45 protein-coding genes and 1 tRNA gene are annotated in these 47,287 nt (G+C 62.0%); 27 read left to right on the forward strand and 19 right to left on the reverse strand.

Translation table 11 applies throughout. The annotated features are described in order from the left end of the window. The 4 genes from ACIQ36_RS02030 to queE form a co-directional block, all read right to left on the reverse strand. Positions 1 to 777, reverse strand: a 777-nt coding sequence (locus ACIQ36_RS02030; protein ID WP_395825074.1) for a transporter substrate-binding protein, incomplete at its 3' end; no start/stop codon positions are given. Positions 778 to 838: 61 nt separating this feature from the next. Further along, positions 839 to 1,564, reverse strand: coding sequence for a 7-cyano-7-deazaguanine synthase QueC (gene queC, locus ACIQ36_RS02035; protein ID WP_395825077.1), 726 nt, complete (start codon positions 1,562 to 1,564; stop codon positions 839 to 841). 2 nt (positions 1,565 to 1,566) lie between these two features. Continuing rightward, the gene (locus tag ACIQ36_RS02040; RefSeq protein WP_395825080.1) at positions 1,567 to 1,950 is read right to left on the reverse strand and encodes a 6-pyruvoyl trahydropterin synthase family protein; all 384 of its coding nucleotides are present in this window, start codon (positions 1,948 to 1,950) and stop codon (positions 1,567 to 1,569) included. Positions 1,951 to 1,952: 2 nt separating this feature from the next. After that, positions 1,953 to 2,609, reverse strand: a complete 657-nt coding sequence (gene queE, locus ACIQ36_RS02045; RefSeq protein WP_395825083.1) for a 7-carboxy-7-deazaguanine synthase — start codon at positions 2,607 to 2,609, stop codon at positions 1,953 to 1,955. Between the two features lie 111 nt (positions 2,610 to 2,720). On the opposite strand from queE, the gene def reads away from it, so the two are divergent. The 12 genes from def to ACIQ36_RS02105 all read left to right on the forward strand — a co-directional run bounded on the left by def (position 2,721) and on the right by ACIQ36_RS02105 (position 15,830). Then, complete coding sequence (gene def, locus ACIQ36_RS02050; protein WP_395825085.1) at positions 2,721 to 3,251, forward strand: peptide deformylase; 531 nt, start codon at positions 2,721 to 2,723, stop codon at positions 3,249 to 3,251. A 10-nt stretch (positions 3,252 to 3,261) separates the two neighbouring features. Continuing rightward, complete coding sequence (gene fmt, locus ACIQ36_RS02055; protein ID WP_395825088.1) at positions 3,262 to 4,170, forward strand: methionyl-tRNA formyltransferase; 909 nt, start codon at positions 3,262 to 3,264, stop codon at positions 4,168 to 4,170. A gap of 18 nt (positions 4,171 to 4,188) precedes the next feature. Then, the gene (locus tag ACIQ36_RS02060; RefSeq protein ID WP_395825091.1) at positions 4,189 to 4,929 is read left to right on the forward strand and encodes an SDR family oxidoreductase; all 741 of its coding nucleotides are present in this window, start codon (positions 4,189 to 4,191) and stop codon (positions 4,927 to 4,929) included. Positions 4,930 to 5,094: 165 nt separating this feature from the next. Then, positions 5,095 to 7,236 (forward strand): methyl-accepting chemotaxis protein, encoded by a 2,142-nt coding sequence (locus ACIQ36_RS02065; protein WP_395825093.1) that lies wholly within the window; start codon positions 5,095 to 5,097, stop codon positions 7,234 to 7,236. Positions 7,237 to 7,335: 99 nt separating this feature from the next. After that, positions 7,336 to 8,127, forward strand: coding sequence for a DeoR/GlpR family DNA-binding transcription regulator (locus ACIQ36_RS02070; protein WP_395825204.1), 792 nt, complete (start codon positions 7,336 to 7,338; stop codon positions 8,125 to 8,127). Between the two features lie 225 nt (positions 8,128 to 8,352). Continuing rightward, positions 8,353 to 9,864 carry a glycerol-3-phosphate dehydrogenase gene (gene glpD / locus ACIQ36_RS02075; protein ID WP_395825096.1) on the forward strand — a complete coding sequence of 504 codons (1,512 nt, stop codon included), beginning with the start codon at positions 8,353 to 8,355 and terminating at the stop codon, positions 9,862 to 9,864. After that, a complete protein-coding gene (locus ACIQ36_RS02080) occupies positions 9,861 to 10,943 on the forward strand; it encodes an ABC transporter ATP-binding protein (RefSeq protein WP_395825099.1) in 1,083 nt (360 codons plus the stop codon). The genes glpD and ACIQ36_RS02080 overlap by 4 nt, the downstream gene beginning before the upstream one ends. 7 nt (positions 10,944 to 10,950) lie before the next feature. Then, a complete protein-coding gene (locus tag ACIQ36_RS02085) occupies positions 10,951 to 12,045 on the forward strand; it encodes an ABC transporter ATP-binding protein (protein WP_395825102.1) in 1,095 nt (364 codons plus the stop codon). Next, on the forward strand, positions 12,038 to 12,928 hold the full coding sequence (locus tag ACIQ36_RS02090; protein ID WP_395825105.1) for a carbohydrate ABC transporter permease: 891 nt from the start codon (positions 12,038 to 12,040) through the stop codon (positions 12,926 to 12,928). Before ACIQ36_RS02085 ends, ACIQ36_RS02090 begins: the two co-directional genes overlap by 8 nt. A gap of 3 nt (positions 12,929 to 12,931) precedes the next feature. Further along, positions 12,932 to 13,729, forward strand: coding sequence for a carbohydrate ABC transporter permease (locus tag ACIQ36_RS02095; protein ID WP_395825108.1), 798 nt, complete (start codon positions 12,932 to 12,934; stop codon positions 13,727 to 13,729). Positions 13,730 to 13,741: 12 nt separating this feature from the next. After that, on the forward strand, positions 13,742 to 14,023 hold the full coding sequence (locus ACIQ36_RS02100; RefSeq protein WP_395825111.1) for a DUF2160 domain-containing protein: 282 nt from the start codon (positions 13,742 to 13,744) through the stop codon (positions 14,021 to 14,023). Positions 14,024 to 14,087: 64 nt separating this feature from the next. Then, a complete protein-coding gene (locus ACIQ36_RS02105) occupies positions 14,088 to 15,830 on the forward strand; it encodes an ABC transporter substrate-binding protein (RefSeq protein WP_395825114.1) in 1,743 nt (580 codons plus the stop codon). Between the two features lie 53 nt (positions 15,831 to 15,883). Here ACIQ36_RS02105 and ACIQ36_RS02110 read toward each other — a convergent pair whose 3' ends face one another. Genes ACIQ36_RS02110 through ACIQ36_RS02120 form a run of 3 tightly spaced genes read right to left on the reverse strand, consistent with a single transcriptional unit; the run spans position 15,884 to position 18,979 of the window. Next, complete coding sequence (locus tag ACIQ36_RS02110; RefSeq protein ID WP_395825117.1) at positions 15,884 to 16,894, reverse strand: ABC transporter substrate-binding protein; 1,011 nt, start codon at positions 16,892 to 16,894, stop codon at positions 15,884 to 15,886. Continuing rightward, positions 16,891 to 18,333 (reverse strand): sensor histidine kinase, encoded by a 1,443-nt coding sequence (locus ACIQ36_RS02115; RefSeq protein WP_395825120.1) that lies wholly within the window; start codon positions 18,331 to 18,333, stop codon positions 16,891 to 16,893. The genes ACIQ36_RS02110 and ACIQ36_RS02115 overlap by 4 nt, the downstream gene beginning before the upstream one ends. Beyond that, entirely contained in the window at positions 18,299 to 18,979 is a 681-nt protein-coding gene (locus ACIQ36_RS02120; RefSeq protein ID WP_395825123.1) for a response regulator transcription factor, read from the reverse strand. The genes ACIQ36_RS02115 and ACIQ36_RS02120 overlap by 35 nt, the downstream gene beginning before the upstream one ends. Before the next feature lie 122 nt (positions 18,980 to 19,101). On the opposite strand from ACIQ36_RS02120, the gene ACIQ36_RS02125 reads away from it, so the two are divergent. The 3 genes from ACIQ36_RS02125 to ACIQ36_RS02135 all read left to right on the forward strand — a co-directional run bounded on the left by ACIQ36_RS02125 (position 19,102) and on the right by ACIQ36_RS02135 (position 23,056). Then, positions 19,102 to 20,211, forward strand: a complete 1,110-nt coding sequence (locus ACIQ36_RS02125; protein ID WP_395825126.1) for an ABC transporter substrate-binding protein — start codon at positions 19,102 to 19,104, stop codon at positions 20,209 to 20,211. Positions 20,212 to 20,316: 105 nt separating this feature from the next. Then, complete coding sequence (locus tag ACIQ36_RS02130; RefSeq protein WP_395825128.1) at positions 20,317 to 21,981, forward strand: ABC transporter permease; 1,665 nt, start codon at positions 20,317 to 20,319, stop codon at positions 21,979 to 21,981. Next, positions 21,974 to 23,056: an ABC transporter ATP-binding protein gene (locus ACIQ36_RS02135; protein WP_395825131.1), complete on the forward strand. Its 1,083-nt coding sequence runs from the start codon at positions 21,974 to 21,976 to the stop codon at positions 23,054 to 23,056. Before ACIQ36_RS02130 ends, ACIQ36_RS02135 begins: the two co-directional genes overlap by 8 nt. Positions 23,057 to 23,105: 49 nt before the next feature. Here the strand turns inward: ACIQ36_RS02135 and ACIQ36_RS02140 are convergent, their stop codons facing one another. The 9 genes from ACIQ36_RS02140 to cobS form a co-directional block, all read right to left on the reverse strand. After that, on the reverse strand, positions 23,106 to 24,215 hold the full coding sequence (locus ACIQ36_RS02140) for an ABC transporter ATP-binding protein (RefSeq protein WP_395825134.1): 1,110 nt from the start codon (positions 24,213 to 24,215) through the stop codon (positions 23,106 to 23,108). After that, a complete protein-coding gene (locus ACIQ36_RS02145; protein ID WP_395825137.1) occupies positions 24,215 to 26,224 on the reverse strand; it encodes a beta-galactosidase in 2,010 nt (669 codons plus the stop codon). Before ACIQ36_RS02145 ends, ACIQ36_RS02140 begins: the two co-directional genes overlap by 1 nt. Next, positions 26,221 to 28,278, reverse strand: a complete 2,058-nt coding sequence (locus tag ACIQ36_RS02150; RefSeq protein WP_395825140.1) for an alpha-galactosidase — start codon at positions 28,276 to 28,278, stop codon at positions 26,221 to 26,223. The genes ACIQ36_RS02145 and ACIQ36_RS02150 overlap by 4 nt, the downstream gene beginning before the upstream one ends. Continuing rightward, positions 28,275 to 29,126, reverse strand: a complete 852-nt coding sequence (locus ACIQ36_RS02155; RefSeq protein WP_395825143.1) for a carbohydrate ABC transporter permease — start codon at positions 29,124 to 29,126, stop codon at positions 28,275 to 28,277. The genes ACIQ36_RS02150 and ACIQ36_RS02155 overlap by 4 nt, the downstream gene beginning before the upstream one ends. Beyond that, positions 29,126 to 30,040: a carbohydrate ABC transporter permease gene (locus tag ACIQ36_RS02160; RefSeq protein ID WP_395825146.1), complete on the reverse strand. Its 915-nt coding sequence runs from the start codon at positions 30,038 to 30,040 to the stop codon at positions 29,126 to 29,128. The genes ACIQ36_RS02155 and ACIQ36_RS02160 overlap by 1 nt, the downstream gene beginning before the upstream one ends. A gap of 147 nt (positions 30,041 to 30,187) precedes the next feature. Beyond that, positions 30,188 to 31,417 (reverse strand): ABC transporter substrate-binding protein, encoded by a 1,230-nt coding sequence (locus ACIQ36_RS02165; RefSeq protein ID WP_395825149.1) that lies wholly within the window; start codon positions 31,415 to 31,417, stop codon positions 30,188 to 30,190. Positions 31,418 to 31,795: 378 nt separating this feature from the next. Further along, positions 31,796 to 31,870: transfer RNA gene (locus ACIQ36_RS02170), tRNA-Thr, on the reverse strand. 110 nt (positions 31,871 to 31,980) lie between these two features. Beyond that, positions 31,981 to 32,583: a histidine phosphatase family protein gene (locus tag ACIQ36_RS02175; protein WP_395825152.1), complete on the reverse strand. Its 603-nt coding sequence runs from the start codon at positions 32,581 to 32,583 to the stop codon at positions 31,981 to 31,983. Further along, entirely contained in the window at positions 32,580 to 33,344 is a 765-nt protein-coding gene (gene cobS, locus ACIQ36_RS02180) for an adenosylcobinamide-GDP ribazoletransferase (RefSeq protein ID WP_395825155.1), read from the reverse strand. Before cobS ends, ACIQ36_RS02175 begins: the two co-directional genes overlap by 4 nt. Positions 33,345 to 33,507: 163 nt before the next feature. On the opposite strand from cobS, the gene cobT reads away from it, so the two are divergent. From cobT to ACIQ36_RS02205, 5 genes are all read left to right on the forward strand, one after another. Next, positions 33,508 to 34,590 carry a nicotinate-nucleotide--dimethylbenzimidazole phosphoribosyltransferase gene (gene cobT, locus ACIQ36_RS02185; RefSeq protein WP_395825159.1) on the forward strand — a complete coding sequence of 361 codons (1,083 nt, stop codon included), beginning with the start codon at positions 33,508 to 33,510 and terminating at the stop codon, positions 34,588 to 34,590. Positions 34,591 to 34,720: 130 nt separating this feature from the next. Further along, positions 34,721 to 35,089 carry a YciI family protein gene (locus tag ACIQ36_RS02190; RefSeq protein ID WP_395825162.1) on the forward strand — a complete coding sequence of 123 codons (369 nt, stop codon included), beginning with the start codon at positions 34,721 to 34,723 and terminating at the stop codon, positions 35,087 to 35,089. Between the two features lie 12 nt (positions 35,090 to 35,101). Further along, entirely contained in the window at positions 35,102 to 36,316 is a 1,215-nt protein-coding gene (locus ACIQ36_RS02195) for an RNA polymerase sigma factor (protein ID WP_395825165.1), read from the forward strand. A gap of 274 nt (positions 36,317 to 36,590) precedes the next feature. After that, entirely contained in the window at positions 36,591 to 38,258 is a 1,668-nt protein-coding gene (locus ACIQ36_RS02200; protein WP_395825168.1) for a DEAD/DEAH box helicase, read from the forward strand. Between the two features lie 145 nt (positions 38,259 to 38,403). Further along, a complete protein-coding gene (locus ACIQ36_RS02205; RefSeq protein WP_395825171.1) occupies positions 38,404 to 39,330 on the forward strand; it encodes a GNAT family N-acetyltransferase in 927 nt (308 codons plus the stop codon). Between the two features lies 1 nt (position 39,331). Here the strand turns inward: ACIQ36_RS02205 and ACIQ36_RS02210 are convergent, their stop codons facing one another. Genes ACIQ36_RS02210 through ACIQ36_RS02220 form a run of 3 tightly spaced genes read right to left on the reverse strand, consistent with a single transcriptional unit; the run spans position 39,332 to position 41,393 of the window. After that, positions 39,332 to 40,138 carry an ABC transporter permease gene (locus ACIQ36_RS02210; protein WP_395825174.1) on the reverse strand — a complete coding sequence of 269 codons (807 nt, stop codon included), beginning with the start codon at positions 40,136 to 40,138 and terminating at the stop codon, positions 39,332 to 39,334. Next, complete coding sequence (locus tag ACIQ36_RS02215; protein ID WP_395825177.1) at positions 40,135 to 40,881, reverse strand: ABC transporter ATP-binding protein; 747 nt, start codon at positions 40,879 to 40,881, stop codon at positions 40,135 to 40,137. The genes ACIQ36_RS02210 and ACIQ36_RS02215 overlap by 4 nt, the downstream gene beginning before the upstream one ends. After that, the gene (locus tag ACIQ36_RS02220; RefSeq protein ID WP_395825181.1) at positions 40,878 to 41,393 is read right to left on the reverse strand and encodes a GNAT family N-acetyltransferase; all 516 of its coding nucleotides are present in this window, start codon (positions 41,391 to 41,393) and stop codon (positions 40,878 to 40,880) included. The genes ACIQ36_RS02215 and ACIQ36_RS02220 overlap by 4 nt, the downstream gene beginning before the upstream one ends. Positions 41,394 to 41,447: 54 nt before the next feature. On the opposite strand from ACIQ36_RS02220, the gene ACIQ36_RS02225 reads away from it, so the two are divergent. From ACIQ36_RS02225 to ACIQ36_RS02255, 7 genes are all read left to right on the forward strand, one after another. After that, the gene (locus tag ACIQ36_RS02225; protein WP_395825184.1) at positions 41,448 to 43,037 is read left to right on the forward strand and encodes an ActS/PrrB/RegB family redox-sensitive histidine kinase; all 1,590 of its coding nucleotides are present in this window, start codon (positions 41,448 to 41,450) and stop codon (positions 43,035 to 43,037) included. A 119-nt stretch (positions 43,038 to 43,156) separates the two neighbouring features. Continuing rightward, complete coding sequence (locus tag ACIQ36_RS02230) at positions 43,157 to 43,744, forward strand: ActR/PrrA/RegA family redox response regulator transcription factor (protein ID WP_395825187.1); 588 nt, start codon at positions 43,157 to 43,159, stop codon at positions 43,742 to 43,744. A gap of 6 nt (positions 43,745 to 43,750) precedes the next feature. Continuing rightward, positions 43,751 to 44,581: a bifunctional DNA-formamidopyrimidine glycosylase/DNA-(apurinic or apyrimidinic site) lyase gene (gene mutM, locus ACIQ36_RS02235; protein WP_395825190.1), complete on the forward strand. Its 831-nt coding sequence runs from the start codon at positions 43,751 to 43,753 to the stop codon at positions 44,579 to 44,581. An 11-nt stretch (positions 44,582 to 44,592) separates the two neighbouring features. After that, on the forward strand, positions 44,593 to 44,955 hold the full coding sequence (locus ACIQ36_RS02240; RefSeq protein ID WP_395825193.1) for a hypothetical protein: 363 nt from the start codon (positions 44,593 to 44,595) through the stop codon (positions 44,953 to 44,955). A 24-nt stretch (positions 44,956 to 44,979) separates the two neighbouring features. Next, on the forward strand, positions 44,980 to 45,759 hold the full coding sequence (locus tag ACIQ36_RS02245; RefSeq protein ID WP_395825196.1) for an enoyl-CoA hydratase: 780 nt from the start codon (positions 44,980 to 44,982) through the stop codon (positions 45,757 to 45,759). Between the two features lie 119 nt (positions 45,760 to 45,878). Next, a complete protein-coding gene (rpsT, locus tag ACIQ36_RS02250; RefSeq protein WP_395825199.1) occupies positions 45,879 to 46,151 on the forward strand; it encodes a 30S ribosomal protein S20 in 273 nt (90 codons plus the stop codon). Positions 46,152 to 46,689: 538 nt separating this feature from the next. Continuing rightward, positions 46,690 to 47,287 (forward strand): DnaA N-terminal domain-containing protein (locus ACIQ36_RS02255; protein WP_395825202.1); only part of this gene is annotated, 598 nt, incomplete at its 3' end.

The following is a 47,287-nucleotide window of genomic DNA, read 5'->3' on the forward strand; positions in this document are numbered from 1 at the left end:
GGGGGTATGGTTCGACATAATCCCCGCGCCGCGCAAGGCGACCATGAAGGCACCGTTGATCGTTCCCGTGCCGAAATTGAAAATCACATCGGGGCGGGCGGCTTGAATGCGGGCGGTGATCAGGCCAAAATCCCGCGTGTCGGCGGTCATATATTCTTCACCAACCATCTGGCCGCGCAGGGCGGTGATTTGCAGGCGCGTCAGTTGGGCCGCAATCCGCGCGTTCACGCCGTCGCTGCCGATAAAGAAAATGCGCCGCCCAAAAGTGTCCATCGACCATTTGATGACGGGGATGATCTGCTGGTTCGGCGCGGCCCCCAGCGAAAGAATATTCGGCGATTCCTCCATTCCCTCGGTGGGATAGGGGTAGACCAGCACCGAATCGGCGGCTTCCACCATCGGGCGTAGGCTTTTGCGGCAACCGGAGGTGGCGCAGCCGAAGAGCGCCGGGACTTTTTCCCGCTCCAGCAGCCGCTGCGCCCCCGCCAGGGCAACCGCGCTATCGGACTCGGTATCGACGACGATTGGCTCCAGCGGCCGGTTCAGCAATCCGCCCTTGGCGTTAATCTCTTGAATGGCAAGGCGCTGGGCTTTTTCCACATTGCGGTCGGCTACGGCCAGCGGCCCCGTGCGCGCGATGAGCAGGCCGATGCGAATGGGGCGATAGGTGGAGGGGGGGCCTTCCAGCGAAATACGCACCGCCCCCATCGCCGCCAGCGTCGCGAGGAGAGTGACGAAAACCCCAACCATAAACCCATTGCGCCGCCGCTGTGCCATCGCCCCCGCCTGTGTTGCGCCGCCATTCTGCGGCAGGGGCGGGGAGGCGTCTAGCACAGGGTTAGGGTGTGGTCGCCAAATCGGGCGGATCGGCGCGATAGGCTTCCCAGCCCTTGGCACGGAGTTGGCAGGCCGGGCAGGTGCCGCAACCGAAGCCCCAGGGGTGCAGGTGCTCGCGGTCGCCCAAATAGCAACTATGACTGTCGCGGCGGATGAGTTCGACGAGATCGACGCCGCCCAGGTCTTCCGCCAATTCCCAAGTGGCGGCTTTATCGAGCCACATCAGGGGGGTGTGCAGCACGAAGCGCCGATCCATGCCGAGGCCAAGGGCGACTTGCAGGGCTTTGATCGTATCGTCGCGGCAGTCGGGATAGCCGGAATAATCGGTCTCGCACATGCCGCCCACCAGATGCCGCGCGCCGCGCCGATAGGCCAGCGCAGCGGCGACGGTGAACATCAGAATGTTGCGGCCCGGAACGAAGGTATTCGGCAGCCCGGTTTGGGAGAATTGAATCGCCGCGTCCGAGGTCAGCGCCGTGTCGCTGATCGTGCCGACAACGCCGAGATCGAGTAAATGGTCCGGCCCCAGCTTGCCGCGCCACTGCGGAAACTGGGCGGCGATTTCGGCGCGCAGGGTGTCGCGGCACTCAAGTTCGACCTTATGGCGCTGGCCGTAATCAAAGCCGATGGTTTCGACGAGATCGAAGCGGTCGAGCGCCCAGGCAAGGCAGGTGGCGGAATCTTGGCCACCCGAGAAAAGCACCAATGCAGTTTCGGGAATTGCCATGATTAAGCCTCCTCACGGGTCGAATCGGGACCGAAGTAGGTGCATTTATCGCCGCTCGCCTGCCGCCACACCGCCACGCGGTTCAGGCCGGGCAGGCTGGGGGCGAGGTTTTTCCACAGATAAACGCAGAGGTTTTCCAGCGTTGCTGGGCCGAGGTTCGGCACGTCATCAAGAAACCGATGGTCAAGCTCGGCGCGCACGGCATCAAGGGCGCGGGCGAACAGTCCAAGATCAAGAATCATCCCGCTGACCGGGTCGGGCCTGCCGCGCACGGTGATTTCCGCGTGGTAGGTATGGCCGTGAATGCGTCGGCTGCTCTCGGTTTCGATTGTCCGCTCCAGCGTATGGGCGGCCTCGAAGTAAAATTGCTTGGAGAGTTCGAACACGGCTACGGAATCCCGATCATCTTGTGCGTTTGCAGGCTGAGGCGCCAGCGCGGGTGCGCTTGGCAATAGGCGACGGCGGCGGCGGTATGGCGGCTGCGCATCACGCCGCCATCGTTCAGCCCGTCCATCGGCTGGAGCCAATAATGGCTGAAAGCGTCGGCGTCCAGCCCGTCGAAGGTCTCAGGCGTCAGGGCGGTTTGCGGGAAGATCAGCTTTAGCTCGTGGCCGCGCTGCTGAACAAAGGGCGCACCCGCTTTCGGGCTGACGCAAATCCAATCGATCCCCTCAGGCGCGGGCAGACTGCCATTGGTTTCAACGGCAATGGTGAAGCCTTCCGCCTTCATCGCGGCGATCAGGGGCGCGTCCAATTGCAACAACGGCTCGCCGCCGGTGAACACCACATAGCGATAGGCACGGTCTGGACCCCAGAGAGCGCCGAGATGGGCGGCGAGGGTTTCCGCCTGCCCGAATTTGCCGCCGCCGCTGCCATCGGTGCCGACGAAATCGGTGTCGCAAAATTGGCAAACGGCATCGCTGCGGTCGGCTTCCCGACCACTCCACAGATTGCATCCGGTAAAGCGGCAAAACACTGCCGCACGCCCGGCTTGAGCCCCTTCCCCTTGCAGGGTTTTGAAGGCTTCCTTGACGCTATAAGACATGGGATAATCCTTTATCCCTGCCTTATAGCGAAGCGAAGGCCGGGAGGGCAGAGGGCTGCTGTGCAGGCTGCCATGCTTGACGCTTCTGCGTGCCCAGCTTATGTGAACCCCATGGCTTTACTTCCCATTCTCACCGCTCCAGACCCGCGCCTGAAGCAAAAAGCGCTCCCCGTCGGCACCGTCACCCCCGAGGTGCGCCGCCTGATGGACGATATGCTCGAAACCATGTACGTCGCGCCCGGCATCGGCCTTGCCGCGCCGCAGGTTGGCGTGCTGCGCCGGGTGATCGTGCTCGATATCTCGCCTGAGGCGGAAAAGCGCGCGCCGCTGCGCATGGCCGATCCCGAACTCGTGTGGGTGTCGGACCATGACGCGACCTTTGAAGAAGGGTGCCTGTCGGTGCCGCAGCATTATTCGGACGTCGCCCGCCCGGCGGAAATCCGTGTGCGCTACAAGGACGAGAATAATGTTGAGCGGGAGCTGGAGGCCAAGGGCCTGCTCGCCACCTGCATTCAGCACGAGATGGACCATCTCGATGGCGTCTTGTTCATCGATCATATTTCGGCGCTGAAGCGGAACATCATTCTGCGCAAATTGCTGAAAGTCAAAAAATCCGGCACGTCTGCCGCGCCCGTCGCGTAAAGGTTTCCCCATGCGCCTTGCCTTCATGGGGACGCCGGTGTTTGCGGCCCACGCGCTGGCGGCGCTGATCGCGGCGGGGCACGAGATCGTCGCCGTTTATGCCCAGCCCGCGCGTCCCGCCGGGCGCGGACAGAAGCCGCAACCCTCGCCGGTCGAGAGCCTGGCGCGGAAGCACGGATTGCCCGTATTCACGCCGGTCAGCCTGAAATTCTCCGACGAACAGGCGGCTTTTGCGGCCCTCAACCTTGATGCCGCCGTGGTTGCCGCCTATGGGCTGATCCTGCCGCGCGCGATTCTGGATGCGCCGAAACGCGGCTGTTTCAATATCCACGGCTCGCTGCTACCGCGCTGGCGCGGGGCCGCGCCGATCCAGCGGGCGATTCTGGCGGGCGACGGCGAAACCGGCATTACGATTATGCAGATGGAAGCGGGGCTCGATACCGGCCCGATGCTGCTAAAAGAGGCCCTGCCGATCACGGCGGAAACCACCGGCGGCAGCTTGCACGATGATTTGGCGGCGATGGGCGCGCGGCTGATGGTGCAGTATCTCGACAATCCCGACGCCTATCCGCCCGAGGTTCAGCCTGCGGAGGGCGTAACCTATGCCGCCAAGATCGATAAGGCCGAGCTCAAGCTTGATTGGTCCCTGCCCGCCGGGCACCTGGACCGCGTCATCCGCTGCTTTGCCCCACGTCCGGGCGCGTGGACGGAGATCAACGGCGAGCGGGTGAAGGTGCTGGCGGCGGAACTTGTCGCAGGGTCGGGGGCACCCGGCACCATACTTGATGCCGCCCTAGCGGTGGCGACGGGGGAGGGGGCTTTGCGCCTCACCCGCCTGCAACGCCCCGGTAAAGGCCAGGTTTTGGCCGATGATCTGTTGCGCGGCTGGGCGGTTCCGGCAGGTACGCGCCTTAGTTAATCCTGAAAGGATCGCTGAATGTCCCCCCCCGTCGTTCTCATTACCGGCGCCGGTCGCGGTATCGGCGCAGCTACGGCTAAGATTTTGGCCGAGCAAGGCGCGAAAGTGGGCGTGCTCGCGCGCCGCAAGGCCGATGCCGACGCGGTTGTGGCCGCGCTTCCTGAGGGCTCGGCCCTCGCCTTGGGGTGCGACGTGCGCGACCGGGCGGGGCTACGCGAGGCCCTTGAGGCGCTCGAAGAGGCTTTCGGTCCGCTGACGGCGCTGATCAACAACGCCGCCATCATCGGCCCGCTGGAAAATGTGCACGAGGCCGACCCGGATGTGTGGGCCGAAACCATCGACGTGAATCTGTCGGCGGCGCTGTGGGTTATTCAAGCGGTGCTGCCGGGGTTCTTGGCGCAGGGTAGCGGCACCATCGTCAATATCTCCTCGGGGGCCGCCCATAAGCCGATTGCGGGCTGGAGCGCCTATTGCGCCAGTAAGGCGGGGCTTGCGATGCTTACCCAGTCGCTGCACCTCGAATATGCGGCGGCGGGGGTGCGGGTTTTCGGGATTGCGCCGGGGGTAGTCGATACCGGCATGCAAACCGCTATCCGCGCTTCGGGCCACGCACCGGAGCGGCTTCGCGATCGCAGCAATCTGGCGCAACCGGACGCGCCCGCGAAGATAATCGCAGCGCTCTTATCTTCGGCGGCTGAGGAATTTCGCGGTCAAGAACTCGATGTTCGCAGTGAGCATCTGCAAAACATTATAAAATAGAGAAAGCCTCGCCCGGTTTTATTGCCCTCGGTCGGGTGTTTCCTGCCGATGCGGGATTGTCATAACCTCGTAAAAGTGGCACGCTCTTTCACCTAACAGGCCAAAGCGAAAAATAGCCTGAGAAAAACGAAAGCGCGCATAAGCGGCGCTTCGGGGGAGAGAATCATGCGCAACCAAACGGCCCAGTCCCGCTTTGGGATCAAAACCCGTCTGTATGGAACCTTTGCGCTCATCGCGTGCCTGACGGCGTTGAACGGCGGCGCGTCGTTCGTCTCGTTGACCGATACGGTGCGCGGGATCGGCAATCTTGGCGGCACGGTCCTACCGGCGGTTGTCTCCTCGCTCGAATTGGCCCAGGTGACGGCAAGTTTGCGGGCGGAAGCGCCGGGGCTTGCCCGCGTTGAAACCGCCGACGAGTTGAAAGCCCGCAGCCAGGCGGTAAGCGGTTTGGTCGCGAGCCAAAAAGAAAAACTCCAGCGCATGAGTGACATGATGCGCAGCGCGCCCGCTGTTCAGAAAATCACCGCGCTGAGTGCAGAGAATGAAACGCTGATTAAGCAACTGGCCGATTTGGGCGCGCAGCGCATTGTGATTCAGGAGCGGCTGGACAAAATCACCGTTGATACGATGTTCGACTTTGAGGATTTCAATGATTACGTGCGTCCGCTGATCGAGACCACGGAAATCGATCTGAAGCGCACGGTGCGCGCGCTCACGGAAGGCGGCCCTAAAACCGGCGAGTCGGCGCAAAAACTCTCGGCAACCGACCTGCCGACCCTGCGGGCTTTACTCGATATTCAATCGAACACCAACCTTGCCATTGGAATGATCACCTCTGGCGCCAGCGTGCCGCTCGGCAGCAGCTACGACACGTTGCAGCAGCGCTACAATTGGGCGGAGCATCGCATTAACACTGCCGTCGCCGCCTATCCTGACCCCGCCGACCGGGAGAAGCTGACCGCGCTGACGGGAACGATTTTAAAGCGCGCGCAAGGGGGCGACGGTGTGTTCGAGACACGCGTGCGCCAAGGAAAATTAGAAGAGCAACTAACGCAAACCGAAGCCAGTTTGGTCGCGGGATCGGAGGCGCTGGGCCAGATCGTTGCGGCGTTGGTCACGGAGCAACAGGCGACGGCGGGCGATACCGCGACGCAAACGGAGGCGCAGGCAACCCTGTCGCTCGGTGTGCAACTGGGGCTGAGCGTCGTGATGATCGTCTCCATCTTCCTGCTGGCGTGGCTTTACGTGGGCCGGTCGGTGATGCGGCGTTTGCAGCAGTTGGCCGAAGCGATGCGGCGGATTGCAGGCGGGCAGCTTGAGACCGACATCAACACGCGCGGCGGCGATGAAGTGGCGGCCATGTCGCAAGCCCTCCTCGTGTTTCGTGATACCGCGCGGGAGGTGGCGCAAGCCAATGCCCGCGTTGAAGCCGAGCGTGTGCAAGCCAGCCAAGAGCGGCGCGACGCCATGCTCTCCATGGCTACTATGTTTGAAGCCGACGTTCAGCAGGTGGCGACGCGCGTATCAGGCGCGGTCGAAAAAGTTTATGGCACCGTGCGCGCGATGAGCGATTTGACCGAACAGAACCGCAGCAAGGTGGATCAGGCGGTGGAAGCCGCCCATCAAGCCAATCACAGCGTCGGTCAAGCGGCGGCAGCGGCGGGGCAATTGTCGCAGTCGATTGCCGAAATCGCCCAACGGGTTAGCGAATCAGCCCATATGTCGGGCTCGGCGGTGCAGACGGTGACGGAAACCCGCACGACCGTTGAAGGGCTTTCGGCGGCGGCGTTACGCATTGGCACGGTGGTTGATCTCATTCATCAGGTCGCGGCGCAAACCAATCTGCTGGCGCTGAATGCGACCATCGAAGCCGCGCGCGCAGGCGATGCGGGCAAGGGCTTTGCCGTGGTCGCGGGCGAGGTGAAATCGCTCGCAACCCAAACGGCCAAAGCCACCGACGAAATTTCGGCCCAAATTGGCCAAGTCCAAACCATCGCCGAAACGGTTTCGCGGGCAATCCGGGACGTTCAGTCGGTTATCGTCGGCATCGAAGGGATTGGGGCGACGATTGCGGCAGCTGTAGACGAGCAAGATGCTTCCACCCGCGAAATTGCGCGCGGGTTGCATATTGCCGCCGAAAGCAGCACGGAAGCCGCGACGATTTTGGGGGATGTGACGCAAGCCGCCGCCGTTGTGGGGCGCTCGGCGGGGGAAAGCCTCGCGGCGGCGCAAATCCTGCGCGATGATACGGGGCATCTTTCGACCGAAGTGGATCGGTTTGTTTCGAAAGTTCGGATGGCGGTATAGGCTTATGAAGCGCAAAAAGCGCGCAAAAAAGAAGATTGAATGGCGGGAGGGAACCCTATGGCGCGTGCCACGTTGCAAGCAATTCGCCCCGATCTGCGGATGCAAACCGTTACAAACGACCGTCAGCAGGAGATTCTAAAACAGGCGCGCGCGAACGGGCGGGTAACGGTGGAAGATTTGGCGGCGCGCTTCGAGGTGACGCCGCAAACCATCCGTAAGGACCTCAACGATCTGTGTGAGCGGCGCTTGCTCTCGCGCGTGCATGGCGGGGCGATTATTTCGTCCGGCGTCAGCAATCTCGCCTATCAGGCCCGGCGCTTTGTGGCGCAGACCGAAAAAGAGGCGATTGGTCTGGCGGCGGCCCGCCACATCCCCAACCGCGCCTCGCTGTTCATCAACATCGGCACGACGACCGAAGAGGTCGCAAAAGCCCTCAGCCAGCACGAAGATTTGCTGGTGATTACCAATAATCTCAATGTGGCGACGCTTCTGTACCCGAACCCGCATATCGATGTGATCGTTGCGGGCGGGCCGGTGCGGCGGGTTGATGGCGCGGTGGTGGGCGAGGCGGCGGTTCAGTTCATCCATCAGTTTAAGGTCGATTATGCGGTTATCGGCGCGTCGGCGATTGATGACGAGGGCGCGCTGTTGGATTTCGATTATCGGGAAGTGCGCGTGTCGCGCGCGATTATCGAAAACGCGCGCCATGTGATCCTGGTGGCTGATAAAATGAAATTCGAGCGAACCGCGCCGGTGCGAATCGGTCATGTTTCGGAGATTGATCTCTTCGTTACCGACCGGCTTCCTGACGGAAAAATTGGCGATATCTGCCGCGAACATTCGGTGGAAGTGCAGGAAGTGGGCGGTTCGGAAGATGAGTTGGCGGTTTAAAGAAGGTTTCGATGGCACGAAACTGGCCGACCGCATATTTGTGTTATAAATGAACGGACGATATTTCGGCTCGATTTCGATGGCTTGGCTGAGGCCCTTAATAATTTATGCAAAATATCGCATTGCAGCACTGTGAATCCCTCTTGAGTTCGGATTGAGGCGCGAATACGATAAAACGAAATAAGGAAACGCGCGGGCGAAGATCCTGCGTTTGGGGGAGGAAAGATGGAGCAGGTCTACGACCTTGCGATCATCGGCGGTGGGATCAATGGCTGCGGTATCGCGCGGGACGCGGTAGGCCGGGGGCTAAAGACCTATCTGTGCGAGCAAAATGATCTGGCCAGCGGCACTTCGTCCTGGTCGACCAAGCTTATTCACGGCGGTTTGCGCTATCTGGAGCATTACGAGTTTCGGCTGGTGCGCGAAGCCCTGATTGAACGCGAAATTCTGTGGGCGCTGGCCCCGCATATTATTTGGCCGCTGCGCTTTGTGCTCCCGCATCACAAGGGCTTGCGCCCGCAATGGCTGCTGCGGCTCGGGCTGTTTCTCTACGATAATCTGGGCGGGCGGAAGCTTTTGCCCGGCACGCGCACGCTCGATCTGCGCCGGGATGCGGCGGGCACCCCGCTAAAGCCAGGGTTCGCGCGGGCGTTCGAATATTCCGATTGCTGGGTGCAGGATTCGCGCCTCGTCGTGCTAAACGCGATGGACGCAAAGGCGCGCGGGGCGCAGATCGAAACCGGGACGCGCTTTATCTCTGCCGAACGCCGGGCCGACCGGTGGCTGCTAGAGATGGAGCATCGGGATGGCACCCGGCAGCAGATCATCGCGAAAGCGCTGGTGAATGCGGCGGGGCCGTGGGTGGCGGACGTGCTGACCCAGCGCATCCGCTCGAACGGCACGGCGAAAGTGCGCCTCGTTCAAGGCTCGCACATTGTTGTTCGGAAGCTCTTCGATCACGACCGTTGCTATATTTTCCAGAATGGCGACGGGCGCATTATTTTCGCCATTCCCTACGAGCAGGATTTTACCCTGATTGGCACCACCGATCAGGATTATACGGGCGATCCGGCCAAAGTGGCGGCGACGCCCAAGGAAATTGCCTATCTTTGCTCCGCAGCCTCCGAGTATTTCGCCAAGCCCGTGACGGAAGCCGATGTGGTCTGGACCTATTCCGGCGTGCGCCCGCTCTACGATGATGGCGCGTCGAAAGCCCAGGAAGCGACGCGCGATTATGTGCTGACGCTCGACGCCCCCGGCACAGCCGCCCCGCTGCTCTCCGTCTTTGGCGGTAAAATCACCACCTACCGGCGCTTGGCCGAAGCGGTGCTGGAAAAACTTGGGCCGCATCTGCCGTCCGCGACGAAAAAGCCGAAAGGTTGGACCGGCGGGGAGCCGCTGCCCGGCGGCGATTTCCCCGTGACCGGGTTCGATGCCCTCGTGCAAGGCCTCCAGCAGCGCTATCCGTTTCTCAAAGCGGCGCATGCTTGGCGGCTCGCCCGCACCTATGGCACGCGCGCCGATCTTCTTTTAGGCGGGGCGAAAAGCCTTGCCGATCTCGGCCAAAGTTTCGGGGCCGATCTGACTGAACGTGAGGTTCTCTATTTGATGCGGGAAGAATGGGCGCGGACGGCAGATGATATTCTCTGGCGGCGCAGTAAACTCGGGTTGAAACTCGCCCCGACCGATGTGGCCGCGCTGATGCGCTTTATGGCCTCGGCAGGCGGTGCACCATGAGTCTCAGCCTGAAAAATATCTCCAAGCGCGTCATGGGTGAGGATCACATTACCGATGTGACGCTGACGCTGGATCGTGGCACGGTGAATGTTCTCCTGGGGCCGACGCTCGCGGGTAAAACCAGCCTGATGCGCCTGATGGCGGGGCTCGATAAATCGACCTCCGGCACGATGAGCTTCGATGGGCGCGATATCACCGGCCTTCCGGTGCGCAAGCGCTCGGTGGCGATGGTCTATCAGCAGTTCATCAATTACCCGACGCTGTCGGTCTTCGAAAACATCGTCTCGCCCCTGCGCGTGGCAGGTCTCGATAAGGTTGAAATCGAAAAGCGCGGGCGGGAAGCGGCGGCACTGATGCGGTTGGAGCCTTATTTGCAGCGCACGCCCTTGCAGCTTTCCGGCGGCCAGCAGCAGCGCACAGCAATTGCCCGCGCCCTGGTGAAAGGGGCCGATCTGGTGCTGATGGATGAGCCCTTGGCCAATCTGGACTATAAACTGCGCGAAGAATTGCGCGAGGAACTGCCGCGTATCTTCGGGGCAACGGGCAGCATTTTCGTTTATGCCACCACCGAACCCACGGAAGCGCTGCTGCTCGGCGGCCATACCGCGACGCTATGGGAAGGGCGGGTGACGCAGTTCGGGCGCACGGCGGATATTTACCGCGTACCGCAGGATCTGACGACCGCGAAAGTCCTGTCGGACCCGCCGCTGAACACGGTGTCGGTCTGGAAAAGCGGCAATACCTATCGCCTGCCCGATGGCAGCCAGTTTGAAACCGGGCGGTTCGCGGTTGCCGATGGGGCTTATATTTTCGGTTTTAGAGCCCATCACGCCGCGCTCACCGAGGGCGCTCATGGGGCGCTGACCTTGGCGGGCCATGTGGCCGTGTCGGAAATCACCGGGTCGGAAAGCTATATCCACGTCGATGCGGGGCAAGACCGCTGGGTTGCCCTGGCGCGCGGGGTGGTGAAGGTCGATCCCGGCGCGCCGATTCGCCTGTCGCTCGACCCCAAGCGGCTCTATCTCTTTTCCCCCAACGGTGCGCTCGTCGAAGCAGCCGATGCGGCCCTGGCAGCGTGAGGCGATCATGGCGCGCATAGACCTGCAAGACCTCGCCCATTCCTATCACCCGAACCCAGGGTCGGACGCGGATTACGCGCTGAAGCCGATGACGCGGACGTGGGACGACGGCGGCGCTTACGCGCTGCTCGGCCCGTCCGGCTGCGGCAAGACCACGCTGCTGAACATCATCTCCGGGCTGATTATTCCGTCGCGTGGCAAGATTTTGTTCGATGGGGTCGATGTTTCGACCCTGCCGACCGAAAAGCGCAACATCGCCCAGGTGTTCCAGTTCCCGGTCATCTACGACACAATGAGCGTTTACGATAATCTCGCCTTCCCCTTACGCAATCGCCGGGTGCCGGAGAAGGAAGTCGATGCCCGCGTGCGCGAGATTGCCGGAATGCTCGATTTGGGCCGCGATCTCTCCCGCCCCGCAACCGGTCTGACGGCGGACGCGAAACAGAAAATCTCGCTCGGGCGCGGGCTCGTGCGCTCGGACGTGTCGGCGATTCTGTTCGATGAGCCGCTGACCGTGATCGATCCGCACCTGAAGTGGGAGTTGCGCTCGAAGATCAAGGAATTGCATCGGCGCTTGCCGCTGACGCTGATTTACGTCACCCACGATCAAACCGAAGCGCTGACCATCGCCGATCAAGTGGTGGTGATGTACGACGGCGGGGTGATGCAAAGCGGCTCGCCGGAAGATTTATTCGAGCGGCCCGATCATACGTTCGTTGGGAAATTCATCGGCTCGCCGGGGATGAATATTCTCCCCTGCCGCCTGGAGGGGACCACGGCCTATGTGGGCGATCAAGCGATTGCCGCGCCGCATATCGGTCGTCCCACGGGGAACGGCCCGCTCGAACTCGGCATTCGCCCGGAATATGTCACCCTCGCGCCGCTTGGCACCGGGTTGCCGGTGCAGATCAAGCGCGTGGACGATCTGGGGCGCTCGCGCATCGCGCGGGTGGAACTCGCCGGCCAAGCGTTGATTGCCACCGTGCCAGAAGGGGCCGCGATCAACGGCACCGAGGCCAGCGTGGTGCTCGATCCGCGCGCACTGCATCTCTATGAAGGCGGCTTCCGCCGCGCGCCGACCGAGGAGGTGCGTCATGGATAAGACGGAAAATAACAAGGCTTGGCTGCTGGTACTGCCGGTCTTCCTGGTGGTGGCCTTCAGTGCGGTTCTACCGCTGATGACGGTCGTCAATTATTCGATGCAGGATACGTTCGGTAATAATCAGTTCTTCTGGAACGGCGTGGGCTGGTTCATCGAACTGTTGGACCCGAGTACGGACCTCGGCGGGCGCTTCTTCGATGCGCTGTGGCGGAACCTGCTGTTCTCCGGGATCATTCTTGCCATCGAAGTGCCCTTGGGAATCGCGGTGGCGCTCGCCATGCCGCGCCAGGGCTGGACGGTTGCGGCCTGTTTGATCGTCATGGCGCTACCGCTGCTCGTGCCGTGGAACGTTGTGGGCACGATTTGGCAGGTCTTCGCCCGCTCAGACATCGGCCTGTTCGGCGCGGTCGTGAATGGTCTCGGCATTCCCTATAATTATTCGCAGAATGCCCTTTCGGCCTGGGTGACGATTGTGCTGATGGACGTGTGGCACTGGACCTCGCTGGTCGCGCTGCTCTCCTACGCCGGGCTGAAGTCGATCCCCGACGCCTATTATCAGGCTGCGCGCATCGATGGGGCCTCGCGCTGGGCCGTGTTCCGCAAGATCCAACTGCCCAAAATGCGCCGCGTGCTGCTGATTGCCGTGCTGTTGCGCTTCATGGATAGTTTCATGATCTACACCGAGCCCTTCGTGGTGACGGGCGGAGGTCCTGGCAATTCCACCACTTTCCTCTCCATCGATTTGGTGAAGCTGGCGCTGGGGCAGTTCGACCTTGGCAAGGCCGCCGCCGTTTCGATTGTCTATAACCTCATCGTTCTGGCGGTCTGCTGGGTCTTCTATACCGTGATGACCCAGATGGATGCCAAAGGGCGGAGGAGTTAAACCATGCTCACACGCCGCCTTGTTATGGGGTCCTACCTCGTCTTCCTCATGTTGCCGATCTATTGGCTCATCAACATGAGTTTGAAGACGAATGCGGAAATTATCAGCGGGTATACCCTCTGGCCCCATACGCTGACCTTCGCCAATTACATCAAGATTTTCACCGATTCGTCCTGGTACTCGGGCTATTTGAACTCGCTGCAATATGTGGCGATCAATACGGTGCTGTCGATCTCGCTGGCGCTGCCCGCCGCCTATGCTTTCTCGCGGTATCGGTTCTTGGGCGATAAGCATCTGTTCTTTTGGCTGCTGTCGAACCGCATGGCCCCGCCCGCCGTGTTCGCGCTGCCGTTCTTCAATCTCTATTCGGCGATTGGGTTGTTCGATACGCCCTTTGCGGTAGCGCTGGCGCACTGTCTGTTCAATATCCCGCTCGCCGTGTGGATTTTGGAAGGCTTCATGTCGGGCGTGCCCAAGGAAATCGATGAAACCGCCTATATCGACGGTTATTCCTTCCCGCGCTTTTTCGTGAAGATTTTCATGCCGATGATCGCTTCGGGGATCGGCGTGTCGGCCTTCTTCTGCTTCATGTTTTCGTGGGTGGAACTGCTGCTGGCGCGCACGCTAACCAGTGTGGATACAAAACCCATTGCTGCCACGATGACGCGCACAATCTCCGCCGCTGGGATGGACTGGGGCCTGCTGGCCGCCGCCGGTGTGCTGACAATGGTGCCCGGTGCCATCGTCATCTGGTTCGTGCGCAATTACATCGCCAAGGGCTTTGCCCTGGGCCGCGTTTAGAGGAGCGCCCCCATGTCACATTTCGCTTGGATGGCCTGGACGTGGCAAACCGCCCTCTTTTTCGGCGGGATTGCTACCCTGCTGATAAGTCTAACCGTTTTGGCCGTGCTGCGGCCTGAGATTGAACGGGTGGGGGTCTTGCGCATCCCCACCACGCGGGGCGACCGCCTGTTCATCTCCTTGCTCGGCAGTGCCTTTATCCATCTCGCTTGGCTCGGGCTGATTTCGCCCGACGTCTGGTGGGCCTCAGGAGTTTCCCTGATCTATGCCGCAGCGGTATTCCGCTGGGTCTAGGGGCGACTTCGCTTAGAAGAAGACCGGATAATCCGGCGGACTAAAACTCAACAGGAGGAAGCCGATGACCCGTAACTTAATCATCTCCGTCTCAGCCGCCGCGATGCTGTTCGCAGCGGGCGCGGCGCGGGCGGATATGGAAGCCGCCAAGCGCTGGATCGATGGTGAATTCCAACCTTCGACGCTCTCGAAAGAAGAGCAGTTGAAGGAAATGGAATGGTTCATTAAAGCCGCCGAAGCCTTCAAGGGCATGGAAATCAATGTGGTGTCGGAAACGATCACCACCCATGAATATGAATCGAAGGTTCTGGCCAAGGCCTTCAGTGAAATCACCGGGATCAAGGTCACCCACGATCTCATCCAAGAAGGCGATGTGGTCGAAAAGATCCAGACTCAGATGCAGTCTGGCAAGAACATCTATGACGCCTGGATCAACGATTCCGATCTGATCGGCACCCACTTCCGGTATCAGCAGGCCGTGCCGCTGAGCGACTGGATGACGGGCGAAGGCAAGGACGTAACGCTGCCGACGTTGGATATTAACGATTTTATCGGGAAATCCTTCACCACCGGCCCGGACGGTAAGCTGTATCAGCTCCCCGACCAGCAGTTCGCCAACCTCTATTGGTTCCGGTATGATTGGTTCAACCGCGCCGACTTGAAGGAAAAATTCAAGGCGAAATACGGCTACGATCTGGGCGTTCCGGTCAATTGGTCCGCCTATGAAGATATCGCCGAATTCTTCACCAACGACGTGAAGGAAATCGACGGCGTCAAAGTCTACGGCCATATGGACTACGGTAAGAAAGACCCGTCCTTGGGCTGGCGCTTCACCGATGCGTGGCTCTCGATGGCGGGGAACGGCGATCGGGGCCTGCCGAACGGTAAGCCGGTCGACGAATGGGGCATTCGCATGGACGGTTGCCGTCCCACCGGCTCGTCCATCGAGCGCGGCGGCGACACCAATGGCCCGGCGGCGGTTTACTCCATCACCAAATATCTGGAATGGCTGAAGAAATACTCCCCGCCGCAGTCGCAAGGGATGACCTTCTCGGAAGCGGGTCCGGTTCCGGCGCAAGGCAATATCGCCCAGCAAATGTTCTGGTACACCGCCTTCACCGCCGACATGGTCAAGCCGGGCCTGGCCGTGATGAATGCCGATGGTACGCCGAAATGGCGCATGGCCCCCTCGCCGAAAGGCTCCTATTGGAAAGAGGGCATGAAGCTTGGGTATCAGGACGCCGGTTCTTGGACCCTGCTGAAATCGACCCCGGTGGATCGCCGTAAGGCCGCGTGGCTCTACGCTCAGTTCACCGTGTCGAAGACCGCCAGCCTGAAGAAAAGCCATGTGGGCCTGACGTTCGTTCGTCAGTCCGACATTTGGGATAAGAGCTTCACCGAACGCGCGCCCAAACTGGGCGGCCTGATCGAATTCTACCGCTCGCCCGCGCGCGTGCAGTGGACGCCGACCGGGAACAACGTGCCGGATTATCCGAAGCTGGCCCAACTCTGGTGGCAGAACATCGGCGATGCTTCGTCGGGCGCAAAAACCCCGCAAGCCGCGATGGATGCTCTGGCGGCAGCCCAGGATTCGGTCATGGAACGTCTGGAACGCTCGGGCGTTCAGGGCGATTGCGGGCCGAAGCTAAACCCGAAGACCACGGCGGAAGATTGGTTCAAGAAAGCTGAAGCGGCGGGCACGCTCGCACCGCAACGCAAGCTGGCCAACGAAAAGCCGAAGGGTGAAACCATCGACTACGACACGCTGATTAAATCCTGGCCGGCGACCCCGCCGACCAAGGGCTAATCTCGCGTTAGGTCAAGGAGGGCGCTTCTCGCAAGGGAAGCGCCTTTTTTTTGTCAGGGCTGCGTTACCAGCGATTGCCAGAGCGCGATAAACCCTTGCTGGTGCAGCGCGTCGGAATAGGCCAGCAGGGTGGCGTCGAGGGCGATGGGGCGTAAGGGGCCGGTTGCCTGCTCTTTGATTGTCGCCGGGCTCAGGCCGGGGGCGGGGATGGGCAGAATGGCCGAGAGATAGGTTTCCCGCGCTAGAATGGTTTGCGCGTCGGACGATAGCAGAAAATCGATGAAGCGGGCGGCGGTGCGCGGATGGGCGGCACTGCGCAGGATCATGGCGACGCGGGCGATAACCAGGGTGTAATCGGCGGGATAGATCAGATCGATTTCCGCCCCCGCCGCTTGGCGCTGGGTGGCGTAGGAGCCGAGAACATTGAAGGCAAGGCTAACATCGCCCCGGTCCAGCGCGTTCAGCATATCGCCCGAACAGCAGTAGGTTTTCAGCCCATGCTGGGCGAGACGGGTGACGAAGGGCGCCCATTGGCTATTGGTGGCGTGGTCGATTTTACCCAGGATATTGCCGAGCCCGCTGGTGATGGGATCATAGGTTGCCACGGGGCCAAGTCCGAAATTTTCCTCCGCGAGAAGCGCGAGCAACGCGGCGCGGCTGGTCGGCAGCTTGCGCCCGGCGAAGGCGCGGCGGCTGGCGACGAAAATCAGCGGCTCATAGGTGAAGCCGAAGGCCGAATCGGCAAAGCGCGCCCAGGGCGGCAGCCGCGCGGTCGCCGCCGAGCGATGGGGTAAGGCGTAGCCATCGTTAGCAAGCCGGAACTGCCGGTCAATCGCCGAACTAATGATGATATCGGGCGTGAACGGCAAGGTTCCGTCGAGAATCGCCTGATGCAGCGGCACCGTATCCATTTCGTGATAGGTGACGCTGGTGTCGCGCGCTTGCTGCTCGAAGGCGGCGATGAGCGGGGCGAAGGCGGCGCGGTCGGTCGAGCCGACGATGACGAGCGGCTCGGCGTGCGCAATTCCCGCAAAGAGAAGCAGTAGGGTTAAAATACGCATCATTTTTGCGTCTCCCCCTCGGGTAGGTGCGGAAAGCGCAAGGTGACGGCAAGACCGCCGCCGTCGGCGTTCAACAAATCGATCTGGCCGCCGTGGCCGCGCACAACGCGCTGGACGATGGCAAGCCCCAAGCCGCTGCCGCCCAACCGATCGGCTGGAAGCCGGGACGAGCCGCGCTCGAACCGGCGCAGCACGCGCGGGCGGTCTTCCGGCGCAATCCCCGGTCCATAATCGCGGACGGTTACGTTGAGATGGTTAGCATCGCTGTGCAAATTGATCTCCACCGGCCCAGTGGCGGGGCCATATTTCAACGCATTATCGATGAGGTTGCGCAGGGCATCGGCCAAAGCGCCGCGATCCCCCAAAATTTCTGCCGTAGCGCTGGTGTCGTCGGAAATGAAGAGCCTGAGACTGGTATCGCCCGCGCCGCCTAAACGGTCGTTGATAACATCGGCGCAGAGCCGGGCGAGCGCCAGCGGCGTGCGCGGGGTGAGTTCCAGCCGGTTGCCGATGGTCGCGTCGGTCAGCAGTTGATCGGCAATACGGGCGGCGCTGCGGGCATTGCGCAGAATCCGCTGAAGCTGTTCCTGCTGTGCCGGGGTGGCATCGCGCAAGGCAACCTCCGTTTGCGTGATGACGCTGGCGAGCGGCGTGCGCACTTGATGGGTGGCGTCGGCAAGGAAAGTGCGCGTTTCGGTGAGGGAGCTTTCAAAGCGCGCAAGCAGGCTATTCAGCGCCCGTTGCAGCGGTTGAATTTCCTCCGGCACGGGTTGGCGCAGGGGGGTGAAGTCGCGCGGGTCGCGGTCGGCGATCACTTGCTTCAAATCGACAATCGGGCGCAGCGCTTCCGTTACCGCCAGCCCGATCATGGCGGCGGCGGCCCCAGCCAGCACAAGCAGGCCGAGCACGGCATAGCCGCCCATTTCAAGCGCCTGGGCTTGGCGCTGCACCAGGGTTTGCGCCACCAGCGTCACCGCCCAGCGCGGCCGCTCCCCTTGGGTCAGCAGGCGGCGCACGGCGACGAGGCGGATCGGGACGTCCTTATAAGTGGTGGTGACGAACTGGGGCTCACTCGCGTCCTGGCGCGCGTCCGGCGCGGGGGGCGGGAGCAGATCGGGGTAGCCGGTAATCGTGCGGCCATCGTCGTCGAGCAGCCGATAGAAAACGCGATCATCGGTCAGGCGGGCGAGCATAGCGAAGGCCGAGGGCGGCACATCGGCGCGCAACGCATTCCCTTCCAGCCGGAACCCTTCGGCCAGGGTGAGGGCGGAGGCCGAGAGAAGGTGATCGAAGGCCCGCTCGCTCGCGGTATTGGCATAGCGCCAGGCGAGCGTGCCCAGCAGCCCGAGCAGCACGATCAGCGCTACACCCAAGCGCCGATACAGCCGCCGCCGCAGCGCCCCCGGCTTAGGGGGAGGCGGGCGGCGTAAGTTCGGCCACATAACCCAAGCCACGAATCGTGCGAATGGTGAAATCGCTCGCCTCCAGCTTCCGCCGCAAGCGCGACACGTAAAGCTCCACCGCGTTCAACCCCACCTCCTCGTCGTGGCTGAACAGGCGTTCGAGAATCTGATCCTTGCTGACGATGCGGTTACGGCTGGCGACGAAATACTCGAGCAAGCGAAACTCCCGCCGCCCCAACTCGAGCCCGACCGGCCCCACCGAAGCGCGTTTCGCCGCGCCATCGAAGGTGAAGTTACCGAGGCGAATCACCGAGGCGGCAAGCCCGCCGTGGCGGCGCAGCAGCGCCTGCAAGCGGGCTTCAAGCTCGCGCAGATCGAAGGGTTTGCTGAGGTAATCGTCGGCCCCCAGGGCGAAATGCTGCAACTTATCCTCAAGCCCGGCCCGCGCGCTGATAATCAACACGGGCGGCGCGGGCGTCTGCTGGCGCAAATCCTGGAGAACATGGCTGCCGCTATCGTCGGGCAGGCCAAGGTCGAGCAGCACGGCGTCATAGACCGTCACCGCCAGATAATCGCGCGCGGCGGCGGCGGTTCCGGCGAGATCAACCGCATGGCCCTGGTCGGCGAAATGGCGGCGCACGGCGTGGGCCAAATCTTCCGCATCCTCGATGACCAGCAACCGCATCCCTCCCCCTTTCCGCATCCTTCGGGCGTCTTTTTGCGCCTCCGACAGCTTGATGACAGTTCCCTGCTCTATACGAGAAACAGGGTCGCTAGAATACCCGTCAAAAATTTAGGGAGAAAACCATGCGTCCGTCCTCCGTTCGTCTGCTGCTGACTTCAAGCGCGGTGAGCCTGCTGCTCGTCGCGGGCATCGCCAATGCTGCCGAAATTCCAGCGGGCTATCCCGCCGATTACAGCAAAACCATCGAAGCCGCCGTGAAAGAAGGCAAGGTTTCGATCTATTCGACCACCGATTCGGCCCTCGCCAGCGGCTTGGTGAAGGATTTCGAAGCGGCTTTTCCGGGAATCAAGGTCGATTACAGCGATCTGAACTCGACCGAGCTTTATAATCGTTTCATCGCCGAAGTCGCCTCGGGCCAAGGCACCGCCGATGTCACCTGGTCGTCGGCGCCCGATCTGCAAGTAAAGCTGGCCTCGGGCGGTTATGCACTGGCCTATCAATCGCCGGAAGCCAAGCATCTGCCGGATTGGGCGATTTACCGCGATATGGTCTATGGCACCACCGCCGAGCCGGTAACGATCATCTACAACAAGCGCATGTTGCCCGAAGCCGATGTGCCAACGTCGCATGAAGCCCTGCTGACGCTGCTGCAAACCAAAGGCGCGAGCCTGAAGGATAAGGTTGCCGCCTATGATCCCGAACGCTCGGGCGTTGGTTTTTACTTCTTCAATCAGGATGAGTTTTTCTGGAAGAAGGCGTGGGATCTGAATAAAGCACTCGGGCAAGTCTCGCTGAAGACCTATACCTCGGCGGGCGCGATGGTGGAAAAAGTCACCTCGGGCGAGCATTCCATTGCCTATGGTATCTTTGGCTCCTACGCCCTGTCGCGCCAAGCAAAAGACCCGAACCTTGGCATCATCATGCCCAAGGATTTCACCCTGGTCACGACGCGCGCCGCCTTCGTGCCCGCGAAAGCCAAGAACCCGAACGCGGGGAAAGTCTTCCTCGATTATCTGCTGTCGGTGCGCGCGCAAAAGCTGATTGCGGGCGAAGCGCAATTGTTCGCCGTGCGCGACGATGTTACCGAAGGTGTGACGATCAAAACCGTCCAGAACGCCGTTGGCAAAGCCGTCACCCCGATTGCGCTCGATGATGCGCTGCTCGACGGGCTCGACCAAGTCAAACGCCTGCGCTTCTTGAAGCAATGGCAGCAGGCCATGAAGGGCCAATAAGCCCTTTCCTACTTCTTTTCTATGTATCGAGACCGGGCGCGAGCCGTCCGGTCTCCTCTTCTCTTGTAAGGGCGCGGCTTCGGGCGCGCCGGAAATGGCCGTGCTATGCGAAATTTTCGCTGGGCGACCTTGGGCCTGACAACTTTGGTTGTTCTCGCCCCCGTCGTCCTCATTCTCTATCAAAGCTTTCTCAGCGGGCCGTTCTTTGAAGCGCGCACCCATCTGACCTTCTCCGCCTATGAGTTTATCTGGGAGGATGATGATTTTTGGGAAGCCTTGCGCGTTTCGGCCTTTTTGGCGGGCCTGATGACCGTCATCGCCGTGCCGCTCGGCGTTATCCTCGCTTTCCTGATTACGCGCACGAATGTGCCGGGGCGGCGGATTCTGGAGCCGATGGTTCTGGTGCCGGTGTTCATGTCGTCGGTGGTTCTGGCGTTTGGCTATGTGGTGACTCTGGGGCCGGTGGGGTTCGTCTCGCTCTTCGCCAAACAGCTTTTCGGCTTCGTGCCCTGGTCGATCTACTCGATCACCGCCATTGGCGTCGTTGCCGGGCTAACCCATGTGCCGCATGTGTATCTTTATGCCTCGGCGGCGCTGCGCAACCTGGGGTCGGATATCGAGGAAGCCGCGCGGATTGCGGGGGCAAGCCCCTGGTATGTGGCCGTTTCGGTCAGCCTGCCGATGATTATGCCGGTCGTGCTCTATGCCGCCGTGCTGGTGTTCTTCCTCGGCTTCGAGCTGTTCGGCCTGCCGCTGGTGCTGGGCGACCCGCAAGGGGTGCTGGTGCTCTCCACATATCTCTATAAGCTCACCAATAAGCTCGGCGTGCCCTCCTATCAGTTGATGGCCGTCGTCGTCGTGGCGATTGTCATTATCGCTATTCCATTGATTGCCTTGCAGCGCTGGTTGCTACGCCACGCTAACCGCTATGTCTCGATTAAGGGCAAGGCGAGCCGCCATCAGCCGATCGATCTGGGGCGCTGGCGCTGGGCGGCCTTCGCGGTGATCTTCCTGTGGTTCTTCGTGACCGTGGTCATTCCGCTGGCGGGGATTCTCTTACGCTCGCTGGTCAGCCGTTGGGGCGAGGGGGTCGATCTCTTCTCGGTGCTCACGCTCGACCATTTCCGCGAGTTGGCGAATTATCCGAACGTCACGCGCGCAATTATCAATACGCTCGGGATTGCCTCCATCGGCGGGGCTATGGCGGTGGCCGCCTATGGTGCGATTGCGATTGCCATGCACCGCTGGCCCTCGCCCTTGGCGAAGCTGGTGGATGCGATTGCGATGGTGCCGCGCGCCATGCCGGGGCTGGTCGCCGGGTTGGCGATGCTGTGGATCTTCCTGTTCGTGCCCATCCTCAACCCGTTCCGCAGTACGATGCTGTCGATCTGGCTCGCCTATTCGGTGGTCTGGTTCGCCTATGGGCTGCGGATCATCTCCGGCACACTCATGCAGCTTGCGCCGGAGTTGGAAGAAGCCGGGCGGACGGTGGGGGCCTCCGCAGGCCGCGTTGCGCGCGATGTAACCCTACCGCTGGCCCGCCAAGGCATGTTTGCCGCTTGGCTGCTGATCTTCCTGATTTTCGCGCGCGAATATTCGACGGGGGTTTATTTGCTGGGGCCGGGGACGGAAGTTATCGGGTCGCTGATGGTTTCCCTGTGGGGGACGGGCGCGATCGATCTCGTCTCGGCGCTCGCGGTGGTCAATACCCTCATTATCGTGTCGGGGCTGGCTCTTGCCCTGCGCTTCGGAGTTAAACTCAATGGCTGATATTCAAATCGACCAACTCCGCCTGCGCTATGGCGCGGTGGAGGTGCTGAAGGGCGTTTCCTTCACTGCAAATGCGGGCAGCATTATCGCCCTGCTCGGGGCCTCCGGGTCCGGCAAGACGACTTTGCTACGCGCTCTTGCCGGGCTGGAACAGCCGTCGGCGGGTAAAATCATCCTGTCCGGGGCGACGCTCTATGACTCCGAGGCGAGCATTAATCTTGCGCCGGAAGCGCGCGGCCTGGGGCTGGTGTTCCAATCCTACGCGCTCTGGCCGCACAAGACCGTCGCTGAAAATGTCGGCTATCCGTTGAAGCTGCGCAAAATCGGCCGGGCGGAACTTGACCAACGGGTGAAGGACGCGCTGGATGGCGTGGGCCTCGGTAAGCTCGCCGAACGCTACCCGCATCAGCTTTCCGGCGGTCAGCAGCAGCGCGTTGCCTTGGCCCGCGCGCTCGTCTATGCGCCGAAGGTGATTTTGCTCGACGAGCCGCTGTCGAACCTCGACGCCAAACTGCGCGAAGAAGCGCGGATTTGGCTGCGGCGGCTGATTAACGAGCGCGGCCTATCGGCGATCTGCGTCACCCACGATCAGGTGGAAGCGATGGCCTTGGCCGATCGGATTCTGCTGCTCAACGGCGGTCGGGTCGATCAAGACGGCAGCCCGCGCGAGATTTACCAGAAGCCCGCCTCGCTCTTCGCGGCTGAATTCATGGGGTCGAACAATCACCTGCAAGGGCGCGTGACCCATGTGGATGGGGGCCGGGTGACGATCGACGTTGCCGGGCAAAGCTTCACGGGCCGCGCCCAACAGCCGCTGACGATGGGGCAGCCGGTGGTGGTGATTCTGCGCACCGAAAAAATCGGGCTGCTTCCTGCGACGGCGGCCGAGGGTATCCTCGCGCCGGTCATCGATTCGCTCTACTTGGGTGAACGGTTGGAAGTCGTCTGCCAGTTAGGCGATGTGCTGTTACGCGCCTATAGCCAGGAAGAATCCGAACCCGACCGGCAGGTGCGCCTGCATATTCCGGAAGAGGCGCTATGGGTCTATCTCGCGCCGGAAACCAGTATCGACTAAGGTTTGCAGCGGGTGCGGTCGCTCAGCCGACCGCACCCGCTGCAGCGATCTATCCGCTTACAGCGGTGCCGATCCGCGGCAGGGCTTGTTCGTCGCTGTCGAACAGGTGCGTTGCGGCAGGATCGATCCAAGCGGAAACCTGACTGCCGACGGCAAGCGCGGTTTCGCCGGGGGCCTCTAGCGTCACCCAGGTGCCATCGCCTAACGTTCCATAGAGGAAGGTCTGGCTGCCGAGGCGCTCCACCGCTTGAACATTCAACTTAATTTCGACGCCGCCCTGGGCGGTAAGGCTCAAGTGTTCCGGGCGAATGCCGAGGGTTACGCCGCCGTTCGCGGCGAGCGCGCCTTTGGCCAGGCGCGGCACCAGCAAATTATGACCCGATCCCAAGGTGACGGTAACGCCATTCGCCGCGACCGAGGCAACCTTAACCGGGATAAAATTCATGGCCGGGGAGCCAATGAACCCGGCGACGAATTTATTCGCGGGGGCGTGGTATAGCTCTAGCGGCGCGCCGACCTGTTCAATGCGGCCCGCGCGTAAAACCACGATTTTATCGGCCAGCGTCATGGCTTCCACTTGATCGTGGGTGACATAGACCATCGTGGCGTTCAGTTCGCGGTGCAGGCGGGCGATTTCGATGCGCATTTGCACGCGCAAGGCTGTGTCGAGGTTCGACAGCGGCTCGTCGAACAAAAAAACCTTAGGGTCGCGCACAATGCAGCGGCCAATCGCAACCCGCTGGCGTTGGCCGCCCGAAAGCTGGCGGGGGCGGCGATCCAGCAGCGGTTCGAGCTGCAAAATGCGGGCGGCTTCGGCCAAGCGCCGGGCGATATCGGCTTTCGGCATTTTCGCCATCCGCAGCCCAAACGTCATATTCTCCGCGACCGTCATGTGCGGGTAAAGCGCGTAGGATTGGAACACCATCGAGGTGCCGCGCTCCACGGGTTGCAGATCATTGGCGCGCACGCCATCGATCATCAAATCGCCCGAGGAAATTTCCTCAAGCCCGGCGATCATGCGCAGCAGGGTGGATTTTCCGCAGCCCGAGGGGCCGACGAAAACGACGAACTCGCGCGAGGCGATGCTGAGATCAATCCCGTGCAGAACATCAACATTGCCGAAGCTTTTGGTCAGCCGCGAGAGGGTTACATCAGCCATTATTCTACTCCCTCGGGATCATGAGACGCAGACCGCTCCCAAGCGGCAACCTGCTGCGGCAGAACACGCGCACTGCCGATGCGATAGCGCACCCCGGCAACCCCTTCGGCGGGGCCATGCCAGGGGTCGGAACCATAGTTGAAGGCGAAGGTTAGGGCACCGCGACGGCGCAGGCGCACCGTTTCCGGAACCGGGTGGAGCGTTAGCCCCACCGCTTCCGCCCAGGGGGCCAGCACCGCGCGCAGAAAATCACTGTCGGGCAACCCATGCCAACTATAGACGCGGCCTGCGCCGTGGCGCTGTTCGCGTAAGGCGGGCCAGCCGTCGCTAAACGTCGCCAGAACCTTGGCGCTACCGTTCGTCGCCTCGCGCCAGCCGCGCGTTTGATAGGTCTCGCCATGCCAGCTAACGGGTTCGGCAAAGGCCGGATCGAGCGATTCCACCCGCTCCACGCGGAAACCCGCCAAATCGGCCAAAGTCCCCGGCGGCAGATTGGCGGGAATATGCAGATTTTCGGTCTTGGAGCCCGCGCGCGGCCCCAGCACCAGGGTAGCGCCACCAGCGACGGCCTCGGTCAAGCGCGCGGCCAAAGCGTCCGACACCATCGGCGCGGCGGGGGCCAGGATCAGGCGATAGCCGCTCAGATCCCCATCCGGGCTGACGAAATCGACATCCAACCCCAAGCGCCTTACGGCCTGATACCAGTCGAACACCAGATGCTTGAAGGAATATTCGCGCCCCTGCGGATGGGCCGTAAGCAACCAGTCGGCGGCATAATCGAAGAGAATGGCGACGGGGGCGCGGGTCGACTCTGGCATCGGCAGGCTGGCGGCTTCAATCGCAACCGCCCCGGCCTCGGCATAGCCCGGCGCGGGTTCGCTATCGGGCCGTAGCAGCCCCGCGTGCATTTGCTCCTGGGCGAAGGGAACCTGCCGCCAGCGGAAATAGGTGACGACTTCTGCCCCATGCGCGAAGGCTTCCCAGGTCCAGAGCCGAACCATGCCGGGAAGAGGCGCGGGATTGTGGAAGGCCCAATTCACCGGCCCCGGCTGCTGCTCCATCACCCACCACCGCCCCCGACCCACGGCGCGGTAGAGATCGTGATGAAAGGCCGCAATATCGGGGTGCCCTGTGCGCTGCCAGCGCTGACGTTCCTCTGGCGGCAGGCGCAACAAAGTATCGGTAAAGCCGAGCGGGTAGGAATCCCAGGTGGCGAAATCCAAATCGCCCGCCACTTTGAAATGATCAAACTCGGTAATGAAGCCCATATAATTATGGCTCAAATCCTGTCCCGGCGCGTAGCGGCGTAGAATATCGGCTTTGAGCTTATTGAAGCTCACCACTTGGTCCGACGCGAAGCGGTAGAAATCCAGCCACGCGCTTGGGTTGGCTTCGGTTACGGTCAGGTTGGGCAATTCGGCTTCGTCAAAATCCCGCAGTTCCATACTCCAGAACACGGTCCCCCACGCCTGATTGAGCGCGTCAATCGTGCCGTAGCGCGTGCGCAGCCAGTCTTGAAACGCCCGGCGTGCTACCGGCGAGTAGGAGCGAATCGTATCGTGGCAGCCATATTCATTATCGAGTTGCCAAGCCATGATATGGGGGTTTTGCCCATAGCGTTTGGCCAAGACTTCGGTAATGCGCGCCACTTCGCGCCGATAGCCTTCGTGGCTGAAATCATAGTGCCGCCGGGAGCCGAACCCGCGCGGGCGGCCCTCCCGATCATAGGCGATCATATCGGGCATCCGGTCGATCAGCCATTTCGGCGGGGTCGTCGTCGGGGTGCCGAGAACGATTTTGAGCCCGGCCCCGCCTAAGGTTTCAATCGCCCGGTCCAGCCATTCGAAGCGATACTCGCCCGGCGTGGGTTCCAGCCGCGTCCAGGCAAATTCCCCAATGCGGACAATGCGAATGCCAAGCTCGACCATGCGCCGGGCATCGTCGGCCCATTGGCTTTCGGCCCAATGTTCGGGGTAGTAACAAACGCCTAAGGTTGCGGTCGTGCTCATGATTGGGGCTCTAGTGCGAAGATAAGCGCCTGATCGGGCGCACGGAGATCAAGAAGCAGGCCGATGTGCTGAAGCGCCTCGGCGGAGAAATTTTGCCCAGCCAGTCCCTCCGGCACGGCGAAGGGGGCCTGTGTGCTGAGGTGATAGAAGGCTCCCGCCGGAAGCCCCGGCAGTTTGACGGTCAGGGGCACTTGGCTGTAGCTGCGGGAGATGATCGTAACCCGCGCGGCCCCGGTTTGCGGGTCCAGCAGCATCCAGCCGATGGCCCGCGCGTCCGGCAGGGGCAGGAAATGGGTTTCCGCCCGCTGCTGTAATGATCGGTCGGCCTTAAAATGCGCAATTAGCGCCGCCAGGGTCGCGCGCTCCTCGGGGCCAAGGCCGCGAATATCCCATTCGATGCCCATATGCCCGGCCAGCGCGACCGCGCCGCGCGTTTGCAGCGGTAAGCGCCGCCCGCTCGTGTGGCACTCGGCCGGGCCGATGTGGCTACCCATCACCTCGGGCGGGAAGAACAGGCTGAAGCCGCGTTGAATATCCGCCCGGTCGTGGGCGTCATTGCTGTCGGAGGTCCAGACCCGATCCGTCCGGCGCAGAATGCCCCAATCCGCCCGCGCGCCGCCGCTGGCGCAGCTTTCGATTTCAACGGCGGGATGGGCGGCGCGCAGCCGGTCGATCAACCCATAGAGCGCGCGGGTTTGCGCGGGCGTGACCCAGCCGTTGACGGGGCTATAGGCGGGGGCAAGGTCGCGGTTCATATCCCATTTCAAATAGGCAATCGGCGTTTCGCGCAGCAGCCGATCCAAGTGCGCAAACAGATACTCGATCACCTCCGGGCGGGTGAGATCGAGCCCCAATTGATGGCGCGCCGTCGGCTGCGCAGCGCCGGGGACATGCAGGCACCAATCGGGATGGGTGCGGTATAAATCGCTGTCGGGATTGACCATTTCGGGCTCAACCCACAGGCCCATCGCCATCCCCGCCGCCTGGATTTCCGCCGCGATGGGGCCGAGACCGTGGGGATACAGCGCAGCATCGGGCGTCCAATCGCCAAGGCCCGCGCGGTCCGACCGCCGCCCCCGGAACCAGCCATCATCCAGCACAAAGCGCTCCACTCCCACGTCCGCCGCCGCCGCAATCAGGGCCGAGAGCGCCGCGCGATCGTGATTAAAGTAAAGCGCCTCCCAAGTATTGAGATGCACCGGGCGCGGGCGCGTTTGGGCGGGCAGAATATGGGTGCGGGTGTGCGTGTGGGTTTGGCGGCGCAGATCGTTAAGCCCATCGGCGGTAAAGATAACTGCCTCGGGGCTGTAATAGGTTTCGCCAACAGCCAGCGTGAGCGCCCCGCCCGCGAAGGCTTCGCCCAGTTGCATCAGCCTTTGCCCATCGGGCAGGGCATCGATACGCAGGCTATGATCCCCGGACCAGGCGAGATGCGCCGCCGTGATCCAGCCCTTCTGATCGGAAAACCCCGGCGCACCGCACACAATCGCCGGAAACCCATCGTGACCGGGCCGCCCGCGCCGACTGGTGCGCTCGAAACTTCCGGCGGGAAGGGTGAGCCGAGGCGTTTGGAACTCATTACACCAAGTGCCGCTGAACGTTAGAATCTCGGTGGCGTCGCTCGGCAGCGGTAGCGTAACGGCGCAGCAGCGCAGCAGCGTGAGCGGCGCGCTTCCCTCGTTCGTCACCCGAACGGAAACGGTAAGGCCGCCACTTTCGGCCAGCGTCAGCGTTTGTTCCCATCGAAGACCGGCGGCGACCAGCGTCACCTGCGCCGTTGCGTCGGTTTGGGTCAGCGTTGCGTTCTGCCACTGGATCGGCGGGCGCCCGGCGCAGGCAAGCCCTGGCGTGCCCCAAAAACCCCAGCCTTCCACCGGGCAGAGGGGAAGGGGCGGCGGCGAATCCAGCGACGCATTCGGAACCGGGCGACGCTGAAGCACGGGAGCGGTGTCGGCATCCGGCAGGGGTGGGCCGAAGGCGTGCCAGCGCAGTTCCTCCCCGCCGGTCAGGATAAGCTGGCGCGGCCCGGCACGAAGCGAAACCGCCCCCGTCATTCCTTCGTGGCCCCCAAGGTGAGCCCGGCGATGAAATGGCGTTGCATCATAAAGAAGATCGAAACGGGCAGCAGGGCGGCGATGATCGAGCCCGCCGAAATCAACTGCCACGACGAGACCCACATGCCCTTCAGCGATTGTAAGCCCGCCGTGACCGGGCGCACCGCATCGGTTTGCGCCAGCACCAGCGCCCAGAAATAATCATTCCAGACGAAGGTGAAAATCAGCACCGCAAGGGCGGCCAGCGCCGGGCGCACCAGGGGAAGGATGATGCGGAAGAAAATATTCACTTCCGAAACGCCCTCCATCCGCGCGGCTTCGATCAGCGCATCGGGTAGGGCTTTGATGAAGTTCCGCATGAAGAGGGTACAAAAGCCGGACTGGAAGGCGATGTGAAACGCCACCAACCCGCCAATCGAATCATACATCCCGAGGCCGATCATCAAATCGCGCACCGGAATCATCAAAATCTGGAACGGAATGAAGTTTCCGGCAATAAACATGGCGAAGAGGATGATATTGCCGCGAAACTTATACTTTGCCAGGGCAAACCCCGCCATTGCCGCCAGCGCAATCGACCCGATCACCGTGGGGACGGTAATCAAGACCGAGTTCAGCAGGAAAGTCGCCATCGGTGTGGTGGTGAAGACGGCGCTATAGTTTTCGATCAGCAAAAACTTCGACGGCCAGCCCCATAGATTGCCCTTACTAATATCTTCCAAGGATCGCACCGAAGTTAGCGCAATCGCCAGCAGCGGAATCAACCACAAAATAAGAGAAATAATGACCGCAACCCGGTAGCTGACAACCGCCCAGGGGCCTTTGGTGTGAATGGGTGCGGGGAACATTATTCAGCCTCCTTCCGCAGCATGGAAACCAGGAAGAACGCGATGTAAATATCCATAATCAGGAACAGAACCGTGGCAATCGCCGCGCCATAGCCCATGCGATAGGCAAAGATCGCCTGTTCGTACATGAAGTACCCGAGCACGGTCGAGCTATCGTAAGGGCCGCCGTTGGTCATAATGGCGACCAAATCGAAACTCCGCAGGGCCCCAATCACCGTCACAACAACCGCAATGAAGGTGGCGGGCCGGAGTTGCGGCAGGATGATATTCCAAAACATCGGGAAGCCCTTACACCCGTCCATTCGGGCGGCTTCAATAAGCTCGGGGTTAACGTTATTCAGCCCCGTCAAATACAGAATCATGCAGTAAGCGATTTGCGGCCAAAGCCCGGCAACGATAATGGCATAAGTCACCATATGTTCATCCCCCAAGGGGGCGATGCCGGGTAGGCCAACCGCATTCAAAACAACGTTCAGCAAACCAAAATTCGGATCATAGAACCACGAGAAAATAACCCCAACGACGACCTGAGAGATCACGAAAGGGAAGAAAAACAGCGCTTTAACCAGCCGCATGCCCGGCATTTGCTGATTGAGAAAAAGCGCAATCAGCAATCCGCCCACGGGGGCGAGCAGGTAGAGGATGAGCCATTTAACGTTATTGGATAGCGCAGTATAAAATTTCTCGTCCGAAAATAATTCCCGATAATTATCAAGACCAATGAAAACCTTCGGCCCCAACCCATCCCATTCGTGAAAGCTGATCCAGACACTGGAGAGAATCGGCCAGACAACAAACAGCAGAAAGGCTGCCAGCGCCGGGCTGAGAAACATCATCGGCGCGAGGGTTTTTTCGTACCGCCGCCAAAAACTGCGGCGCGGCGCGGGCCGGGATAGGCTGACGGAGGATGTCATGATCGCGTCCACGGGGCTAGCGCCTCTTCAGAATGCCCGAAGAAGTGCTCGTTCTGAAAAGGAGAGTTTGCCTGGAAATCACGCACGGGCGTCAAGCCCCCCGGCGGGCCGAAGCCTGCCAGGGGGTAAGTATCGAGATGGTCGCGTTTACTGTTTGAAGACTTGCTTACGACGGGCTTCCAGGCGCGTCAGGATTTCATCCCCACGGTCCGGGATAATCATGAATTCCTGGAAGGCTTTCATACCTTCCTGGGCCAAGCTGGGGTCCGTATCGCGGTCATAGAACTGGGCCGTACCGGCGGCGGCGGACAGCATTTTATACCCAGCCTGCAAGAAACGATCATCGGTCGGCTTGGCGTCTTTATTCGTCGGGATTTGACGTAGCACAGCGTTCAACTCGGTCTGCACATCGGCCCGCATGTAGAAGGCGAGGAATTTTTTCGCATCAACCTTGTTCTTCGCCCGTGTCGGAATATGGACCGTATCCGTCGGCGCATCCTCGAACATCGGCTGATCGCCAATTTTCGGGAATTGGAAGAAATCCATCTTGTCGCGCACATCCGCCGGGAATTCCGGCGTAATGAAATTGCCGATCAAATACATCGCACCCTTGCCCTGGTAGAACAGCGGCTGCGATTCTTGCCACGTGTAAGAGGCATGATTTTCGATGAAGTAACCGGGGCGGATCAACTCGGCCCACTTATCGAATACGGCTTTTACGCCCGCGTCATTATAGGGCACCTGACCGGCCATCAGCTTCATATGGTAATCCATACCATTGACGCGCAGGTTGAGGTAATCGAACCAGCCCGCCGTGGGCCATAGCGCCTTCGAGCCGATCACGATGGGGGCAACGCCGCTGGCTTTCAGCTTCGCGCAAGCATCGAGAAACTCGGCCCAAGTCTTCGGCGGCTGCTGAATACCAGCCTTCTCGAACAGGTCCTTCCGGTAATAGAGGCCCCAGTTATAATAGGTGTAGGGCACGCCGTATTGTTTGCCATCGACGGTTACAGAACCTACGGTGGAGGGCATCGCTTCGGCGGCTTTATTCGCCTTCCAAACGTCGCTTACGTCTTCAAAAAGTTTACGATCGACGAAAAACTTCATCCGCTCGCCCGCATACCAGTACACAACGTCCGGCGACTCGCCCGCCAGCCAGTTCCGGATGGAGGTTTTATAGCTTTCTTTATCGAAAACGTTCAGTTTTACGTCGATATCGGGATTTTCTTTTTTGAATTTCTCGATAAGGGCTTCCATGCCCTTACGCGGCGCGGGATCGGATTGATCCGAGTTAATCACCAGCGTGCCTGCCAGCGCGGTGGTGCTGAGGCCGACGGCAAAGAGTGCCGTCGTGGCAAAACGCAAAAACTTAGTCATGGTGTCCCCCTAAAGTTTTTTTCAGTTTGTTGGCTGCCTGCACCGGAGACGCGCTTTGATATCCAGAGTCTCCGAACCGAACGCCGCATCCGATTTGTCGAGATTTGCGACTTTTTGCCGCATTTTTCCCGCGAATCGAACGCTAGCAGATTATTGTATGATGAATAAAGGATAATTTGATAGGCGCTCGCCGGGCTCAAGCATGCGGCACACCATCGGCAACCCCAGGCACGGGCGAGGGCCAGAGTGGGGCGGTGTTAAACTTCTAGCGGCGATCATGAGAAGGAGGGGGAGCCCAACGGGCGAAATAAGGGCTGGTGCGCTAAGCCATGGTCCGGCTTGCCCAACACAAAAATCGATATTTTCATTGAAAAATAATGGTGCCGACTCGCGGAATTGAACCGCGGACCTACTGATTACGAATCAGTTGCTCTACCCCTGAGCTAAGTCGGCATCGTCATTGCTGGGGAAACCCTCAGGCGATGCGGGGCGCACATTATCGCCGAGGGGCGGGGGGTGCAAGGGGGAATTCGTGGCGAGTCCCGAGAAATTTAGGCCAGGGCTCAGGTCCGCCGATTGACGCCGTCGATCCGCCAGCCGGGGCCGATAGCATCGATCCGGGTCAGCGACCAAGGATCGATGGTAAAGCTCTGGGCGGCTTTGAGCGGTGGCGGCGTGCCCGTCTCGGTGAGCGCGAGGGCGAGGGCGGCGCGCACCGTGCCCGCGTGGGCGACCACAATCAGGTCGAGCCCCGCATGGTCCTGCGCAAGTGCGCCGATGGCGGTGGCGGTGCGGCGGAATTGTTCCGCAAAACTCTCGCCGCCGGGCGGAGCGAGATTGACCGGATCGGCCCAGAAGGCGCGATAGCCAGCATCGCCGCGCTCCCAAAGATCGCTATGACGCTGGCCGGTCCAAGCGCCGAAATCCTGCTCGGCCAGGGCGTCGAGGACGAGCGGGCGGGTGTGGGTGAGGGCTTTCACCGTTTGGCGGGCGCGTAAGGTGGGGGAGGAAATCCACAGGGCGCGGTCGGGCAGCGTGCGGCGCAGGGCCTGGGCGCGCAGCAGGTCCGAAATATCGGCGTCCGCACCGATATCGGGGATGGTGCCGTCGGCGGAGGTGGGAACGGGCGCGTGGCGCAGCCACCAGAAGCGGGTGATCGGGGTCATCGGGCGACCAATACGCAGAGAAGAAGAATTTCGGCAAGCTGCTGGCTCGCCCCCAAAGTGTCGCCGGTGAAGCCCTGGATTTGCCAGCGGCAGAGCTTTCGAAGGGTGGCCCAAACGACGAGCAGCCCAAGGGCGACCGGCAGAAGGGCATCCCAGCCGATCAACAGCGGGGGCAGCAGCAGCGTTGGCAGGGTTGCGCGCAGCGTGATCGGCAGCGCGTCCGTGGCGGCAACCGATGCCGTCAGGCCGCCGCCATCCTCCACGGCACGGGCGGGGGGCAGGCCGATCCGCAAGGCCGAGAGCAGCCAGCGGGAAGCGCCTTGGGCGACGGCGAGCGCGGCAATCGCCCCCTCCGGCGGCAGCGCCGCGATCAGCCCGGCGCGGGCGAGCAGGGACAGCATCAGCGCCGCGCCGCCATAGGTGCCGAGCCGACTGTCGCGCATAATCTCCAGTTTCCGCGCGCGGGTGAAACCGCCGCCGAAGCCATCGGCCATATCGGCCAGCCCATCTTCATGCAGCGCGCCGGTGAGCAGCAGTTGCGCGGCAAGGGCGGCGGCTGCCGCGACCAAAGGCGGCAGGCCAAGGCTCGTAAGCCCCCAAAAAACGGCCCCCGTGGCGGCTCCGACCAATGCGCCGACGAGCGGGAACATATCGCCCGCTTCGGCGATTTCCGACGCTTCGGGCGCGGGATCGAGCGGCACGGGCAGGCGCGTGAGAAACATCAGGGCGAGGCGGAAGCGGCGTGAAAAGGGGGGTATCACGATGGGCGGACGGCTTCCCAAAAAGAGTCTAAAACGGGACAAACAGACTGGCGGACAATCGGGCGCATGGCAATCGCTTGTGGTTGGCGTCCGGCCCGGCTATAGGGGGCTAAGGCATGTCTCCTGTTCAGTGTTTTCGTGTTATTCGGAAAGGTGCGTTCGCATGAGTTCCACGCCGTCGTCCGGTCGTCCCGCCAATGATACGCCCGCTCCCGATGCACCGGTAACGCTGGATGAGCTGCGCGCGCTGTTCGATAAATTGCCGGGGCCGGATTTGGCGGCGGCGAGCGCGGTCGCCACCCGCGAGGCGCAATTGACCAAACCTGCCGGGGCCTTGGGGCGGCTTGAAGATTTCAGCCAGTGGCTCGCGGCCTGGCAGGGACGGGCAACGCCGAAGCTGACGCGCCCGCGCGTGGCGGTGTTCGTGGCCAATCACGGGATCGCCGACCGGGGCGTTTCGGCCTATCCCGCATCCGTCACCAAGCAAATGGTGGAAAATTTCGTTCAGGGCGGGGCGGCGATTAATCAGCTCTGCACGCTGATCGATGCGGATTTGCGCGTTTATGAGTTGGATCTCGACGCGCCGACGCAGGATTTCGTCGACGCCCCGGCGATGAACGAGCAGGAATGCGCCCGCGCCATGGCCTACGGCATGATGGCGGTGGAGCAGGGCATTGATGTGCTGTGCCTGGGCGAAATGGGCATTGGCAATACGACCGTAGCGGCTGCGCTCTGCCACGGTCTTTATGGCGGTAACGCGAGCGATTGGGTTGGCCCCGGCACGGGCGTCACCGGCACCGCGTTCGACACGAAGCTCCAGGTAGTGACGGCGGGCGTCGCCCGGCACCGCGACCGGCTAACGGCGGCGGGCACGGACAAGGACCCGATGCAGTGGCTAGCAGCGGTTGGTGGGTTGGAGATTGCGGCACTCTGCGGCGCGATTCTGGCCGCACGCATGGGCCGCACGCCGGTTCTGCTGGATGGTTATGTCGTCACGGCGGCGGCGGCGGTGCTGCATAAGATCGATCCGCGCGCCATCGACCATTGCCTCGTCGCCCATCTGTCGGCGGAGCCCGCGCATCGGCTGCTGTGCGAGAAAATCGGCAAGCGTCCGGTGCTCGATCTCGGCATGCGCCTTGGCGAAGGCACCGGCGCGGCTTTGGCGGTGACGATTTTGAAGGCGGCAGTCGATTGCCACACCGGCATGGCGACCTTCGAGCAGGCGGGCGTGAGCGGCCCCGTTTAATTATTTTTAAAAAAACGCGACGCCTGTCGAAATCGGGCAGGGTCGCGGCTCATGGGATCGAGAGGGAGCGTTTTCCTCTCCTCCCCGGGCAGGGCTCGGGGGGATTGTTCAGCCGATGGAGACTTCCCCCATGCAGTACATGATCATTTTCAGCGAAACCGAAACCGAGTTCGCCCAGCGCACCGACCCGCAATTGAGCGGGGCCTATTGGGGCGCGTGGGGTGCCTATATTGGCGCGCTTCAGGCGTCGGGAATCGTGCTCAGCGGTAACGGCCTTCAGCCGCCCCATACGGCAACCACCGTGCGGGTGCGCGACGGCAAACGCCACGTGCAAGATGGGCCGTTCGCCGATTCGAAGGAACAGCTTGCGGGCTATTTCATCATTGAGGTGCCGGATCTCGATACCGCCCTCGATTGGGCGGCGCGCGCGCCGTCGGCCAGCTATGCTTCGGTCGAAGTACGCCCGGTCTTGCCGCCGATGCAAGCCCCCGGCGCGTAAAGCTCATCCCCAATGGAGGCGCAGCGCACGGCAGAAACGGTCGCCCGCGCCTCCTATGGTCGCCTGATCGCGCTTCTCGCCGCCCGTAGCCGTGATATTGCGGCGGCAGAAGACGCGCTGGCCGAAGCGTTTCGCAAAGCCCTCGAACTCTGGCCGGGGCAAGGCGTTCCGGAGCGGCCCGAAGCGTGGCTGCTCACGGTGGCCCGCCATCACCTCGATCACGGCTACCGACACGCCCAGGTGCGGGCGGGGGCGGTGGCCACGCTCGATCTTCTTTATGAAGAAGCCGGGGAGCGCGAACCCTCGGCTTTTCCTGACGAACGGTTGAAGCTGTTGTTTGTCTGCGCCCATCCGGCCATCGACCCCGCCAGCCGCACGCCGCTGATGCTGCAATGTGTGCTGGGGCTCGATGCGGCGCGGATCGGCGCGGCGTTTCTGGTGCCTGCCGCGACGATGGGGCAACGGCTGGTGCGGGCGAAGGCGAAAATCCGCGATGCCGGGATTGGGTTCCAAACTCCCGACGCCGCCGACCTGCCCGAGCGGCTGGAGGCGGTGCTCGCCGCCATCTATGCGGCCTATGGGACGAGTTGGGACGCGGTTCCGGGCAGCGACGGCGCAACGGGGCTTGCGGAAGAGGCGCTGTATCTTTCGCGGCTAGTGGTGGGGCTCTTGCCCGGCCAGCCGGAAGCCTTGGGGCTGCTCGCCCTCATTCTCTACTGCGCGGCGCGGGCGGGCGCGCGGCGGGATGCGGCGGGGGCGTTCGTTCCGCTGGCCGAGCAAGACCCGGCGCTGTGGTCGCGGGCGCTGCTAATTGAGGCGGAGGCGGCGCTGACCCAGGCGGCGCGGTTCGGCAAGATCGGACGGTTTCAGACGGAAGCCGCCATTCAATCCTTCCACGTTCAAAAAAAGCGCCTTGGGTTTGCGCCCGCTCCGGCGCTGGTCGCGCTTTATGATCTTTTGGTACAGCACAGCCCCTCCATCGGCGCGGCAGTGGCGCGGGCGGCGGCCCATGCCGAGGCGTTCGGGCCAGAGGCGGGATTAACTCACTTGAACGCGCTTGCCCCGGAGGATATCGACCGCTACCAGCCCTATTGGGCGGCGCGGGCGCATTTTTTGCGGCTCGCCGGGCAAGGAGAGGCGGCCGCCGAAGCCTTTCACCGGGCAATGGATTTGACTCAAGATCCGGCGGTTCGGGCCTATTTAACCCGGCAAACTCAAGCGCTCTGAGCCCTCACATGGCAGATCTGCACTGTTGCATTGCAACATTGCTTGACAATGGGGCGCGGTAAGGTCAGGTTCCCAGACACTTTTTGACAGCGCGTGATCGCCCGAGATCGTGTCGGCTCTTCTTTTTGAAGAATGCGGCAAACCAGCGGCGACCTGTCATTATCCAATCCCGATAGGGCGGCCCGGACACGCGGGGGGCGTCTTTACACCCCCGCTCCGTCCCCGGCCTCCTATGTTAGGCCGGGCTGAGCCTGCTTTGCGAGATTTTCTCCACATGACGTCTTTTGCTGACCTGGGCTTGAACCAGGCCCTTCTCGATACTTTGATTAAAGAAGGCTATGAAACGCCGACGCCAATTCAGGCCGGGGCGATTCCCATTCTGCTCGCAGGCAAGGATTTGCTTGGGATTGCCCAAACGGGCACCGGCAAAACGGCGGCTTTCGCGCTGCCGATTCTGCATAAATTGAGCCTGACCAACCAACGCCCGTTCAAGCGTTCGGTGCGCACGCTGATTCTGAGCCCGACGCGCGAACTGGCCAGCCAGATCGCCGATAATATCCGCCAATATGGCCGCAATCTGCCCCTGTCGGTGGCGGTGGCCTTCGGTGGTCAGCCGATTTTCCGTCAGATCCGTGCGCTGGAACGCGGTGTGGATATTCTGGTGGCAACGCCGGGCCGTTTGCTCGATCTCGTCAGCCAGCACGCCGTGTTCCTCGATAAGGTGGACACGCTGGTGCTCGATGAAGCCGATCAGATGCTCGATCTTGGCTTTATTCACCCGATCCGCCAGATCGTCAGCATGATCCAGCGCGAACGCCAAACCCTGTTGTTCTCGGCCACCATGCCGGACAGCATCGCCCGCCTCGCCAAAGACCTGCTGAACCAGCCGGAACGCGTGGAAGTGACCCCGGTCGCCACCACGGCGGAACGCATCGTTCAGAAGGCCATTTTCGTGGACCGCGACGACAAGCGCGCTCTGCTGGCCGATCTGCTCAACGATCCGGTCATCACGCGCTCGCTGGTGTTCACCCGCACGAAGCACGGTGCCGATAAGGTGGTTCGCCATCTCGATAGCGTTGGCATTCGCTCGGAAGCCATTCACGGCAACAAGTCGCAGCCGCAGCGTGAACGCGCTCTGGCCGCCTTCCGCAACGGTCACGTAACCGTGCTGATCGCGACCGACATCGCCGCACGCGGTATCGATGTCGATGGCGTCAGCCATGTCATCAACTTCGATCTGCCGAATGTGCCGGAACAATATGTTCACCGTATTGGCCGTACGGGCCGTGCAGGCCGCGAAGGCGAAGCGATTTCGTTGGTCGAACATGAAGATCGTTCGTTCCTGCGCAGCATCGAAGGCCTGATCCGTCAGCGCCTGCCGATCGATGACCGTCGTCGCGAACCGCGTGATGATCATGATCGTTCGTTCGGTGCGCCGAAGCGCCCGGTGGGTCGCAGCGGTGGCGGCGGTGGCCGTCCCAGCGGTAACGGCGGCGGTTATGCCGGTCGTGGTGGCGATAATCGTTTCGGCGACAATCGCGGCCCGCGTTCGGACCGTCCGGCGGCCGCCCGTGGCGGTGAAGAACGCTCGCGTTCGCTTGGGGATCGTCCGCAAGGCGACCGCCCCTATGCAGACCGTCCGCGCACGGATCGCCCGCAGGGAGATCGTCCGTTCGGGGATCGTCCGCGTTCGGATCGCCCGCAGGGTGAGCGTCCGTATGGCGACCGCCCGCGTGCCGACCGTCCGCAAGGCGAGCGTTCCTTCGGAGATCGTCCGCGCGGCGACCGCCCGCAGGGTGAACGTCCCCATGGCGACCGTCCGCGCACGGACCGCCCGCAAGGCGAACGCGCTTTTGGGGATCGTCCGCGCAGCCAAGCCGCTGCCGGTCGTCCCGCTGGTGGCAAGCCTGCGGGTCGTGGCCCGGCACGTCGCCCGGCCTAAGGTTAGCCTTTCGGTCTAAGCTTTAGCGAACCGCCCCATCCTCAGCCGAGGGTGGGGCGGTTTTCGTTTGCGGCGTTTCCGATCCATATATTTGACTTTGGCAATCAAATTAGATGCTATGATCAAATATATAATGGAGGGGACCATGCAAACCGAACCGGACCTCGGGCAGATCGATCAAATCCGCGCCTTCAACCGATTCTACACGGCGAAAATCGGCGTGCTGGAGGAAGGGCTGCTGGAGAGCCCCTATTCGCTCACGGAAGCGCGCGTGCTTTATGAGCTTGCCCACCGCGACGGGCTGACGGCGACGGATTTGGGGCGGGATTTGGGGCTTGATCCCGGCTACCTAAGCCGCCTGCTGAAGAAGTTTCAAGCGCAAGGGCTGCTTGCGCGCCACCGCTCCCATCAGGACGGGCGGCAACAGGTGCTCGCGCTCACCGGCGCGGGCCGCGCCCGCTTTGCGCCGCTGGAGGAAAAATCCCGCGCCGAGGTGGCGGAGCTGCTGCGCCCGCTCGCCAACGCCGACCGCGCCCGGCTGGACGCGGCAATGAAAGCCATTCGGCATTTACTCGACCCTGGTCAAAGCGCCAGCGATGCCGTCATTCGCCCCCATCGGCCCGGCGATTTGGGTTGGATCATCCACCGGCAAACGCGGCTCTATACCGAGGAATTTGGCTGGGACGGTAGTTTCGAAGCGATGCTGGCGGAGATCGCGGCGCGCTTCATCGCGACCCAGCAGCCTTCGAAGGAAGCCTGCTGGGTCGCGGAGCGGAACGGCGAAATTCTCGGCTCGGTGATGCTGGTAGAGCATTCCCCCGGCGTCGCCCAATTGCGCATTCTCTATGTGGAAGCTTTCGCGCGCGGTCTCGGTCTCGGGGCGCGGTTGGTGGCGACGTGCGACGATTTCGCCCGCGTGGCGGGCTACGGCAAAATCATCCTCTGGACCAACTCAATCCTGCTCCCGGCGCGGCGGCTCTATGAGGCGGCGGGCTATCGGCTGATCGAATCGGAAGCCCATGAGAGTTTTGGACAGAAGCTGATCGGCGAAACGTGGGAAAAACTGCTGTAGGTCATTCTCCCGTTTGCAACAATTTCCCCGCCTTGCGCGCCGCGTTGAAGCAGCGGTGAAACACATAGGCGGCCCCGACCATATAGACCGCGTTCAGCCCGATAGCGGCGAGCAGATGGTTCCAAGGGACGGGCTTGCCGAACATCACCGCGCGCATGCCTTCAAACACATGGGAGGCGGGTAGGGCGTAGGAAATCGGTTGAATCCAACCGGGCAGGCTGTCGACTGGGTAATAGATCCCGGCAATCGGCGCGAGAATGAAAGTGCCCATCCAGGCGAGGTTTTCGGCCCCGAGACCAACGCGCAGGACAACCCCCGAGAGGGCAATCCCCATCGCCCAGCCCATTAGAATGAGCTGACTGAAAAACAGCAGCAGAATCGGCCCCATCGCAAATAGCGAGTAATCGTAGAACAGCAGCGCGATCAGCGCCGCCGGGCCGACGCCCAAGATCACCCGGATCAGGCCCATACTGGCGAGCGAGGCGGCGAACTCCAGCGGGCGCAGCGGCGTGACGAACAGGCTGCCGAGGTTGCGCGACCAGATTTCTTCCAAAAACGCCAAGCACACGCCGATTTGGCTGCGCACGGTGATTTCCCACAGTAGCACGCCCGCGATGAGCACGCCGAAGGCCTGTTCCAGCCACGGGCTGCGGCTGGTGAAGAAATTGGTGAAGAAGCCCCAGATGCACAGCTGCACGGTCGGCCAATACACGAGTTCCGCCATCCGCGCCCAGGAGCCGCGCAGCAAATACATGTGGCGCAGAATGAGGGCGGTAATGCGGGTGAGGGAGGCGGTCACGGCGCTCATGCGGGTTCCGTCCGGCCCGCGCGGGCGATATCCAAAAACACTTCCTCCAAGGTCGTGCGGCCATAGTGGGCGATTAGGCCCGCCGGGGTATTGTCATCGACCAGTTTGCCCGCGCGCATCATCAGCACACGGTCCGCCAGCCGCTCGACCTCGCCCATATTGTGACTGGCGAGCAGCAGGGTCGCGCCGGTTTTCGCCTGAAACTGCGCAAGATAGGTGCGCACCCAGTCGCCGGTGTCGGGGTCGAGCGAGGCGGTCGGCTCGTCCAGCAACAAAAGCTCCGGCTTATTGATAAGGGCTTTCGCGAGCCCAGCGCGCGTTTTCTGGCCCGCAGAAAGGCTACCCAAGGGCCGGTCGCGCAAAGCGGTGAGGCTTAAATCTTCCAGCACTTCATCGATGCGCTCTTTAAGGCGCGGCACGTTATAAAGCCGACCGTAGACGGCGAGATTTTGGCGCACGGTGAGGCGAAACGGTAGTTCCACATAGGGGCTGGAGAAATTCAGGCGCGGCAGGGCAGCATAGCGGTTGCGCACCATATCGATTCCCAACACCTCGATCTGCCCCGCCGTTGGTGCCAGCAGCCCCAACAGCATGGAAATCGTCGTCGTCTTTCCCGCACCATTGCCGCCCAAGAGCGCGGTGATGCTGCCGGGGGCAATCGTGAAGCTCAACCCGTCCACGGCGGCGGGCGAGCCGGGGGGACCAAAGCGTTTCACGAGGTCGGTGACGCGCAGCGGGGTCACGCCGCACTCTCGGTGGCAGCGGCGGGGCGGCGCATATCGACATGGGGAATACCGTCTTCGAGATACTCCTCGCCGACCGCACCGAAGCCGAAGCGACCGTAGAAGCCCTGCAAATGGGCCTGAGCGGAAAGCTGCATTACGTGTGCGCCGCGCGTGGTTTCAATCTGGCGAATGGCTTCGGTAAGCATTAGGCCACCGAGTTTGACGCCGCGATAGTCGGGCGCGACCACGATCCGCCCGATGGTTGTGGCCTCGGGGGAGAGCAGCGTCGGTAACGAACTGCCGTGCGGGGCGACAGCCCCCTCCAGTAGGCGCAGGGTTCCGACCAGCGCGCCGCCCTTGCGGGTGGGGTCGAAGGCCAGCAGATGTTCGGCCATGGGGTCGCGCCCATCAATATCGGGGTAAGGGCAATTTTGTTCGACCACGAAAAAATCCTGGCGTAGGCGCAGCAGATCGTGAACTTGGCGGCCCGTGAGCCGATCAAACTCGGCCCAAAGGAAATGGGGGATCATGGTGACGTTCCGTCGCATCGTCTCGGAGGGGCCGATGGTGCATGGAGTTACCCTATGCGTCCAGCCCCGATCCGTCCTATATCTCATGTCATGCTGGGATTTCAGGCGTGGAAACAGAATAGGGCAGCCGCGCGTGCGGTGGAGGCGGATGATCCCGCTTCCCGCGCTACGCCGTCTGCCGCGCCGCCGTCAGATCGGCCGTCGCCGGGAGGGCTCGCCTCGCCCCGGTTGCCGGGACGCGCGCACCGCTCGCTACTGAATACCGAGGAACTGCCTGCGGCGCGGGGGGCTGTGCGGGTGCGCACGCTGCTCTATTTGCGCTGGATCGGCGTGTTCGGGCAGTTGCTGGCGATCTATGTCACCGAAGTCTTGCTGCATCTCAACACCCCCCTTGCGGCCTGCCTGTTAGTGATTGCCGCCTCGGCGGTGGCCAATCTGCATCTGCTAAACAACCGCCCCTCCTCCGCCTGGCTCGGGCGGCGGATGGCGACGCTGCATTTGGCGTTCGACGTGACCCAGGTCAGCGCGCTGCTCTATTTGACCGGCGGCCTGCAGAACCCCTTCGCGATGATCATTATCGTGCCGGTGACGATTTCCGCGACGATCCTGCCGCTACGCTCCACGATGGCGCTGGGGGCGATGGCGATTGGCGCGGTGACGCTGCTGGCCTTTCTTTTTAAGCCGCTGCCCTGGCCCGACGCGGTGGGGCTGACGCTACCGCGCCTCTATCTTGGCGGCGTTTGGGTGGCCTTGGTGACGACGGTGCTCTTCGTTGGCGGTTACGCTTGGCGCGTGGCGGCAGAAGCACGCAGCATGGCGAACGCCTTGACGGCGACCAAGATGGCCTTAGCGCGCGAGCAACGGCTTTCAGCGGTGGGCGGCGTTGCGGCGGCGGCGGCGCACGAGCTTGGTAGCCCGCTGTCCACCATCGCCGTGGTAACGAAGGAGTTGCTGCGCGACGTGCCGCTGGACAGCCCGATCCGCGACGATATCGAACTCTTGCAAAGCGAAGCCAACCGCTGCCGCGAGATTCTGGCCGGGCTGACCGACGCGCCCGAACGCAAATCCGAATCGCCGCTGGACCTTACGCCCGTCACCGTGCTGCTCACCGAACTGGCCGAGGCCGCCGAAACCTTGGCGACTGAGGTGGATATGGTCCCCAGCCCTGACTGCGAGGGGGATGAACCCACCCTGCCGCGCACGCCGGAACTCGTGCATGGCCTGACGAATTTCATCAATAACGCTACGCAATTTGCCCAAAGCCGCGTCGCGATTACCGTGCTGTGGGACGCCGAGGATCTGGCCATCTTGATTGAGGATGATGGGCCGGGCTTCCCCGCTACCGTCTTGGACCGCTTGGGCGAGCCCTATATTTCCACCCGCGAGGGCGAGAGTGGTCATATGGGGCTTGGCGTATTCATCGCGACAACGCTGCTGTTCCACACCGGGGCGACGGTGGAGTTCGGCAATGGCGACCGCAGCGACCCGGAGGCGGGCGGTCTTGGCGGGGCGCGGGTGCTGATCGCTTGGGAACGCGACCGGCTATCGGGCGATTTGGCTTGGGGAGGCAAAAGTTGGGGGGCCGCGCCCCTGCCGCCCCTCGGCACACCCCTTGCCGGATCGCGCGAGACGGCGGCAGAATAGCCAAGATGGCATAAGCTGCGTCCTGCTGAGGCAATGCCCGCTCAGACATGCAGAAAAACGTAAACCAAATTCCCATACGAGAATTAGGGTTATATAAGAAACGAAACGAGGAAACGCCCATGACCGACACCCCGTCTCCCGATCTTCCAGACGGTGATTTGCCACCGCTGAATGCCGATGCGCGCTCGCTGCTGCTGGTGGACGATGATCTGCCGCTGCTGACGCGCTTGGCGCGGGCAATGGAGAAGCGCGGCTTTGAGGTTCGCACCGCGAGCACGGTGGCCGAGGGCATTCGCTTGGCGACGGAGGCCCCGCCCGATTATGCCGTGGTTGATCTGCGGCTAACCGACGGTAACGGTCTGGATGTGGTCGCGGCCCTGCGGGAAGCGCGCGAAGATATGCGCATCGTCATGCTCACCGGCTACGGCAATATCGCAACCGCAGTGGCGGCGGTAAAGGCGGGAGCGGTCGATTACCTGCCCAAACCGGCGGATGCTGATGCCATTGAAGCCGCCTTGCGCGTCGGCGAGGGCACGTCGCTGCCGCCGCCGCCGGAGTTGCCGATGTCGGCGGAACGGGTGCGGTGGGAGCATATTCAGCGCGTTTTCGAGCAGTGCGATCGCAATGTCTCGGAAACGGCGCGGCGCTTGCGCATGCACCGGCGCACTTTGCAGCGCATCCTCGCCAAACACGCGCCCCGTTCCTAATCCGAAATGCCGGAACTTCCTGAGGTCGAAACCGTCCGCCGGGGGTTGGAGCCGATTCTGGTGGGCGCGACGCTTACGCAGGTCTTGGTCCGCCGCCCCAACCTGCGCCGCCCGTTCCCGGAGCGCCTGGCCGAACGTCTGACCGGACGTACGGTGACGGCCCTGCGGCGGCGGGCGAAATATCTGCTGGTCGATTTGGATGGCGGCGACGCGCTGCTGATCCACCTTGGCATGTCGGGCCGCATGGTGATTTCCCCGGCCCGCCCGAACGATCTTGATAAGCACGATCATTTCGTGATGGAGACCGACCGAGGGCCGGTTGTGCGCTTCAACGACGCACGCCGTTTCGGCTCGGTCGATTGGATCGCGCCGGGGGAGGAGCCAGGGCACGCGCTGCTGCGCGATATCGGCCCGGAACCTTTGGGCGAAGGGTTTTCGGCTGCCCAATTTGCCGATGCGCTGGCGGGCCGTTTCGCGCCGATTAAGGCTGTGCTGCTCGATCAGCGCCAAGTTGCCGGGATCGGTAATATTTATGCCTGCGAAGCCTTGCATATGGCAGCGGTTCATCCCGCCCGTGCGGCGGGTGACTTGACGGATGCGGAAACTTCGCGTCTCGTAAACGCGGTGAAAGCGGTTCTGGCGGCGGCGATTGAAGCGGGGGGCTCGACCTTACGCGATCATCAGCAGCCCAATGGCGAGTTGGGCTATTTTCAGCACCGGTTTCAGGTTTATGGTCGGGCGGACGAAGCCTGCCCGCGCTGCGGCGCGGGCGTGGTCATCGAACGGCTGGTGCAATCGGGCCGGTCGAGCTTCTTTTGTGCGACCTGTCAAACTTAGAGAGTTTTCCCATGCTGCGCCGTTCCTTGCTGCGATCCGTCGCCCTGCTCCCTCTGGTCCTCGCGGGTGGGGCTGTGGTCGCCCAGCGCCGTTACCTCGCCGGGATGGAAGACGTTCCGCTGGCGCCCGCGCTCGCGACGCCGGAGCCGCCCTTCAGCTTCGATAGCCCGCAAGGGCGCATCATTATCACCTACGCCAAGGGCGCGACCGACCGGGCGAGCGTACTGGCCTTTTACGTAACCTCGCTGCCGCAACTCGGCTGGCGGCGGGAAGAGGAAACTCTGTTCCGGCGCGAGGGTGAAAGCCTGCGCCTCGAATTCGGCCCGCCCGCCCGCGACCTCACGGTGCGCTTCACGCTGGCACCGGCTTTATAAAAATCATCAAAGGGGAAAAGACCAATGGCGTTCGAAACCATTCTTGCAGAAGCGCGCGGCCCGGTGGGCCTGATTACCCTGAACCGTCCGAAGGCGCTGAATGCGCTCTCAAAACAGCTCATCGCCGAACTGGCCGAAGCCCTGACCGGGTTCGAGAATGATGATGCGATTGGCTGTATCGTTATCACCGGCTCGGAACGGGCGTTCGCTGCCGGGGCCGATATTAAGGAAATGAAGGATAAGAGCTTCGTTGAAGCCTTCTCCCAGAATTTCATCGGCCTTAACGATTGGGAGCGTGTGACCCTGTGCCGCAAGCCGGTGATTGCGGCGGTGGCGGGCTATGCGCTCGGCGGTGGCTGCGAGCTTGCCATGATGTGCGACTTTATCCTCGCGGGGGATAACGCGCGCTTCGGGCAGCCGGAAATCACTATCGGCACAATTCCCGGCTCGGGCGGAACGCAACGCCTCACCCGTTTCGTTGGCAAGTCGAAGGCGATGGAAATGTGCCTCACGGGCCGCCAGATGGACGCTGCAGAGGCCGAACGCGCCGGGTTGGTGTCGCGCATCATTCCGGTCGCCGACCTGCTGGAGGAGGCTCTGAAGGTCGCAACGCAAATCGCCACCCTGTCGCGCCCGGTGGTGCTGATGGCGAAGGAAGCCGTGAACCGGGCCTATGAAACCACGCTGGCCGAAGGCGTGAAGTTCGAGCGCCGCCTATTCCACAGCAGCTTTGCGCTGGAGGATCAGAAGGAAGGCATGAACGCTTTTGCCGAAAAACGCCCGCCGAGCTTCAAGCACCGCTAAGGCCCCGGCGGTCGCGGCGGGGTTTGTGACGGTTCGATGTGAGACTGCCCTTGACTCCGCCCTTAACGCCCGGTACAAGCACGCCTCTGTTTTAGCCAGTAGAATGAGTTTGTAGAGCAATGGCTCACCATCTTTCCGCAAAGAAGCGTATTCGTCAGACCGAACGTCGCACGGCCGTTAACAAGGCCCGTGTGAGCCGGATTCGCACCTTCGTGAAGAAGGTCGAACTGGCCATTTCCGCCGGTGTCTATGCCGATGCACGCAGCGCCCTGCAAGCCGCCCAGCCCGAGCTGGATCGTGGCGTCAGCAAGGGCATCCTGCACCGCAATACGGTGGCCCGCAAAATGTCGCGCTTGTCGGCGCGCGTTAAGGCTCTGAACGCAGCCAGCTAAGTCTAACCGCTCCTTAGGGGGGCAAGGTGTTGGCCGAGGAATAGTGTAAACTGTTTCTTGAATCGACATTTTAGACAAATTACGAAAATGCCTGACTCGATTAATAGGTCGAGTCAGGCTTTTTCTTTGTTGGCTTGCCGAATTTTATTCTGTTGCCTTAGAAACTTATCAGGGAACAGATAATTTTCCCCGGAAGACGACTGTGATTGATTCGCGACAGCGGCGTTTGTTGGCTGTGTTCGCGCTAAGATCACCTTGCCAAACCGCCCGAGTCACGCCTACAGTATTCCCAACGATCCGACGGCTGGTTTCAGGTGTAAACGTGAGAAGCCACAGGTTAGCGGCGTTATCAAGAACAATATGTCAGGATGCTGAGTATCCTGCTTCTATCGCGTGAAAGCGAAAACGTTAACCATGAATGCAAAAGTAACATTTTGTTGGTTATTATTGTTTGAGGGCGGGTAGTGCCTCCGCCCTATGCTGGCGTTTAACATTATTTTGTAACACACCCTTCATTTTTAGGCATATCGATCCGCCCATGCCCCCATCCGCCGGACTTTCCCCTGCTTCTTTAGGCTCCGATGCGATCGGCGGGCTGCCGGTGGCAATGCTTGAAAGCTGGCAGCGCGTTCGGATGCGGCTGGTATCTGAAGTGGGGGAAGCAGCTTTTAAAAGCTGGCTTGCCCCTTTGGCCTTGCAGGATGTGACCGACGGGGCGGTGCGCCTGTCGCTGCCGACGCGCTTTATGCGCGATTGGGTGGCAACCCATTACGTCGATCGCGTCCGCCGTTTGCTGACCGAAGAAATGCCCGGCTTGCGCTCGGTCGATCTGGTCGTTGCTGCCAAACTCAAACCGATTGCGCCGGGGGCTCTCTTAGCAGCGCCTGCGATGGCCGCGCCCATTCTGCCCCCCCGCGATCCCCAGGCCCCGGCGATTGTCCGCGCAGCCCAACGGCCCGAGGTGAGCGAGGTCGATCCGCTCTCGCCCGATCAGGTCTCCGTGCCGCTCGACCCGCGCTTGACCTTTGAGACCTTCGTGGTCGGCAAACCGAACGAGCTAGCCTTCGCCGCCGCCCGCCGCGTTGCCGAAAGCGCCACCGTGTCGTTCAATCCGCTGTTCCTTTATGGCGGCGTTG

This window comes from Elstera sp., from assembly GCF_044372965.1.
In the GTDB taxonomy this organism is placed as follows: domain Bacteria; phylum Pseudomonadota; class Alphaproteobacteria; order Elsterales; family Elsteraceae; genus Elstera.

Bases quoted from the DNA above. Each gene is read 5' to 3' on its own strand.
- queC (WP_395825077.1), bottom strand. From the start codon at position 1,564: ATGGCAATTCCCGAAACTGCATTGGTGCTTTTCTCGGGTGGCCAAGAT.
- queE (WP_395825083.1), bottom strand. From the start codon at position 2,609: ATGTCTTATAGCGTCAAGGAAGCCTTCAAAACCCTGCAAGGGGAAGGG.
- def (WP_395825085.1), top strand. From the start codon at position 2,721: ATGGCTTTACTTCCCATTCTCACCGCTCCAGACCCGCGCCTGAAGCAA.
- fmt (WP_395825088.1), top strand. From the start codon at position 3,262: ATGCGCCTTGCCTTCATGGGGACGCCGGTGTTTGCGGCCCACGCGCTG.
- ACIQ36_RS02060 (WP_395825091.1), top strand. From the start codon at position 4,189: ATGTCCCCCCCCGTCGTTCTCATTACCGGCGCCGGTCGCGGTATCGGC.
- ACIQ36_RS02065 (WP_395825093.1), top strand. From the start codon at position 5,095: ATGCGCAACCAAACGGCCCAGTCCCGCTTTGGGATCAAAACCCGTCTG.
- ACIQ36_RS02070 (WP_395825204.1), top strand. From the start codon at position 7,336: ATGCAAACCGTTACAAACGACCGTCAGCAGGAGATTCTAAAACAGGCG.
- glpD (WP_395825096.1), top strand. From the start codon at position 8,353: ATGGAGCAGGTCTACGACCTTGCGATCATCGGCGGTGGGATCAATGGC.
- ACIQ36_RS02080 (WP_395825099.1), top strand. From the start codon at position 9,861: ATGAGTCTCAGCCTGAAAAATATCTCCAAGCGCGTCATGGGTGAGGAT.
- ACIQ36_RS02085 (WP_395825102.1), top strand. From the start codon at position 10,951: ATGGCGCGCATAGACCTGCAAGACCTCGCCCATTCCTATCACCCGAAC.
- ACIQ36_RS02090 (WP_395825105.1), top strand. From the start codon at position 12,038: ATGGATAAGACGGAAAATAACAAGGCTTGGCTGCTGGTACTGCCGGTC.
- ACIQ36_RS02095 (WP_395825108.1), top strand. From the start codon at position 12,932: ATGCTCACACGCCGCCTTGTTATGGGGTCCTACCTCGTCTTCCTCATG.
- ACIQ36_RS02100 (WP_395825111.1), top strand. From the start codon at position 13,742: ATGTCACATTTCGCTTGGATGGCCTGGACGTGGCAAACCGCCCTCTTT.
- ACIQ36_RS02105 (WP_395825114.1), top strand. From the start codon at position 14,088: ATGACCCGTAACTTAATCATCTCCGTCTCAGCCGCCGCGATGCTGTTC.
- ACIQ36_RS02110 (WP_395825117.1), bottom strand. From the start codon at position 16,894: ATGATGCGTATTTTAACCCTACTGCTTCTCTTTGCGGGAATTGCGCAC.
- ACIQ36_RS02115 (WP_395825120.1), bottom strand. From the start codon at position 18,333: ATGTGGCCGAACTTACGCCGCCCGCCTCCCCCTAAGCCGGGGGCGCTG.
- ACIQ36_RS02120 (WP_395825123.1), bottom strand. From the start codon at position 18,979: ATGCGGTTGCTGGTCATCGAGGATGCGGAAGATTTGGCCCACGCCGTG.
- ACIQ36_RS02125 (WP_395825126.1), top strand. From the start codon at position 19,102: ATGCGTCCGTCCTCCGTTCGTCTGCTGCTGACTTCAAGCGCGGTGAGC.
- ACIQ36_RS02130 (WP_395825128.1), top strand. From the start codon at position 20,317: ATGCGAAATTTTCGCTGGGCGACCTTGGGCCTGACAACTTTGGTTGTT.
- ACIQ36_RS02135 (WP_395825131.1), top strand. From the start codon at position 21,974: ATGGCTGATATTCAAATCGACCAACTCCGCCTGCGCTATGGCGCGGTG.
- ACIQ36_RS02140 (WP_395825134.1), bottom strand. From the start codon at position 24,215: ATGGCTGATGTAACCCTCTCGCGGCTGACCAAAAGCTTCGGCAATGTT.
- ACIQ36_RS02145 (WP_395825137.1), bottom strand. From the start codon at position 26,224: ATGAGCACGACCGCAACCTTAGGCGTTTGTTACTACCCCGAACATTGG.
- ACIQ36_RS02150 (WP_395825140.1), bottom strand. From the start codon at position 28,278: ATGACGGGGGCGGTTTCGCTTCGTGCCGGGCCGCGCCAGCTTATCCTG.
- ACIQ36_RS02155 (WP_395825143.1), bottom strand. From the start codon at position 29,126: ATGTTCCCCGCACCCATTCACACCAAAGGCCCCTGGGCGGTTGTCAGC.
- ACIQ36_RS02160 (WP_395825146.1), bottom strand. From the start codon at position 30,040: ATGACATCCTCCGTCAGCCTATCCCGGCCCGCGCCGCGCCGCAGTTTT.
- ACIQ36_RS02165 (WP_395825149.1), bottom strand. From the start codon at position 31,417: ATGACTAAGTTTTTGCGTTTTGCCACGACGGCACTCTTTGCCGTCGGC.
- ACIQ36_RS02175 (WP_395825152.1), bottom strand. From the start codon at position 32,583: ATGACCCCGATCACCCGCTTCTGGTGGCTGCGCCACGCGCCCGTTCCC.
- cobT (WP_395825159.1), top strand. From the start codon at position 33,508: ATGAGTTCCACGCCGTCGTCCGGTCGTCCCGCCAATGATACGCCCGCT.
- ACIQ36_RS02190 (WP_395825162.1), top strand. From the start codon at position 34,721: ATGCAGTACATGATCATTTTCAGCGAAACCGAAACCGAGTTCGCCCAG.
- ACIQ36_RS02195 (WP_395825165.1), top strand. From the start codon at position 35,102: ATGGAGGCGCAGCGCACGGCAGAAACGGTCGCCCGCGCCTCCTATGGT.
- ACIQ36_RS02200 (WP_395825168.1), top strand. From the start codon at position 36,591: ATGACGTCTTTTGCTGACCTGGGCTTGAACCAGGCCCTTCTCGATACT.
- ACIQ36_RS02205 (WP_395825171.1), top strand. From the start codon at position 38,404: ATGCAAACCGAACCGGACCTCGGGCAGATCGATCAAATCCGCGCCTTC.
- ACIQ36_RS02210 (WP_395825174.1), bottom strand. From the start codon at position 40,138: ATGAGCGCCGTGACCGCCTCCCTCACCCGCATTACCGCCCTCATTCTG.
- ACIQ36_RS02220 (WP_395825181.1), bottom strand. From the start codon at position 41,393: ATGATCCCCCATTTCCTTTGGGCCGAGTTTGATCGGCTCACGGGCCGC.
- ACIQ36_RS02225 (WP_395825184.1), top strand. From the start codon at position 41,448: ATGCGTCCAGCCCCGATCCGTCCTATATCTCATGTCATGCTGGGATTT.
- ACIQ36_RS02230 (WP_395825187.1), top strand. From the start codon at position 43,157: ATGACCGACACCCCGTCTCCCGATCTTCCAGACGGTGATTTGCCACCG.
- mutM (WP_395825190.1), top strand. From the start codon at position 43,751: ATGCCGGAACTTCCTGAGGTCGAAACCGTCCGCCGGGGGTTGGAGCCG.
- ACIQ36_RS02240 (WP_395825193.1), top strand. From the start codon at position 44,593: ATGCTGCGCCGTTCCTTGCTGCGATCCGTCGCCCTGCTCCCTCTGGTC.
- ACIQ36_RS02245 (WP_395825196.1), top strand. From the start codon at position 44,980: ATGGCGTTCGAAACCATTCTTGCAGAAGCGCGCGGCCCGGTGGGCCTG.
- rpsT (WP_395825199.1), top strand. From the start codon at position 45,879: ATGGCTCACCATCTTTCCGCAAAGAAGCGTATTCGTCAGACCGAACGT.